Source organism: Providencia sp. wls1916 (genome assembly GCF_009706585.1).
Classification (GTDB): domain Bacteria; phylum Pseudomonadota; class Gammaproteobacteria; order Enterobacterales; family Enterobacteriaceae; genus Providencia; species Providencia lanzhouensis.
The window spans coordinates 1-57,671 of record NZ_WLUL01000013.1 but is presented as its reverse complement, the minus strand read 5'-3'; the positions used below and the strand labels follow the sequence as shown (position 1 = coordinate 57,671).

At 40.4% G+C, this 57,671-nt stretch carries 50 protein-coding genes and 1 pseudogene; 35 read left to right on the top strand and 16 right to left on the bottom strand.

The features are described 5' to 3' along the window. Positions 1 to 33: 33 nt before the first annotated feature. The 13 genes from GKR61_RS08375 (at position 34) to GKR61_RS08315 (ending at position 19,141) form a co-directional block, all read left to right on the top strand. Positions 34 to 1,227 (top strand): PrgH/EprH family type III secretion apparatus protein, encoded by a 1,194-nt coding sequence (locus GKR61_RS08375; protein ID WP_154639725.1) that lies wholly within the window; start codon positions 34 to 36, stop codon positions 1,225 to 1,227. Between the two features lie 13 nt (positions 1,228 to 1,240). After that, positions 1,241 to 1,552 carry an EscF/YscF/HrpA family type III secretion system needle major subunit gene (locus GKR61_RS08370; protein WP_036949926.1) on the top strand — a complete coding sequence of 104 codons (312 nt, stop codon included), beginning with the start codon at positions 1,241 to 1,243 and terminating at the stop codon, positions 1,550 to 1,552. A gap of 67 nt (positions 1,553 to 1,619) precedes the next feature. Then, the gene (sctI, locus tag GKR61_RS08365) at positions 1,620 to 1,916 is read left to right on the top strand and encodes a type III secretion system inner rod subunit SctI (RefSeq protein WP_154599845.1); all 297 of its coding nucleotides are present in this window, start codon (positions 1,620 to 1,622) and stop codon (positions 1,914 to 1,916) included. A 3-nt stretch (positions 1,917 to 1,919) separates the two neighbouring features. Beyond that, positions 1,920 to 2,675: a type III secretion system inner membrane ring lipoprotein SctJ gene (sctJ, locus tag GKR61_RS08360; RefSeq protein WP_108478662.1), complete on the top strand. Its 756-nt coding sequence runs from the start codon at positions 1,920 to 1,922 to the stop codon at positions 2,673 to 2,675. Continuing rightward, on the top strand, positions 2,659 to 3,210 hold the full coding sequence (locus tag GKR61_RS08355) for a hypothetical protein (RefSeq protein ID WP_036949918.1): 552 nt from the start codon (positions 2,659 to 2,661) through the stop codon (positions 3,208 to 3,210). Before sctJ ends, GKR61_RS08355 begins: the two co-directional genes overlap by 17 nt. Further along, the gene (locus GKR61_RS08350; RefSeq protein ID WP_154599843.1) at positions 3,188 to 3,868 is read left to right on the top strand and encodes a hypothetical protein; all 681 of its coding nucleotides are present in this window, start codon (positions 3,188 to 3,190) and stop codon (positions 3,866 to 3,868) included. The genes GKR61_RS08355 and GKR61_RS08350 overlap by 23 nt, the downstream gene beginning before the upstream one ends. Next, entirely contained in the window at positions 3,858 to 4,343 is a 486-nt protein-coding gene (locus GKR61_RS08345) for a hypothetical protein (protein ID WP_230082483.1), read from the top strand. Before GKR61_RS08350 ends, GKR61_RS08345 begins: the two co-directional genes overlap by 11 nt. A gap of 336 nt (positions 4,344 to 4,679) precedes the next feature. Beyond that, complete coding sequence (locus GKR61_RS08340; RefSeq protein ID WP_154639724.1) at positions 4,680 to 5,108, top strand: winged helix-turn-helix domain-containing protein; 429 nt, start codon at positions 4,680 to 4,682, stop codon at positions 5,106 to 5,108. Between the two features lie 26 nt (positions 5,109 to 5,134). Next, positions 5,135 to 5,560, top strand: coding sequence for a YbaY family lipoprotein (locus GKR61_RS08335; protein ID WP_154599841.1), 426 nt, complete (start codon positions 5,135 to 5,137; stop codon positions 5,558 to 5,560). A 328-nt stretch (positions 5,561 to 5,888) separates the two neighbouring features. After that, positions 5,889 to 14,255, top strand: coding sequence for an Ig-like domain-containing protein (locus GKR61_RS08330; RefSeq protein ID WP_154639723.1), 8,367 nt, complete (start codon positions 5,889 to 5,891; stop codon positions 14,253 to 14,255). A 912-nt stretch (positions 14,256 to 15,167) separates the two neighbouring features. After that, positions 15,168 to 15,452 (top strand): helix-turn-helix domain-containing protein, encoded by a 285-nt coding sequence (locus GKR61_RS08325; protein WP_154599839.1) that lies wholly within the window; start codon positions 15,168 to 15,170, stop codon positions 15,450 to 15,452. A gap of 222 nt (positions 15,453 to 15,674) precedes the next feature. Beyond that, positions 15,675 to 17,501, top strand: coding sequence for an FUSC family protein (locus tag GKR61_RS08320; RefSeq protein WP_154639722.1), 1,827 nt, complete (start codon positions 15,675 to 15,677; stop codon positions 17,499 to 17,501). A gap of 398 nt (positions 17,502 to 17,899) precedes the next feature. Then, the gene (locus GKR61_RS08315; RefSeq protein ID WP_108478659.1) at positions 17,900 to 19,141 is read left to right on the top strand and encodes a Zn-dependent hydrolase; all 1,242 of its coding nucleotides are present in this window, start codon (positions 17,900 to 17,902) and stop codon (positions 19,139 to 19,141) included. A gap of 68 nt (positions 19,142 to 19,209) precedes the next feature. Here GKR61_RS08315 and GKR61_RS08310 read toward each other — a convergent pair whose 3' ends face one another. Both GKR61_RS08310 and dcuC read right to left on the bottom strand, forming a co-directional pair. Beyond that, positions 19,210 to 20,475, bottom strand: a complete 1,266-nt coding sequence (locus tag GKR61_RS08310; protein WP_036949898.1) for an amidohydrolase — start codon at positions 20,473 to 20,475, stop codon at positions 19,210 to 19,212. Between the two features lie 15 nt (positions 20,476 to 20,490). Beyond that, complete coding sequence (dcuC, locus tag GKR61_RS08305) at positions 20,491 to 21,765, bottom strand: C4-dicarboxylate transporter DcuC (protein ID WP_036949897.1); 1,275 nt, start codon at positions 21,763 to 21,765, stop codon at positions 20,491 to 20,493. Between the two features lie 801 nt (positions 21,766 to 22,566). On the opposite strand from dcuC, the gene codB reads away from it, so the two are divergent. The 6 genes and pseudogenes from codB to GKR61_RS08275 all read left to right on the top strand — a co-directional run bounded on the left by codB (position 22,567) and on the right by GKR61_RS08275 (position 29,033). Continuing rightward, positions 22,567 to 23,814 (top strand): cytosine permease, encoded by a 1,248-nt coding sequence (gene codB, locus GKR61_RS08300; RefSeq protein ID WP_108478658.1) that lies wholly within the window; start codon positions 22,567 to 22,569, stop codon positions 23,812 to 23,814. Next, complete coding sequence (locus GKR61_RS08295) at positions 23,807 to 25,105, top strand: cytosine deaminase (RefSeq protein ID WP_211887047.1); 1,299 nt, start codon at positions 23,807 to 23,809, stop codon at positions 25,103 to 25,105. Before codB ends, GKR61_RS08295 begins: the two co-directional genes overlap by 8 nt. A gap of 172 nt (positions 25,106 to 25,277) precedes the next feature. Continuing rightward, on the top strand, positions 25,278 to 25,949 hold the full coding sequence (locus GKR61_RS08290; protein WP_036949891.1) for a heavy metal response regulator transcription factor: 672 nt from the start codon (positions 25,278 to 25,280) through the stop codon (positions 25,947 to 25,949). Beyond that, positions 25,946 to 27,307, top strand: coding sequence for a heavy metal sensor histidine kinase (locus GKR61_RS08285; RefSeq protein ID WP_154599836.1), 1,362 nt, complete (start codon positions 25,946 to 25,948; stop codon positions 27,305 to 27,307). The genes GKR61_RS08290 and GKR61_RS08285 overlap by 4 nt, the downstream gene beginning before the upstream one ends. Before the next feature lie 109 nt (positions 27,308 to 27,416). Further along, positions 27,417 to 28,425: pseudogene (gene msrP, locus GKR61_RS08280) on the top strand (protein-methionine-sulfoxide reductase catalytic subunit MsrP). Then, entirely contained in the window at positions 28,425 to 29,033 is a 609-nt protein-coding gene (locus tag GKR61_RS08275) for a sulfite oxidase heme-binding subunit YedZ (protein ID WP_154599835.1), read from the top strand. The pseudogene msrP and the gene GKR61_RS08275 overlap by 1 nt, the downstream one beginning before the upstream one ends. A 37-nt stretch (positions 29,034 to 29,070) precedes the next feature. Here the strand turns inward: GKR61_RS08275 and dmsD are convergent, their stop codons facing one another. From dmsD to dmsA, 4 genes are all read right to left on the bottom strand, one after another. After that, positions 29,071 to 29,685 (bottom strand): Tat proofreading chaperone DmsD, encoded by a 615-nt coding sequence (gene dmsD / locus GKR61_RS08270; RefSeq protein WP_036949883.1) that lies wholly within the window; start codon positions 29,683 to 29,685, stop codon positions 29,071 to 29,073. A 274-nt stretch (positions 29,686 to 29,959) separates the two neighbouring features. Then, positions 29,960 to 30,817: a DmsC/YnfH family molybdoenzyme membrane anchor subunit gene (locus tag GKR61_RS08265; protein ID WP_132496824.1), complete on the bottom strand. Its 858-nt coding sequence runs from the start codon at positions 30,815 to 30,817 to the stop codon at positions 29,960 to 29,962. Position 30,818: 1 nt separating this feature from the next. After that, a complete protein-coding gene (locus tag GKR61_RS08260) occupies positions 30,819 to 31,436 on the bottom strand; it encodes a DMSO/selenate family reductase complex B subunit (protein WP_036950397.1) in 618 nt (205 codons plus the stop codon). Positions 31,437 to 31,447: 11 nt separating this feature from the next. Continuing rightward, positions 31,448 to 33,892: a dimethylsulfoxide reductase subunit A gene (dmsA, locus tag GKR61_RS08255; protein ID WP_108478651.1), complete on the bottom strand. Its 2,445-nt coding sequence runs from the start codon at positions 33,890 to 33,892 to the stop codon at positions 31,448 to 31,450. A gap of 691 nt (positions 33,893 to 34,583) precedes the next feature. Here dmsA and GKR61_RS08250 point away from each other — a divergent pair. Then, complete coding sequence (locus tag GKR61_RS08250; RefSeq protein WP_051422597.1) at positions 34,584 to 34,916, top strand: helix-turn-helix domain-containing protein; 333 nt, start codon at positions 34,584 to 34,586, stop codon at positions 34,914 to 34,916. 58 nt (positions 34,917 to 34,974) lie between these two features. Here the strand turns inward: GKR61_RS08250 and GKR61_RS08245 are convergent, their stop codons facing one another. Together GKR61_RS08245 and GKR61_RS08240 are read right to left on the bottom strand one after the other, a co-directional pair. After that, complete coding sequence (locus GKR61_RS08245) at positions 34,975 to 35,436, bottom strand: hypothetical protein (protein WP_036950393.1); 462 nt, start codon at positions 35,434 to 35,436, stop codon at positions 34,975 to 34,977. 5 nt (positions 35,437 to 35,441) lie between these two features. Next, positions 35,442 to 36,347, bottom strand: coding sequence for a winged helix-turn-helix domain-containing protein (locus GKR61_RS08240; RefSeq protein WP_036950391.1), 906 nt, complete (start codon positions 36,345 to 36,347; stop codon positions 35,442 to 35,444). Positions 36,348 to 36,772: 425 nt separating this feature from the next. Here GKR61_RS08240 and GKR61_RS08235 point away from each other — a divergent pair, with 425 nt between their 5' ends. The 7 genes from GKR61_RS08235 (at position 36,773) to GKR61_RS08205 (ending at position 43,067) form a co-directional block, all read left to right on the top strand. Beyond that, positions 36,773 to 37,291 carry a fimbrial protein gene (locus GKR61_RS08235; protein ID WP_154599833.1) on the top strand — a complete coding sequence of 173 codons (519 nt, stop codon included), beginning with the start codon at positions 36,773 to 36,775 and terminating at the stop codon, positions 37,289 to 37,291. Positions 37,292 to 37,357: 66 nt separating this feature from the next. Then, positions 37,358 to 39,733, top strand: coding sequence for a PefC/AfrB family outer membrane usher protein (gene pefC / locus GKR61_RS08230; protein ID WP_154639721.1), 2,376 nt, complete (start codon positions 37,358 to 37,360; stop codon positions 39,731 to 39,733). Then, a complete protein-coding gene (locus GKR61_RS08225) occupies positions 39,726 to 40,394 on the top strand; it encodes a fimbrial chaperone (protein WP_154599831.1) in 669 nt (222 codons plus the stop codon). Before pefC ends, GKR61_RS08225 begins: the two co-directional genes overlap by 8 nt. A gap of 10 nt (positions 40,395 to 40,404) precedes the next feature. Further along, the gene (locus GKR61_RS08220) at positions 40,405 to 41,415 is read left to right on the top strand and encodes a fimbrial protein (RefSeq protein WP_154609626.1); all 1,011 of its coding nucleotides are present in this window, start codon (positions 40,405 to 40,407) and stop codon (positions 41,413 to 41,415) included. An 11-nt stretch (positions 41,416 to 41,426) separates the two neighbouring features. After that, a complete protein-coding gene (locus GKR61_RS08215; protein ID WP_154599829.1) occupies positions 41,427 to 41,957 on the top strand; it encodes a spore coat protein U domain-containing protein in 531 nt (176 codons plus the stop codon). 11 nt (positions 41,958 to 41,968) lie between these two features. Then, on the top strand, positions 41,969 to 42,517 hold the full coding sequence (locus GKR61_RS08210) for a hypothetical protein (protein WP_036950378.1): 549 nt from the start codon (positions 41,969 to 41,971) through the stop codon (positions 42,515 to 42,517). Positions 42,518 to 42,530: 13 nt separating this feature from the next. Next, the gene (locus tag GKR61_RS08205; RefSeq protein ID WP_108478647.1) at positions 42,531 to 43,067 is read left to right on the top strand and encodes a fimbrial protein; all 537 of its coding nucleotides are present in this window, start codon (positions 42,531 to 42,533) and stop codon (positions 43,065 to 43,067) included. Between the two features lie 6 nt (positions 43,068 to 43,073). Here the strand turns inward: GKR61_RS08205 and GKR61_RS08200 are convergent, their stop codons facing one another. The 7 genes from GKR61_RS08200 to GKR61_RS08170 form a co-directional block, all read right to left on the bottom strand. Beyond that, entirely contained in the window at positions 43,074 to 43,751 is a 678-nt protein-coding gene (locus GKR61_RS08200; protein ID WP_154599828.1) for a fimbrial protein, read from the bottom strand. 69 nt (positions 43,752 to 43,820) lie between these two features. Beyond that, a complete protein-coding gene (locus tag GKR61_RS08195; protein WP_108478645.1) occupies positions 43,821 to 45,437 on the bottom strand; it encodes a fimbrial protein in 1,617 nt (538 codons plus the stop codon). Positions 45,438 to 45,462: 25 nt separating this feature from the next. Next, positions 45,463 to 47,958: a TcfC E-set like domain-containing protein gene (locus GKR61_RS08190; protein WP_154599827.1), complete on the bottom strand. Its 2,496-nt coding sequence runs from the start codon at positions 47,956 to 47,958 to the stop codon at positions 45,463 to 45,465. 19 nt (positions 47,959 to 47,977) lie between these two features. Then, positions 47,978 to 48,661, bottom strand: coding sequence for a hypothetical protein (locus GKR61_RS08185; RefSeq protein WP_036950370.1), 684 nt, complete (start codon positions 48,659 to 48,661; stop codon positions 47,978 to 47,980). Positions 48,662 to 48,756: 95 nt separating this feature from the next. Beyond that, a complete protein-coding gene (ecpA, locus tag GKR61_RS08180; RefSeq protein WP_108478643.1) occupies positions 48,757 to 49,365 on the bottom strand; it encodes a common pilus major fimbrillin subunit EcpA in 609 nt (202 codons plus the stop codon). Positions 49,366 to 49,528: 163 nt separating this feature from the next. Then, entirely contained in the window at positions 49,529 to 49,849 is a 321-nt protein-coding gene (locus GKR61_RS08175) for a helix-turn-helix domain-containing protein (RefSeq protein WP_036950366.1), read from the bottom strand. A 732-nt stretch (positions 49,850 to 50,581) separates the two neighbouring features. Further along, positions 50,582 to 51,064 (bottom strand): cold-shock protein, encoded by a 483-nt coding sequence (locus tag GKR61_RS08170; RefSeq protein WP_181477794.1) that lies wholly within the window; start codon positions 51,062 to 51,064, stop codon positions 50,582 to 50,584. Positions 51,065 to 51,223: 159 nt separating this feature from the next. On the opposite strand from GKR61_RS08170, the gene GKR61_RS08165 reads away from it, so the two are divergent. Further along, a complete protein-coding gene (locus tag GKR61_RS08165) occupies positions 51,224 to 51,922 on the top strand; it encodes an RluA family pseudouridine synthase (protein WP_036950362.1) in 699 nt (232 codons plus the stop codon). A 4-nt stretch (positions 51,923 to 51,926) separates the two neighbouring features. Here GKR61_RS08165 and GKR61_RS08160 read toward each other — a convergent pair whose 3' ends face one another. Next, complete coding sequence (locus tag GKR61_RS08160; RefSeq protein ID WP_036950360.1) at positions 51,927 to 52,466, bottom strand: DUF2058 domain-containing protein; 540 nt, start codon at positions 52,464 to 52,466, stop codon at positions 51,927 to 51,929. A 618-nt stretch (positions 52,467 to 53,084) separates the two neighbouring features. On the opposite strand from GKR61_RS08160, the gene GKR61_RS08155 reads away from it, so the two are divergent. The 7 genes from GKR61_RS08155 to GKR61_RS08125 all read left to right on the top strand — a co-directional run. After that, on the top strand, positions 53,085 to 53,546 hold the full coding sequence (locus GKR61_RS08155) for a helix-turn-helix domain-containing protein (protein WP_230082482.1): 462 nt from the start codon (positions 53,085 to 53,087) through the stop codon (positions 53,544 to 53,546). Between the two features lie 382 nt (positions 53,547 to 53,928). Continuing rightward, the gene (locus tag GKR61_RS08150; RefSeq protein WP_036983819.1) at positions 53,929 to 54,468 is read left to right on the top strand and encodes a hypothetical protein; all 540 of its coding nucleotides are present in this window, start codon (positions 53,929 to 53,931) and stop codon (positions 54,466 to 54,468) included. A gap of 84 nt (positions 54,469 to 54,552) precedes the next feature. Then, the gene (locus tag GKR61_RS08145; protein WP_154639720.1) at positions 54,553 to 55,278 is read left to right on the top strand and encodes a fimbrial biogenesis chaperone; all 726 of its coding nucleotides are present in this window, start codon (positions 54,553 to 54,555) and stop codon (positions 55,276 to 55,278) included. 43 nt (positions 55,279 to 55,321) lie between these two features. Beyond that, positions 55,322 to 55,813, top strand: a complete 492-nt coding sequence (locus tag GKR61_RS08140) for a fimbrial protein (protein ID WP_230083141.1) — start codon at positions 55,322 to 55,324, stop codon at positions 55,811 to 55,813. Positions 55,814 to 55,835: 22 nt separating this feature from the next. Next, positions 55,836 to 56,414 (top strand): fimbrial protein, encoded by a 579-nt coding sequence (locus GKR61_RS17950; protein WP_154599752.1) that lies wholly within the window; start codon positions 55,836 to 55,838, stop codon positions 56,412 to 56,414. Positions 56,415 to 56,435: 21 nt separating this feature from the next. Then, positions 56,436 to 57,014: a fimbrial protein gene (locus GKR61_RS17945; RefSeq protein WP_108479723.1), complete on the top strand. Its 579-nt coding sequence runs from the start codon at positions 56,436 to 56,438 to the stop codon at positions 57,012 to 57,014. Between the two features lie 13 nt (positions 57,015 to 57,027). Next, positions 57,028 to 57,671 (top strand): fimbrial biogenesis chaperone (locus GKR61_RS08125; RefSeq protein WP_230083140.1); only part of this gene is annotated, 644 nt, incomplete at its 3' end.

Genomic DNA, 57,671 nt, shown 5'->3' with positions numbered 1-57,671 from the left:
GATTCGCTATTTTTTATTAATTGAGATTATCTTATGATAGAAACAAAATACCACACCTGCATAATGAAAATCATTAGTGGTTCGATGAATAGTCAAGAGCTAATGATTAACATCGATAAAAATCTTATTATCGTTGGGCAATATACTAAATACAAAACTGAAATAGATGAAAACGGTTTCACAACCTATTATATTCCTAGCGAACATACCCAGTGCGAGTTTTCTATTGTTTCTCATGACGAACATAGTAATAATTTTGCAATTAATCTTAAACAAGATGGAAAAAGTCGTCACCTCACTGTCACACTACAAGAAATCTTGCTCATTTACACCTTTCCAATCGTAATTAAGCTATTGAATACTGAATGGAATTACCCCGAAAAAGACCAAAAACCATTGTCATCTAAATCACTATCGCTTACAGAAAATAGATCCACTGCCATAAAACAGAAACCAAAGTTTAATAAGAAATGGCTTTTTGTTTTATTATTAACATTTGTCGTTATTTTTATATTATTCGTTGAATTCCAAATTAATCCAAAAAATAACGCTGCAAAACAGATTAAAAATATAGATAATATATTAAAAGGAAGCTATTACCCTATTATCTATACGCAGAATAAAAATGGCGAAATACTTATTCTCGTCAAATCGCAAAGAGATGAAGACTGGAGCCGTCAAGTTTTACTAAAATCAAATTATCAAGAAAAATATACCATCAAAAAAATAAACCTTCTTGAAAAAGAAATTGAAGATAAGTTAATAGATACTGTACCCAATTTATTAAAGGTTGACATTAGCAACCCTTGTCAACCCGTCATTCGAGTCGTGAAAAACCCACTACCGAATAATGATGATAAAAATATTAATCGCATTTTATCTAGTTACTTCAGTTGTTATAACCAAAGCCAACTTGTACAGATTCCTCTTGATGAACTCATCAAGAGAGCAGAGTTAGGATTGACTGAAAGTAATGTGAAATGGCAAAGAATAACCAAAGGTAACTACATTATCTTTGTTATAAGAGATAGTTTAAATGATAAACAGACTCTCTCTTTAATTAGCTTCACCAATTCATTTAGTCAAAAGTGGGGAACCAAGCAAATTCAATTTTCCGTCTCCCTTGCCAATAATGAACTGGCTGGAAAATCGTTTATCACCAATTCTAATGGTATTACGTTGTTAGGTAATAATCATTGGTTATTTAACTCAAATCAACCTAATTAATGAGGTAATAAATATGGCAACTCCAGGCATTAGTAATGCAAATGGTAATTGGGATGCATCTGCATTAGAACAAGCATCTACCATAGCAACAGATAATAAATGGGGCATGATGTATCGCAGCTCCGCAGGTATTAGCGAAAGAACAAAAACTATCGCTGATGAATTAAAGTCTATGATCGACAACCCAAATCTGGAAGTCGATAACCCGCTGACTCTGGGTAAAATCACAGCATTAAGCGGTAACTATAATATGGCACGTCAATTACAAAGCAACATAATGAAGTCCTTTAAAGATGCGGCGCAAGCCATTATTCGTAACGTGTAAGCCCGCAACGTTTAATTTACATCAGAGCATCACTGATCCTGATGCTCTATTTTTATAGGAGATACTTATGTTACCTATTAATCCTGTTTCAGTATTATCAAATATCGCTGAAATGGCACCTGTTACTCCAGCGGCTATCCCATTGGAAGATAAAGTGAAACAGTTATTTGCTGAGTACACGACCTCTGTGAGCCAAGAAAAAGCGGATCTTCTGGAGAAAATGAATACCGTTGACCCAAGCGACCCCGCTAAATTATTGGAATTACAAAACCAAGTCGGTAATTACAGCCTCGTCTTGAATATGGTCAGCACACTCACACATAAAAGTGTTTCTGCCATCGATACGGTATTAAAAGCACAATAGACCATGAATATATTAAAGAAATTCCTATTAATCGGGTTTATTAGCTTACTGCTCGGCTGTGATAACCAGCTATTACTGAGCAATTTAAGCCAGCGCCAAAGCAACGAAGTGCTTGCGATTTTGCAAGAGCACGGGGTTGATGCTAAGCGTAAACAGGATTCTAAAAATGGAGACTCGATTCGCGTAGCACCTGACGATTTTGTTATTGCGGTGGATCTTTTACGTCAATACAACCTGCCATCCAAAAATCCAGTGGAAATTATTGATGCCTTTCCTGGAGATTCGTTGGTTGCCTCACCGCAAGCTGAACGAACACGATTATTATCTTTGATTGAACAACGGCTTGAGCAATCTCTACTAACCATTCCTAATGTGGTCAATGCGAGAGTCCATGTGAGCTACCCTATCTCAGGTAATGGTCCCGTAAAACAGGCGCAAAAAGTTTCCAGTCTCGTGACTTACTCAGGTAATGAAGACCCAAAAGTGATGATGAATAAGATTAAGTTATTCCTCAATAATAGCTTTGCCGAAACCACCTATGACAATGTTTCTGTTGTGATAGTCAACCGCCCTCCGCTGCTGTATCAAACCCAAAATGGTCCAACCCCAGCATTTAATCCAGTGATTGCCTCTGCTTTAATCACTGCATTAATCGGTATGCTAATTGCATTTGGATTGTATCTATACCATCGCAACAATAAACAAAGCGATGAAAATGAAGAAGAGGTGGAGAAATCAAATCATGCCCCAATTGAGTAAGCTGCTGATTGACCAAAAAAATATTTTCTTAGCACCGGGGGATTATTTTCACTCGGAGTTCGTTGATGAGCATTATCATCAGCTACCCGTTCCGCTACAACAGCTGCAAAACTTGCAGCTTATTGAGCAATATCAATTAGATTTACCCGATGAAAAAACGTTGATATTACCCGAGATACTTGCCGAAAATTGGTCATTATTACCTTCTGTGGCGTGGGGTTTGGGGGTTATTCAGTACCCAGGCCCTCTGCCTTGGTGGGGAGAGCTATCTCAATATAGACAATTGCATCAGAAATTTAGCCACCCTTCATGGCAAGACATAACACAGACCATCGATACGCCTCAGCATTTACTTGCATTAGGCGCTGAGCAGCTTTTGATGTGTTTAAACACCTTTAGTCACGGCTATGCTACCCGCGCAAAATATATGTTTAGCCACCGCACACAGCAGATGATCCCTCACACGGCTTCCACTCTGCTACCTTGGAATATTATTGAAGAAACTTGCCGCTATGTCAGAGAACACACAACCTAATATCCAGCAGACTTTAATTGAAAATGTGCTGATTAAGTATCCGGTTTTAGACACCAATAGATATGCCCAGTCGGTTGTTAAACAGGCACATCAAAAAGCCAAAGCACATATTCAACAAGCTCAACAGTCTGAGAAAAATATTCATACTATTGCCTATCAACAAGGCTACCAAGATGGATTAACACAGCTTTTGAATGATTTTATTGGTGCCCTCAATGACAGTGAAGCCCAATACCAAAATCAGGTGAGCCAAACAGAAAGCCAATTAACTCAATTACTCATCGGTTTGTTTACTGACGCGCGTCTACAAGAAATTGTGGTAGAACACTTTGCTCAATTACAATCCGAAGCTCGCCAGGTTCAATTACACATACCGGCATCCTTGCAAACCAAGATAAGCACTAGAGCTAACGGCACCAAAATATGTACTAGCCCCGATAATTCAATCACGTTAGAAGTGAATAACGAAATTACACAATTCTCGCCGAAACTGGCGGCAGAAAAAATATTACCGCATATTTTTCCGATTTCGACCCGTTGTTTAATTTTGCAACAACACAAACAAGCTTATGCACTATTAATTCAACAAAAACGGCTAATCCAACAAGAACGTGCACTCCAACAAGAAGAAACAAGGAGGGGAAAATATGAAAATTGACTCTAATTTGCTGAATACTTTGTCAGCTTCGCGTACTCATGGCAATACGCCATCGAGTCTATCCGACCTACACACTAAAATGAGTACCCTTTGGAATTCCCATATCAACATGAAAGAGATACAGAACTATCAGGAAAAAAATATCCCCCACATTTCTGAGGATAAAAACACTAAAATACAAAGTTTTATTAGTGAATTTAAACACCAAGATAGTGATAAAACACGATTCGCATTGGTGTTTAAAACCATGGTGAATTTGAACCGTAATGATAAAGAATCATTCATTACTCAAATCGTTCAAACATTAAAGTCTTCATCTGAATCTGACCCTGCTTTATATAAATATTTCACTAAAGCTATTCAACGTTATATGTCGATAAGTTTAATGAATACTCCATTTACTGAACAATTGAATAAAAACATGACTAGCTTCAATCTTGATGGCGATGAAGATGAAGATTCATCAATCATATAACCATAATGATTAGATAACCTTGTACTATTAGATTAGTTCATTACTTAACGCCTCACCGACGAATATTTATAAGCTTAGAGTACATTTTTTATAACCTAAGCTTTTTAACTCCCTCCTTTTTAAAAAACATAAAAAAAATAAATTTGAAATTGATATATACACTCACAGATAGTAGTTTAAATTTACATCACCAAAACACATTGTTCGAATTTAAAAAAACGCCTTAATTTTTCATTAACTCATTACCCTACTGTTTTTTTATATTCAACATAATTTTACTGATGATTACGATGTCGATAATTAATTTTATATTGAACTATATCTGTGGGAAATATTATGAATAACATGGAATACAATAGAATAGAGCCAATGATGCTTTTATGTGGTCAAGTCGTTTATGACCCTCTGAAGAGAACGCTATCTCGCGGAAAAAGAACCGTGAATTTATCTGAAAATGAATCCTGCCTCTTAAAACTGTTGTTATTAAAAACGAATAGCAAGCGAGAGGTGATGCATGAAATTTGGGAAAAGCGCGGAACTATCGTGACTGAAAGCAGTTACTACAAGTTAGTCAGACAATTACGACAATCATTTAAGAAAGTTGAGTTAGATGAAAATCTTATCATGACACTGCCCAGAATTGGTATCTTGTATACTGGCGAAAAATCAGAAATGCCAATTTTATCAAGAGTTAATGAGCGAAAAAACATGTATGCGTATGTTCGCTGTTTTTTTCAGAAAGTATTTAATCGCTCATATCAATAAATTATTCATATAAAAGAAGAAAAATCATGCCAAGAATTTCTATATCAAAATTTATTTTACATTCAATTTTTATTTTAGCGTGTTGTTTATTTCTATTTGCTTGTAATAACCCAATAAATCAAAATCGAAATACATTTAATATTCAAGGTGATGTTTACAGCCAATCTATCGATATTCCTAGTGATGCGCTAATTACCGTTTCGGTCACCCCAATAAACGGAAACAGTTACTCTGAAAAAAGTCATTATGATTATACTATGACAACCAGAAAATCAGCGAGAACGGTTAATTTTTCCATTAATTTACCGGAACCGTTATTAACCCAAGGTCACTATTTTGGATTAAGCGTGAGAGTTGAAAAAAAGGGTGAATTACTGATGATGAGTAATCAAATTACTCCATTAAATCAATCTAAATCTGAAAGATTTTCTTTAAAAGTAAATTCTATTTGATTTATTAGGTTAGAGAATATCAGTAACCACAGCACTTAAATACTTTAATGCCTAATGAAAAATTGCTAAATGCATAAATCGACACAACAAAGAATTAGTCATCACTAGAATTCATTGGAATTACTTTTCTTTGAAGAAAAATTCCAAATTATTCAAAAAATAGATCTTAAAAAAGTAAATATACTTCATTCAAATATAAATCGAATGATGTTGAGTATTGGCAGCTTATTTTAATGACTGTGAAAATCTTAAGGACTGTTATAAATCAGGGATTTTTAAAATACTCATCAACGATATTTAATTAACCCTATATTCTCGGAGTTCCTTAATGAATCGCAAGTCTAAGGATTTTATTCCTTATCATGTTACATTTATTGCGTGGATAAATATTGCAACGCAGATTAGTTTTCCTTTAGTATCAGTTTTTGCACCTGTCGCAGCCAATGCATTTACAGAGCAAAACCATCAACAACGCACGTTTTTATTACCCAAAAAAAATACGCTTACTTTAAGAGAAACTCAGCCATATACACTACAAGTGGGAGAAACAACTCAGAGTATTGCCAAAAAATATAATATAAGTTTGGAGCAATTACGTAAGCTTAATCAATTTAGAACATTTTCTCAAAGTTTCGAGACCCTAAAAGCCGGCGATGAGCTAGATATTCCTATGTCGCCGTTACCAACTTTAGAATGGGAAAACGAAAAACCTGTTTATATTCCACCAGAAGCATCGAGTGAAGAAGAAATTAAACTGCCGCAGTTTGTTTCCAAAGCGGGCCAATTTTTTACAAAGCAGCCTAATCATCACAAAACCAAAGCATTTACCCAAGAGATAATCACAACCACAGCAAGCAGCTATCTACAAGATTGGTTTAATCATTTTGGTAGCTCACAAATAAAGCTGGTTGCGGATAAGAAATTTTCATTAAAAAATTCGCAAATTGATTTGCTGCTGCCAATTTATGAAAACGAAGAAAGTTTATTCTTTACTCAAGGTAGTTTTCATCGTCAAGAACAGCGCATTGAAACCAACCTCGGCTTTGGGGCACGTTGGTATGGTGAAAATCAAATGGTTGGCGGAAATACCTTCTTTGACTACGATATTTCACGTGGTCATTCTCGTTTAGGATTAGGTGTTGAATATCGTCGTGACTTCTTAAAATTGTCAGGTAACAGCTACCATCGTCTTAGCAGCTGGCGCAATGCCCGAGAATTAACCGATCATTCAGCTAGACCATCTAATGGATGGGATCTCCGCGCAGAGGGTTGGTTACCTACCTATCCACATATTGGTGGAAAGCTCACTTACGAACAATATTATGGTGATGATGTTGCGCTATTCGGCACCAAAAATTTACAACGTGATCCGTATTCCATCAATATCGGTCTTAACTATACTCCGGTTCCATTAATCACATTCAATGCGGAACATCGCCAAGGAAAAGCCAGCAAGAAAGATTCGCGAATTGGTTTACAACTCAACTACCAATTTGGCAAAAGCTTGAAGCAACATTTGGATCCGGAATCCGTCAATGCATTTCGTTCATTGATGGGCAATCGCTATGATTTCGTCAGTCGTAACAACCATATCGTTCTGGATTATAAAAAAAATGACGTCATCCACCTAAACATAACGGACTCTATCACGGGCTACGCAGGGGAAAAGATCCCTTTACATTTCACAGTGACCAGCAAATATGGGTTAAGTCACATAAAATGGGATGCTCAAGCACTGGTTGCCGCAGGCGGACACATACTCAATGAAAATGGTCAATACAGCCTTGTGTTGCCTTCTTATAAAAATATCAAAAATGCGAACAATTACGCCATTACTGCCATTGCCATCGACAAGAAAGGAAATACCTCTTCCAAAGCTATTGTCCGAGTTTCTGTTACTCAACCAGCTATTCACACCCTAAAAAGTGTCGTTTCATCCAGCAGAATTGATTTAATCGCTAACGGTAAAAGCAGCCAAAAATTGTCGTTATCCATTAAAGATAAAGCTGGAAATGTCATTGATCTCGCAGCTAAAGAAATTACGCTTGAGCGAGCAACAACTCGAAAAGTGAAGAGAGCGATGCCAGCTAAAGGGCTAAAAGCAGCTCCACCAGCCAAGTACACCGCCATAAGCCCATTTACCCGCTTAGCAGCTGGACAATATGAAGCGACGTTAACCGCAGGCACTAAGCCTGAAAGCTTTATACTGGTTCCCAAAGCCCGTAATGCTGTCTTCCCTGAAATTAAAGTGACCGTTGTTGCAGATACGGCAACAATTCAAGCTACAAAGCCCACGCCCAATACGCAAACGCCCCAGTTAGCTAACGGAAATTCACCTATTGAAGTTAAAACACAGCTTAAAGATGCGAATGGTAACCCTATCATTAATAGTGTGGTGACTTGGAGCTCCAACAAAGATCCGCAAAAAGTGATATTCACCCCTGTGAGCAGCACAACGGATAACAACGGCTATGCCACCACTCTAATCGCCAGCACACTAGCTGGTGAAGTCACGATCACGGCAACACCAACAAATGGCTCTCCACAAGACGTCACGCTAACATTTATACCGGATGCCACCACTTCAGTGCTGAAACCGCAAAATATTAACATTACTCAAAATGGTTCGATTGCTGACGGGAAAAAACCCAATCTGGTATCTATCACCATTACCGACCAATTTGGCAACCCATTACCAAATGTCGATGTACAATTCGCAACGGATAAAGGAACTCTCGCCAATACTCTCGTAAAAATGGATGCTAATGGAGTTGCACAAACCGCAATAACCAGTACGCAAGCGGGTGAAGCGAATGTGACGATTACTGTGGATGGCAAAGACATCCAACATAAAGTTCAATTTGTGGGAGATAAATCAACACCACAAATCGCAAAGCCAACCGTCAGCCAGATAACGCAAATCGCCGATGGTAAAAAACCGATTGAAATCACCACGAAATTAGTCGATGCCCATAATAACCCGCTGCCAAATACGGTCGTGACCTGGAGTTCAAATAAAAACGCCAATGATGTTCAGTTTACGCAACAAACCACCACAACCGATGCTAATGGTCTAGCAACCACCACGATTACCAGTACCGTGACCGGGGACATCATCATTACCGCCACAGCACCGAATGCTACACCACAAGAAGTAAAAGTGGATTTCTTACCTGATACCACAACAGCTGCGGTGCAATCGAATGATATTCATGTATCCCAGACAAGCACTGTCGCGAACAGCAACTCGGCAAATACCATTTCTATTACTGTGACGGATGCAAAAGGCAACCCAGTTCCAAATGTTGAGGTCGCATTCGCTACAGATAAAGGAACATTAGCTGATAGCAAAGTGACCACTAACAGCCAAGGAGTCGCACAAACCGCTATTTCCAGCGATAAAGCTGGAGATGCTACCGTGACGATTACCGTAGATGGCAAAGATGTTAAACAGACTATCTCATTTGTTGGAGATAAAAACACTCCACAGGTTGTGAAACCGACAACCAATACCGTTCCTCAAATTGCCAATGGTAATAAGCCATTTGAAGTCAAAACACAGATTGTAGATGCCAATAATAACCCGCTGCCAAATACCGTGGTTAATTGGACATCAAATAAGAACGGCAATGAGGTTAGCTTCTCTGAAATCAGCAGTATCACTGATGCCAATGGTTTTGCTACGACTCAAGTCACCAGTACCGTTTCAGGTGATGTCCTGATCACGGCGGCAACACCTAACGCAACATCACAAGACATTAGCCTTACGTTTTTACCGGATTCAACCACTGCAACAATTAAACCTACAGATATCATTGTTGGCTCAATGACATCCGTTGCGAATGGTGTAACAGGCAATCCAATTGCGATCACCGTGACGGATGCTAATGGCAACGTCGTTCCAAATGTTGAAGTTCAATTTGCAACCAATAACGGTTCTCTGGCTGACCAAAAGGTGATGACAGATAACCAAGGTGTGGCAAAAACCACCATCACCAGCAAGCAAGCAGGAGATGCAAAAATTACGGTGACTGTCGGTGGAAAATCGTTTGATAAAACCGTTGTATTTACGGCAAATATACAGACGGCGAAAGTCAGTTCAGTCATACCAGAAGTTAAAAATCAGTATCTCGCTGATGGCAAAATGACCGTCACTTATACAGCAAAAATTGTGGATGCGAATAACAACCCTATTTCTAATGTTGATACCGACTGGCTATCTAACTTAAGTGCATCAGAAGTGAAATTTAGCCAAGCAAAAACCAAAACCAATGCCCAAGGGGAAACGACCACTACCATTACCAGCACAAAAGCTGAAATGGTGATCGTGACAGCATCAACAAATGGCGATGGGAAAATGGCCAAAGAAATTCATTTTGTTGCCGATAAAGCCCAAGCTCAAATCACATCGTTAAACGTCAAGAAATCAACTATTGTGGCTAATGGCGTGGATAAAACCGATGTTTATGTCTTCGTGGAAGATAACTACGGCAACCCTGTTGAAGGTGTAGATGTTCAATTACAGACGAACAATGGTGCCCAACTCACCGTAATCACACCGTTCTCTAAAACAGATAGCCATGGATTGGTTCTCGCCACGCTGTCTACCTCCCAAGCTGCCAACAATATTATGGTTGCAGCAGTATTAGCGAACGGTAACCAACAACCGATTTCGAGCACCGTAAAAGCGGTCGCTGATAATACGACCGCGACAGTGACGATTGCATCATCAGCTAACCAAGTGCAAATTCGACCACAAGCCCAAAAAGTATTACTGACAGCAACCGTCGTCGATAACCTGAACAACCCATTAGTTGAAACACCAGTAACTTGGCTCAGTGATAACAACACGCTAAGTGTAAATACAACCCGTACTGATAATCGAGGGCAAGTGACCGTTGAACTATCGGGCTATATCGCAGGAGAAACGACGGTCACTGCACAACTGCTTAACCGCCGTGAAGCACAGGAAAAAATTCAATTTATTGCAGGCGATGCAAACTCACTAAATAGTTTCTTTGAAATTAAACCACAAACTATTGTGGCGAATAACCGTGAACAAGCAACAGCAACGTTGACCTTACGTGACCAATGGAATAACCCAGTTACAGGGCAAAGAATTGATTGGGATAGTAACAACAATGCCATTACATTCACGGACTCAAAAGAGCTTGCTAACACAGGTGAATACCAAGTTAAAGTAAGTGGTAATCTTGCAGATACCATTGATATTACTGCTAAAAATGGTGCTGTTTCTAAACAAAAAAGCCTCGGTTTAATCGCGGACAGCGCCACTGCGCTCATCAAGGATATGAACATCACCAGTCAGGCTACGGTTCCTGCTGATGGCATCAGCCGCATTACCGTACAAGCAACCATTACAGATGCCACCAATAATCTGGCACCTGCGGGTATTGCGATTGGTTGGCGTAGTGATGTTGGTGAGCTATCACAACCCGTTAGCCATACAGATAATAACGGTATTGCCCAAATTACTTTAACTAGCACACAAGCTGGAAAAGGCAGCGTAACCGCCATTTTAGGTCAAAATACTAAGCAAACCGTTCAAAATATCGAGTTCTTAGCGGGGAACGTTTCTAGCAGCGCCTCCACTGTTGCTCTGAGCACGCCATCATTAACAGCAGCAACAGGTGAAACTGAAATTACCGTTACGCTGAAAGATGATATTGATAACCGACTGGGTAACTTGGCGAATAAAATCACGCTAGATTACTCAACTGATTTGGGCTTAGCAAACTCACCGACTTTCACAGAGGTAACACCTGTAGGAACCTATCGTGCGAAGTTACACAGTACCAAAGCAGGTAATACAGACATTACCGTCCTGGTTGATGGTGTGACTCTGAACCAGAAAGCCCCTCTGACTGTGATTGCTGACGCACAAAGCGCACAGGTACGTGGTGATATCAAGGTTTCAAAAACAACTGAAACCGTCGGTAATCAAGTCACTATCAGCGCCCAGTTTGAAGATGCTAACGGCAATCAGCTCGGCGCAGGTATTCCCGTATTCTGGACGGCTAACGATGGCAGCCAGCTTTCGGATAACCAGACAACCACCGATGCTAATGGACGCAGCGAAGTTACCGTTCAACGTAGTGATGTGGGTTATGCAAATATTACCGTTAACTTAACATCGCAAAATACTAAAACCGCCCCAACTATCTCCTTTACACAAGGTACGATTGATACCAGTAAAACAGTATTCAATATAACCCCTACCACAATTGTGGCGGGTCAACCTGCGACGGTTGAACTGATATTAAAGGATCAGTTTGGTAATTTATTAACCAATCAAATATCTGCTATTCAAATCAGTAGTAATAACAATGAGGTAAGAATTGCTCCAGTAACGATGCCATCGGCAGGGGTGTATCACGCCGTTGTGAGCAGTGATAAAACAGGCGCTGCCATATTATCAGCCAATCTCAACGGCAGTGCATTATCGCAAACCTTAACGTTGAATGTGACTAGTGACAAAGCCACCAGCGTAATCACTAGCTTAGATACCAGCACCAATAACATTCAGGCGGGTAATGCCCAAGGCGTAGTTTATACCGCCAAAATTGTGGATAAGTTCAATAACCCAGTGCCGCAGGTGAATGTTTCATGGCACTTACAGGGTAAAGCAGAACCTTTCCCACACTCATCAATAACGGATATTAACGGTAACACTAAAATTTCGGTCACCAGCCATACCGTAGGTGCATTAGTGATGACAGCAGCACTTTCCGCAAGCGAAGATAAAAAAGCCAGTGTGGTTAACGTCCTTGCCGGTACTGTAAACATCACTAACTCTACCTTTACGACCACTAAAACTGATATTGGTCCAGATGGGCTTGAAAGCACCTTGTTCACGGTTAAATTGCAAGATGATTTTGGCAACGCCTTACTGAATGAAACGGTTGATATTACAAGTAATGTCCCTGCTCAGGATTTTACTATCAGTCCAGTCACCAATCACCAAGATGGCAGCTACAGTGCAACAGCCACTGCGACGAAGCAAGGCACCGCTAAAGTCACGGCAAAAGTGGGCAATCAAACCATTGCTAACCCGATTGAAATCAAAGTCGATGCCATTAACCCAACACTACGTTTTGACAACATGCAACAGCGTCTGACTTACTCTTCCGCCGTAAATAATGGTCAGGTTGTTAAAGGGTTGCCAAACGGTGCTCAACCTGTTTGGTCCAGTGATAACACCAGTATTGCTACCGTTGACCAGCAAGGGAAAGTTAAACTGAAAAAAGCGGGACGCACCAAAATTTGGGCGCGTATCGATGGAAATGGTATATATAAATCCGCAGCGGCTAGCTATGAGGTGGATGTTGAAAAAGCCAAACCAAACTTGACATTAACCAGTGCAGACACTATTTCCACAATTTGGTCAGATAACCAAGCTCACAATATTCAAACCTCATTCGGTAATACGGATGTCACTACCATTCCTCTCGAATATGTCAGCCAAAATACCAATATCGCTCAAATAGATTCTGTTTCTGGTGCAATTACTCAGGTCAAGCCTGGAGTAGCAAAACTGACCGTGCGTTCCAAAGAGACAGATCAGTTTGTTTCTGAAAGCCAAGATATTACCTATAACCTCGCAAAAGCACGTTTTAATGTGAATTTTAACCAGAAAGAACAAGAAATCACGGATCAGCGTAATCTTTTTAACCTACAACAAACCAGTGTAGCTATCCCACCTAAAGCAGATATTGAATGGAATTCAGGAGCCAATAATGTCGTTAATATTGCCAAAAATGGCTCGATTCAAAGCCTAGGCAAAGGCGAAGCCAATTTAACCATGACAGTAAAAGCCAATGATTACTTTGAGCAAAGTAGCGGTGATTATAAGGTCAAGGTGTACACGAAGCCTGCAATTACTATAAATTCAATCTCTTATGGCAATAATGGCAATCAAGAAACTAATTCGGCTTATTGGTCCCCTGTTTATACCGACGATAACCTAACAGTTAACTGGTCTGTCGCAGGAACAAGTGATTTTGATATGCCTTCCGATGTCAAAATCGTTATAACAAAACCAGATGGTGGGACAGATAGCGCCACATCATCAGTGACTAGCGGTCCGCGTTCAAATACCTATGAGCCAAAGCAAAGCTACTTGAAAACGAACCAAAAAGTTAAAGTTGAAATTATTGCAATAGGTAAGTCCCAACATAAAATTGAAAACCGAATCCAAGCTGTTGATGTTCCTATTGTTATAACTGAACCCAAAGATATCGGAAACTTATCTATTAGCTATAGGACTTTCGCTTACATTGTTGGAGACGACGTAGTCGATAACGCTAATCGTTGTAACCCAATTACTAGCATTTCTTGGTTCAACAACCATCGTAAAGCGATTATATTTCCTAAAGTACAGATTGGGTTATCAGGAAAACAGCTATTAGAGAATATTCAGGTGAGCCATCAGATATTGAAGTCTGAATATAGCGGGAACGAATCATTTGGCTCAAATAGAATAACGTATCCAACGCTGACAAAACCCACTAATGGTCTAGATACATACGAGTACAGTTACTCACAGATTAGCAATCAGCCAATAAAAGATGAATGTTATATGAATCATAATGGTAGCGGAAAGCTCACCACAATATTAGAATTTGCAGGTCTACAGTCTGAACTCAAAACCCCATTCTATTGGAGTGGTTATTAACTTATTCCACAGGGTGCTTTGCACCCTGTTTTTTTATTACCCTCCCGCTTTACCTCGTTCAACAAATTACAATCACTAAGTAAATACACGTAAGATCTTGGAGGTTTTTAAAATATGCGAAAATCATAATCTGAAATTTATTACTTTATTGATAGCCGTATAACGAATATTTATACTGCAAAGATTAAAATCGGAAATCCTTTACTACTAAAGTGGCAGACAATTTAGTACTATTTGACTTAAAATGATTAATGCAAAGTTTTAATTTTAATCATCATACAAACCTCCGACTTGCTCACCAAATCTTTGATACTAAAATAACTATCACGTTAGAAACAAAAAAAAGAAAATAGAAATCAAAATATTTTGATCTTTATTAAGATGCCATGAATATACATATTTCATAAAATCATAAAAAAATTGATCAAATAACGATCTTCCTAGATTGATGTCTTTATAAAATAAATCAAAAACCAAAAACAATTAAGCTAAATCACAGAGATTAAATATAGAAATCCTGTATTGTTAATGTTTTATTTTCTATTTTTTTGGGTTTATATATTGAATTAATCAAAATTAACAATAAATTACATTGATCAAAAACAATACACTAAAATTTACATTTGTTATAACATTGCAGGAATTTAAATTTAAGCCATTGAAAATGAAAAAATAATTCTTTAGTTAAATATTTAAAATTAATAATCGTAAACATGTAGATATTTTAGACGTCATTTTGGGACTAATTGAAAACAATTATAAGGATAGTATATCATTCAGTGAGTGGCACTTGAGGGTCACTATATATTTAGCCCAAAATTAAAATGCGCAGATTATATTAAATCACTTTTATAAAATCTGAAAATTCACATTGATTGTTATCTCAACAATATAATTTAATAGAGAATATTTATGAATAGAAAATTTCCTGTCGCTTATGCTGTCGGACAAAAAATCAAGTCATTAAGAAAGTCTCAAGGTTATACTGTGTTTCAATTAGCACGAGAATGCAATATCAGTGAACAACAACTATTCCGTTATGAACGAGGTGTTAATCGTATTGATATTGATTGCTTAGCTAGAGTAAAAAAAATATTAGATGTTAATATCAGTGATATATTTTGTGATGTATTTCAAGACAATCAAGATACTAAATACGAAAATAAAATCCAAGAATCAGTTGAATCTTACGCATAATATGCGTAATCGGTATTCCGTATTAACTTCAACTATTTTTTGATTTAAAAAAGTCCATATATGATGCTCTTGCATAAAAAGTAAAAGCCTATTTTAAGGCTTTTACTTTTTATTTTACCTCGAGCTCTGTTTTCCAATATTGGCGCTTTCCACCTCTGTTTGCGATTTATCACCACAAGCACTACCCTATACGCAGTTTTATTCACCCATCTGCGAAAAACCATGTCACAGCCAACTACATTAATACAGCGATTCGGATTTGATTCTGACCGTTTACGCTTTGCAATAATCACCGCCTGCGCATCCATTCTTGCACTATTTATTGCTGAATATGCAGGACTTACTCACCCCCAATGGGCAGCAATGACTGTATGGGCTTCCGCGCAACCTTGGCGTGAAAACTTATTAGAAAAAAGTTGGTGGCGTTTTGCAGGTACTGTTATTGGTGTCGTTGCTGGCATTGCTCTCATTCAAATTCACCTAATCAGCCCATTATTATTTGTGATCAGTTTAGCGGGGTGGTTAGGTGCATGTAGCGGTATCGGACAGCTACAAAAAGGCTTTGTAGCCTACGGTACTTTTTTGGCAGGTTACTCAGCGGTGATGGTGAGCATGCTTAGCGTTCATGCCACCGATAATATTTTTGCCGTTGCATGGGATCGATTTTGGACTATTTTAGTTGGCGTATTATGCGCAGTTTTGTTTAACTTTTTATTTACCCCTAAACGAGAACAAGCCTCTATCATCGCGCTCAAACAACAAATTGATCAGCAGTTTTACCAGATTTTTCACCGTTCTTTATATAGAAAAGAGTCTATTGAACAACAGGACATTGACATCTTATGGCAGCAAATGGCCGCCTATGATGAGCAGTTAGAAGCCAACCGTATTGGATGGCGTTATCACCGTAAACAAGTCGTAAAAGCCCGCCAACAACTACTCGCGCAAAGCCAGATTTTGCTACAACTTGATACGTTTAAAGGGATAGCTGCATTTCCATTCCCAGCAACACAACCGACTGAATTACAATGGAAACATATCCTATCCCTATGCCCGAATGGCGTATTGAAAAATCTTCTTATCCCACTGTTTTACGTGTCAAAAGGGTTAGCTATCAAGGCAAAATACCGGGTAGATAAGCTAAAGCTCCACCATGATCGCATTGCTGCTTGGCAAGCTTTTGCGCGCTCGTTCGTTGCCATTGCCACCGTAGGCTTACTCTGGCTAGTGACCCAGTGGCAAGCACTGGCATATTTAACTCTCGGGTTATCGGTGATGATCGCTCTGTTCGCATCCCTCGATTACCCCGCTAGGTTTATGAAAAACATCTTCACAGGACAATCTTTCGGAGCACTTGCCGCGTTGATTTGTACTTGGTGTCTATGGCCATTTGCATCATCATCATGGCAAATGACCTTATTCATTGTGCCCGTCATCATCAGTGGAATTTTGGTTTTTGCCCACAAAAAACTGATTTTAATTGCCTTTGATTACATCATGGTCTCTTTGATCTTACTGCAACCAAGCTACCCTTTTACCTTAAGTTTTCCAGAAAGCCTCGGTAATGCCATCGCCATTATTTGTGGACCGTTAGTCGCGATGGGGGCTTTTTATTGGATTTACCCAACAAATCCGAAGAAACGTTACCAAAACCTTATTTTACTCAGTGAACAACAATTTAAATTAGGTCTTAATAAGATTATTACCGGACAAAAACCATCAACATCACAGATGAGCCATCGCCTATTTAGCGGGTTAATATTGGCGCGTAAAAGTGATTATCCATTTGATAGAACAATACAATTTTTTGCCGTTCGCCACGCTATTTGGCTCAATCTGATGCAAGTTTATAAACAGTTTTCTACCTCTGAATCACACAATCGAGCCCTAAAAGGACTCGTTTTACGTTTGCAGCACCCACAGCCTAATGTTGAAAAAATTCACCGCCTGTTGAAAACACTATTACGTAGACAACAAAACAGTGCTGAATTACGTCAATTGTATAATGATGTTCATCTCTACTTGCATTATTTAGAAACTAACAATTGAATATAAAAAATAACAATCAGCGAGAGATTGAAAACAATAAAATAAATTACCGTTCTAAATTGATTAAAAAAAATAAATCTCTTACTTAAATTATAGAACCCCAAAATATCATCAATAAATAATGAAAAAATCGAGGGTTAATTTAAAAAATATTTAAATTAACCCTTAATAACTTCAATCTGTTACAAACGTAAAATTTGTTATATTTTCGTTTAATATCAGTAATTTGATAAATATCATGCAACCTTCTTTTTTTCATACTTCTGTTTGACTTACTCCATTTCTATTTGCATAGTAGTACTCATAATAATTTTTATACTTTTCTGCTTTTTATTTTCAATCCTATTTATTCCAACACATTTAAATATATCTGATTACAATTTATGAAAGAGGTTTTCATGACTAGGGAATTATTTTCTACTAATGAAATGAAATTATTATTTGAAAAATTAGCATCCTTTACTGTTTATCCTGAAAATAAAGGTGTGACACGTTTGGCTTATACACCCACAGACCAATTGGCACACCAATACATGATAGAAACCATGCAAAAAGCTGGGTTTACTGTTCGCCAAGATGCGATAGGGAATATTTTTTGCCGATTACCGGGAAAAAATCCCGATTTGCCTGCTGTTGGCACTGGCTCTCACTTGGACACGGTTCCTAATGGTGGTGCTTATGATGGTACACTTGGTGTCGTGGCAGGATTTTATGCGCTGATGCAGTTTAAGCCACAGCAATTATCCCGCTCCCTTGAACTCGTCATTTTCAGGGCGGAAGAATCCAGCCGATTTGGTTTTTCCTGTATTGGTAGCAAAGTGTTACTTGGGAAAGTTGATCGTGAAAAATGGGCTCTCAACCGAGATGATGATGGACGCAGCTTTTTCGATGTCCTCGATAGCCTTGGTTATCCAAGCCACGAAATTGAACAGTGCGAATTGGCTGATAACCATTATTCAGCTTTTATCGAAATGCATATCGAACAAGGTCGGCGCCTTGAACTTGAAGGAAAATCAGTGGGAATTGTGAACGGAATTGCCGCTCCAACCCGCTTCCAAGTTCAGGTTACAGGGCATGCAGATCACTCCGGCGCCACCCCAATGTACCAACGCCACGATGCATTAGTGGCCAGCGCCGCCATAATCAGCGATGTGAACCGAGCGGCTTGCCGTGAATCTGTATGGGGAACCGTCGGTACCATTGGGAAACTCAATGTATATCCAAATTCCATGAACGTTATTCCCGGTGAAGTGAACTTCTTGGTTGATATTCGCGGCATTGAACCAGAAAGTATTGCCCGCGTTGCCACTCACTTGAAAAATTCCATTAGAAAATCTGAACAAGACAACGATGTTTCGATTCAAATTCGTGAAATTTCAGCAGAAGCACCAGTGAAATTAGATAACGAGATTTGTCAGTGTATTGAACAGCATTGCCTTGAACAAAACATCGGTTATATGACCATGTTGAGCGGTGCGGGTCATGATTCTATGAATCTCGCCCAAAAATTCCCAACCGCAATGATTTTCACACCATCAAAAAATGGAATTAGCCATCACCCTGATGAATTCACTGATTTCGACGACATCATTATTGCCGCTAATCTATTGAAAGATACCCTGTATTCATTAGCAAAATAAAGCCTTAGCGAAATAGAAAAGCCGCTGGGAGATTGCTCTCTCAGCGGCTTTTTCCTATCACCAAAAAATTACATTAATGACACCAAACATCCGGTATACAGCTGATAGGCTGTTAACATCTGTTTTTCATCAAAATCAAAATTAGCTTGGTGATGCCCTGCGGTTCTGTCAGCACCGACAACAAAATACAGAGATTTACCCCCGTGACGCTGGACGCGTTTTGCCAAAATAGTGGCATCTTCGCTACCACCAAACGGTCGAGTCGCTACTGCAGTTAATTCCCCATGTTGCCCTACCACACTAGCCAAGGTGTCAATCAACTCTTGGTCATTGGTTAAATCAACCGCTTCTCCCATCACTTCACTTTCCATTTCTAGCTGGAAGCTGTGTGCGGAGCCTTCTGCCATGCGAATCGCATTTTCGCTCATAAAGCGGTTAATCTCTTCATTTTCGCCGCGGACTTCTATCTGCATTTGAGCATAAGATGGCGTCACGTTTCGCCCTTCACCGGCATTCAGTACCCCAACGTTAATGCGCGACATTCCTTTACCGTGTCTTGAAATTCCCAACATTTGCGTTGTAGCATGACAAGCGCCGGCTAGCGCATTACGTCCCAATTCAGGCTCTGCTCCTGCGTGGGATGGTGCACCTTTGAAGCGAAAATCCAGTTTTGTTGTGCAGAGGAAATGGGTTGGGTTAATCACAATTTCACCGCTATTGGCAATGAACCCTAAGTGCGCCCCTAAGAAATAATCCACATCATCCACAATGCCACTTTCAGCCATCGCTCTCGCACCACGAACGCCTTCTTCCGCAGGTTGGAATAACAATTTTACTTTGCCAGATAAGCTCTCTTTATTTGCTACTAGCCAATGCGCGACCGCTAAACCAATCGCGATATGCCCATCATGACCACATGCATGCATTTCACCAGGATGACAAGAGCTAAAATTATCATTTTTTGGGCGATGGGTTTCATCAGTACTTTCTGTCACACCGACACAGTCAATGTCAAAACGCAGTGCGATTGTCGGTCCTGCTTTGCCACTATCGAAAATGGCAACACACCCTGTCAGCTCCTGCATTTCAGCCAGCAGATTTTCATCAACTTGGTGCTTTCTCGCCACCGCTAAACCTTTATCAACCACTTTCTGTTGACGTCCAAAGGCATATTCAGGATTGATCACCTGCGGACCCACTTTGACGTCCAAGTTTAAACGACGCAGTTCTTCAACGATTTTTGCTGTGGTTAAAAACTCAGACCAACCAATTTCAGGGTATTGATGGAATTCACGACGCCATTGAGTCAGTTGTTCTAATGTAATATTTGACATGTTATCTCCTTAAAATTAAAGCATGATGAGCGCAATGAAGATCACCCCAACAATCATGCCAGGCGCAGTACGCTTCACAATTTCCATCGGGTTCACATTGGCTAAACCTGCACAGACGATAGCCGCACCTGCTAACGGTGACATGGTTCTACCCAATGCGCCTGAAATTGCAGAAGCCATCCCCAAATCAGGAATTTCATAACCAAATTGCTGGGCAAATGGTGTTACCGTTTCGTTGAAAGCAAACGCGGCCGCATCACCTGAACCCGTGATAATTCCCATTAAGAATGGGCCCAATGTCCCTCCCCAACGTGCAAATTCAGGAGAGTGGATCAGAAAACCAATAAAGGAATCAATTAAGCCAGATGCTTTGAGACCCGCAGAGAAAACTGCAGCAGCGATGATGATCCCAAGAACATCCCCATAGGCATTCCCCATCCCTTTAAAGAACTCTTTAGTAATGGTTGAAGGGTTAGTTCGCGTGATAACTAACGCATAAATTGCCCCAATGACCATCGCTGCTGGCACACTAATTTGATACGCTTTCAGCGCATCCATAAATGGCAGAATTAATAGGATTAATGGAATAAACGGCGCTGTCGCGTAAAGATAATTTGGCTGTTCTGCCGCTGCATTTTGTTCTGTGCCCGCGGTGCCATTCACTTCGACAACCGCTTTCATGTTGTACTCTTTTTTCACTAAAGCAACGATAGCTAAGGAAACGGCAGCGATGCCTCCAACTGCTAAGCTGTATGGTCCGTGGCGAGCAATTAAGTCAACAATACTCATGTTCGACATCTGCGCCACAAATGGGTTATGTGACAACCCAGGGCTTAGCATAGAACCTATCGTACCGCACAGCACAGCACCACCAGCAATAGCTGGGTGAATACGTGCAGCAATCAGTAACGGAATCAATGTCGCACCAACCGCGGCGGCACATCCAGCCGCAGAAGGGATCGCAATATTAATAAAGAAAGTCAGTACGACTGCTGCGGGGATCAGGAAAAAACCCAGTCGAGTCAGAACACGAGATAGCACCAGTACTAAATGTTTATCGCACTTGGTGTATTTCATAACATAGGCAAAACCCATACTGGAACAAATGGCTTGGATCAGCGGAGCCGAAACCATGCGCTCGCTAAATGCATTTAAGGCATCCATTGGCACGAGGCTAATAATACAGAGTACTAGCCCAGCAGCAATTAATACCATCCGAGTTTCATATTTTTTAATTAAAAGATAAATTGTAGCAACGATAACTAATGCCGCGATAATTTGTATTATCATGACTGACCTCTTTTATTCCCTGGAGAAATAGATAGAACAAATAAAGAAAAGAATGAATTTTTAATTGGTAATTCATTGTGAACTTTAATTGTTTTATTTAATTGAGGGATATCAATTTTAATTCCCTATCTGGAAATTAACCCTCATTTTGTGATCAGCGCGATGTTTACTATAAAAAAATCATTCAAAATTAAAAAATATCCTTTAAAAACATAATCATGATCAACCAGCAAGAAACATTAAATTCCGTCAAAATGACGATAAAATTAACGTTGTTATCATTTTGGTAATATTGAAACTCTTTTTTTACTCTTTACTCATTAAATAATTAAATATTAAATTACGTAAATAATTAGATTTATAAATATCGATTCTCATTTAGATTAAAATCATATTTTACTCAAAAAAAGGAGTAATAAATTCCAATCAACAATTTAAATGCGTAATAATAAATAAAATATTAAAATTTGTTTGAACATTATATTTTATTGAATAAATATAAATAAAAAAAACGAATCATTGATACCCACACATTCGGAAGTCTTTTATCTTAATTTTACGTTTTTTGTTTGTATCATTGGCTATTCTAACCGCTGGTTTTTATCGTGACTTTATCTCACCCCATCAAGCTGTTTACCGCCTCACGCCCTTTCCAGTTACGCTACAGACTAGAATAAAAAATGAGCAAAAACACAATTCATTAATTCTTTTTAAGCATGTGCGAAACCGTTTGCTTTTTATTTTTACGGCTATAGAATTCGTCAGATTTTTTTGGCCAGAGGAAAGCTACAGGAGGCAATTGTGTCCGGTGATAAAAATTATAGTCATGAGCCAGTACCCATATCCGCAAGAAAAGGCGGGCTCGCATTAACCTTTGTAATGCTGGGTTTAACGTTCTTTTCCGCCAGCATGTGGACCGGAGGCGCTCTCGGTACCGGTCTTAGTTTCAACGATTTCTTCCTCGCAGTTCTCATTGGTAATCTTATTCTTGGTGTCTACACCGCCTTCCTTGGTTTTATCGGTTCTAAAACAGGCTTAACAACCCACCTTCTTGCACGTTATTCTTTCGGTATTCGCGGCTCTTGGCTCCCTTCTTTCTTACTTGGCGGTACACAGGTCGGCTGGTTCGGTGTCGGCGTTGCCATGTTCGCCATTCCCGTTGGTAAAGCAACAGGCTGGGATATCAACTTACTGATTGGTATTTCCGGTATTTTGATGACCGTCACAGTGTTCTTCGGTATCTCCGCGTTAACCGTGCTGTCCATTGTCGCCGTTCCTGCCATTGCTATCTTAGGAAGCTACTCCGTATATCTTGCTGTCACTGATGCCGGTGGTTTAAGCGCTCTGCAAATGGTAAAACCGGAACAACCAATCGATTTCAACCTTGCACTGGCGATGGTCGTCGGCTCGTTTGTCAGCGCAGGAACCTTAACCGCTGACTTCGTACGCTTCGGGCGTAAGCCGAAAATCGCGGTACTGGTGGCCATTGTGGCGTTCTTCTTGGGCAACTCACTGATGTTTATCTTCGGTGCGGCGGGCGCAGCTTCCTTAGGTATGGCGGATATCTCCGACGTAATGATCGCGCAAGGATTACTCTTACCAGCAATTATCGTTCTTGGTTTGAACATTTGGACAACCAACGACAACGCGCTGTACGCTTCCGGCTTAGGGTTCGCCAACATTACAGGCTTATCCAGCAAGACGTTATCCATTATCAACGGTTTAGTGGGCACACTCTGCGCACTGTGGCTGTACAACAACTTTGTTAGCTGGCTAACCTTCTTATCCGCAGCCATTCCGCCGATTGGTGGCATTATCATTGCGGATTACTTAATGTATCGTCATCGCTATGCCACTTTTGACATGAGCAAAATGCGCGATGTGAATATCAGTGCGTTAATCGCCGTGGCTGCGGGTGTTGCCGCAGGACATTGGCTACCGGGAATTGTCCCTGTTAACGCAGTGCTTGGCGGCGCTATCTGCTACGCCATCCTGAATCCATTATTGAATCGCGTACGCGCCACTAATTCGGAGATGACCCGTGCTTAATCAACATATTCAACATATCCACAATGTCCGTTTACCTGAGCGTGAAGGTCTGTGGCGAATCGATATTGAAAATCAACAAATTAAAGCTATCGTTCCGCAGCCCGCAGGTGAAGTACTCGCTAATAGCCTTGATGGTGAAGGCGGCTTAGCCATTCCACCATTTGTTGAGCCACATATTCATTTGGATACAACACAAACCGCTGGGCAGCCAAATTGGAACCAGTCTGGCACCCTGTTTGAAGGGATTGAACGCTGGGCCGAACGCAAAGCGATGCTAACCCATGACGATGTTAAACAGCGCGCTTGGCAAACTCTAAAATGGCAGATTGCTAACGGTATCCAACATGTTCGTACCCACGTTGACGTTTCCGATGCCACTTTAACAGCACTGAAAGCCATGCTGGAAGTGAAAAAAGAAGTGGCACCTTGGGTGGATATGCAAATCGTTGCTTTCCCACAAGAGGGGATCATGTCCTATCCAAACGGCGAAGAGCTATTAGAAGAAGCGCTACGTTTAGGGGCGGATGTGGTCGGGGCTATCCCGCATTTTGAATTCACCCGTGAATATGGTGTGGAATCCCTGCATAAAACCTTTGCACTGGCACAAAAATATGACCGTTTAATCGATGTTCACTGTGATGAAATTGATGATGAACAATCACGTTTTGTCGAAACCGTTGCCGCCCTTGCTCACCGTGAAAATATGGGCGCACGCGTTACCGCCAGCCATACAACGGCGATGCACTCTTACAACGGGGCATATGCTTCACGTTTATTCCGTCTGCTGAAAATGTCAGGGATTAACTTTGTCGCCAACCCGTTAGTGAACATTCACTTACAAGGTCGTTTCGATACCTATCCAAAGCGTCGAGGGATCACCCGCGTGAAGGAAATGCTCGCCGCCAATATTAATGTCTGCTTCGGTCACGACGATGTGTTCGATCCATGGTATCCACTGGGTACCGCAAATATGCTGCAAGTGCTGCATATGGGTCTGCATGTTTGCCAATTGATGGGCTATGGTCAGATTAATGATGGTCTGAAGCTTATCACTGAGCACAGTGCAAAAACGTTGAATTTGCAAAATTACGGTATTGATGAAGGGAAACGTGCAAGCTTACTGATCCTGCCTGCTGAAAACGGTTTTGATGCTGTACGCCGCCAAGTGCCAGTACGCTATTCCATCCGCGATGGTCGCGTCATTGCCACTACGCAGCCAACCGTGACCCAAATTCAACTCGACGATGTCGAGACAATTCGTTACGGTTATCAGCCACATAGCGAAAACTAAGTATTACCCCAACACGGGGCTTGTTGAGCCTGCAATCAATGAGTTCCCCGTGTTTTTTTCCCCTGAAATATCTTCATATACCTCATTTTTATTGCTAAACCCCAGACTGTTTCTTTACAGTAAAAGTTTCTTTAAGATGAATTAAGTCAAATAAAACGATTGCTGGGTTTCCATGAGAATACTATTAATTGAAGATCACCTTAAAACCCAAGGTTGGGTTAAAAATGGCTTAGAAGAAGCGGGTTTTCTGGTGGATGTCGCTAATGATGGCCGTGATGGACTCTACTTTGCTTTAGAAAACAATTATCAATTGGTTATTCTCGATATCATGCTGCCGGGTATGAGTGGCTGGGATATTTTAAAAATCTTACGCACTGCGAAAAGTATTCCCGTTATTTGCCTCACGGCGCGGGATGCCGTAGATGATCGCATTAAAGGCTTAGAGCTCGGTGCCAATGACTACCTTGTGAAACCATTTTCGTTTTCTGAATTATTAGCGCGCGTTAAAAACCAACTCAAAGTGAATCAGCCAACCTCGACAACCATGACAATTGCGGATTTAAAGATAGATCTGACCCGCCATGATGTTGAACGCGGAGGAAAGAAAATCATCTTAACCCGCCAAGAATTTTCTTTGTTGCTATTTTTCGTGCTGCATAGCGATGAAATTTTACCTAGAACCTTAATTGCCAGTGAAGTTTGGGGCATCGATTTTGACAGTGATACCAATATCATCGATGTCGCCATTCGTCGATTGAGAAAGAAAATTGATGATGAGTTTGAAGTTAAGCTTATCGAAACCATTCGAGGGATGGGATACCGCTTAAATAGGCCAATAGAATGAAAAAAAAGTCGCTACGCTTTAAACTTATTTCCCTGTTTATCATTCTAATGGTCGCTAATGCTGGCGTCGTGACATGGGTTTTATATCACTCGCTGAAGAATGAGCTGTCTGAACAAGATAATAATTTGCTCGTGAACCGTGCGGAGCAGCTCGCTAAATTAATTTCGGGTGGCATCGATATCAAAACGCTGCCGATGTATTTCCAAAGCATGATGGACATGCGCCAAGATTTGATCCAGATTTCTGATGCGAGTGGGCATATACTCGTCGCGACTAACAGCGAACTTCTGGATACCCAACCACTGCGGCTAGTAAACCTTGAGCAGCTCAATATCCATGCCATCACCCATTGGCAAACCGCACAAAACATTCCCATCTCCGCGGTCTATTTCGCCATGAACTCACCATTAGGGCAGCTCCATGTGGTACTCGGTAAAGTCTCCGTCGACCGCAGCGGAGTATTAACCCAATATTTAACCCAAAGCGTGCTGGTGTCTGCCCTCTCAATATTGTTGATGGGATTACTGAGTTTATGGTTACTGAAAAAAGGGCTCTCCGATATTCAATCACTGAGCCAGATCACGATCAAAACGGACGTACATGCGCTGAATGATCCGATCGATATTGATCAGCTTCCACAAGAGTTAAAAGAGCTGGGCGAATCAATGAATACCATGCGCCAACGGCTAAAACATGACTTTGTTAAACTAACCCAGTTCGCCGATGACTTAGCCCATGAGCTAAGAACGCCCATTAATGCCATTCGAGTGCAAAATGAAATTACGCTCCAGCGTTCCCGCAATGTGAGCGAATATGAAGAGGTCATCATTAGCAATATTGAAGAGCTTGATAAGCTGGCACAGATGATCCAAAGCACGTTATTTATTGCTCGTGCTGAAAATAAAAACATTACGTTAAATCGAGAAAATCTCTCAATCTCAGGGTTAGTGAATGATGTTTATGAACTATTTTCGGCTTATGCAGAAGAGAAGCAGATTACGCTTTATTGTGAGCCTTCAACTCTCAGGATTGATGCTGATCCGGTATTACTGAGCCGTGTATTCATGAATGTTATCGCTAATGCGATTAAATACTCTCACCCAAATACTCGCGTGGTCACCCAGATCATTGAGCTTCCCCAGCAGAGAGAAATCCGCATCACTAACCAAGGGAACTCCCTACAAAATAGCGAGGAAATTTTCACCCGTTTTTGGCGCGGAGATAATGCCAGAACCACGGAGGGAACTGGATTGGGGCTGGCGATTGTCAAAGCGATTGTTGAACTGCATGGCGGTTCGGTTAGTTTTAAACACGAAGCAGGTACCAGCACCATTACGCTAACGTTTCCTACAATCTAAAATCTCCTACAATTAAGTAAGATGACAAATTTGTCATCTTACTGTCAGCCACTTTTATCACGCATTCGGTATAACTGATTTCATTCTTCTTTTTGCTATGGAGCGCACAATGAAAAAGTTACCTAAAATCCCCGGCTCTCAAATCACGGATGAATCCATTTTTTTTATGAAGCGCCGGCAGCTACTCAAAGCCTTAGGTCTGGGGGCAGCAGGTTTAACCGTTGCAGCGACAGCAAATGCGGGCTTATTTTCTTGGCTAAGTGACGATGCGCCAGCAACGCCCTCAGCGCCAAGAAAAGCACTGACATTTATTCAACCTGAAGAGTTTCAGTCATCGTTAACCCTGACACCTGAAGATAAAGTGACTGGCTATAATAACTTTTATGAGTTTGGGCTAGGAAAATCTGATCCAGCTGAAAACGCGCATACCCTCATTACCGACGAATGGACAGTAACCATTGATGGGGAAGTGAATCGTCCTTTGACCCTTAATTTAGATGATATCAACGCCAAGTTTCCCCTAGAGGAGCGTATTTATCGCATGCGCTGCGTCGAAGCTTGGTCGATGGTTATTCCTTGGGTGGGCTTTCCGTTAGCCAAACTATTGGCATTGGTGGAGCCCACCAGCAAAGCCAAATATGTCGCCTTTGAAACTCGTTATGCTCCCGAACAAATGCCAGGACAAAAAAAGCCGTTATATCGGCGGTGGCTTACCTTATCCCTATGTTGAAGGGCTACGTTTAGATGAAGCCATGAATCCGCTAACCTTACTTGCCACTGGCGTATATGGAAAAACATTACCCAATCAAAATGGCGCACCGATCCGCTTGGTTGTTCCTTGGAAATATGGTTTTAAAGGAATTAAGTCTATCGTCAAAATTCGCCTAACCGAACAGATGCCAGATACCACATGGAACCTATCCGCGCCCAGTGAATATGGTTTTTTTGCCAATGTGAACCCGCAAGTTGATCATCCTCGTTGGTCGCAAGCGACCGAGCGTTTTATTGGTGCGGGGGGTTTAGGTCAAGTAACCCGACAGCCTACGTTACTTTTTAATGGATACGCAGACCAAGTCGCGAGCTTGTATCAGGGAATGGACTTGCGGAGATACTTCTAATGCCCCAAGAAAACAGGCTATTAGTGAGATTAACCAAAGGAGGCTTTCATCTTATTGCTCTGCTTCCTTTGGCATGGCTGATTTTTTTAATTGATACTCAGCGACTTGGCGCTGATCCCGCTAAAGACATCCAACATTTTACGGGAATAGCCGCTTTGCGTTTGCTCATCGTTATCGCACTGATCCCCGTTATCGCTAAATTATTGCGATTTACCACGCTGTTTCAGACACGAAAATTACTGGGATTATGGTGCTTTTTCTGGGCTCTACTGCATTTGAGTAGCTATTTATTATTGGAGATTGGCGTCAATAATTTATCACTCTTTTTTGAGGAGGTTTTTTCGCGGGTCTACTTAGTGATTGGCGCCATGGCTTGGCTATGCTTATTTTTGATGGCGGTGAGTTCGTTCAACCGCATACGAATGAGCCTAGGTGTATGGTGGAAAAGAATTCACATGCTGCTTTACCCAACACTATTACTCGCACTTTGCCACTATGCTTTGTCATTAAAAACCCTAACGCCTGAGCCAGTGATTTACTTAGTATTAGTGGGTGCTGCTTTTGCTTATCGTGTTTGGAGCCAACAAAAACAGCCGATCATACCTTAGGATAAATTGGCGATCCCCAAGATCGCCAACCGACTCATCAGCGATAAAAAATCAGTTTTTTATCCACTTCAATATTCATCGAATCCTGCCAAGCCACCAACGTTAAATGCGCTAACTTACTCAGCCCCACATAAAAGGGAGAATCGCCTTTTTCCTGCATTTTATCTAAATACAGCAGGCCCCACGGCAAAATATGTTTCCCTAATAATTCAGAAAGATTTTCAGGTTGATGTTCCGCCACCCAAGCCACCATCATCATCAATAAACCAAAATGGTCCTCGGGTTCATTTTGGGTTAAATGAATATCAATTTGGTTGGCTTGCATCCACTCACGAAGTTGCAAGGTAGACTCACCAAACAGCACATTTTCTTTATCAAGCCAGACCGATCCCCATGGTGGAGAAGGGAGTGCGTAAGGACCAATAAAGAGGCGTTGATAAGCTTCATCAAGGGTTTCATCATCACGTTGCATTGTCGCCATCTCTGCGGCAATCCCTTGTTTTTGCTCTTCAGAGCCGTAGTGCCAATCTGCAACCCATTCACCGGATACCAATAATTCGATAATCTCAGGCACTTGGTCAGGGGAATAATAGAATGCCGCACCAAGGATCCGAGCTGTCACAGAAACGTCATTTAAAGCGAATTCGTTCATGGTGTGTAATCCACTGTTCATGTGTTATTTGTTGTTTTGCTTATTATTGATAAAAATTCTTGGGAACGAAAGGCTTAGCAATCATCTGCTAAGCCTCAGACCATTTCCAAACCCATCAGGTTTGGAAATGGCTCGTTTGGGTTGTAACATTAACGAGGAAAATCAATTTATTGATTTTCGCCTGATAACACAAAGAGGGAAAAACCACGCTTTTATCCCTCTTTGTCATCAACCTTAGGCTTAGCAACCATCTGCTAAGCCTTTGAGGTGATGATTAGTTAACTGCCATGCCCACGGTCATGTGCAGACCATAGAACACACCGCGTCCAACAATCTCACCCGCCAACACTAACAAAGTACCGATACCCAAGTTGATGACGGATGGATTACGTTTTGCGATTAACGGCATGATCCAGCAGCCCAGCCCCATCGCTACGGCAACAATCTTAATATCCATTAAGAAACCGTAATCAGGCACTAAATCCGTTGCTTTTTGTACTGCGGTTTCAATGCTCGCCAAGTCAAATCCTTGAGAGATTGCGGCGGCTGCACTCACTAATAATGCTATCGCACTCAATGCAGGGAGACGACGAATGCATTGCAGGTCAAACCCAGCAACACGCAATAGCAATGCGGCTAAGATAGGTCCGCCCAAGAATGCCGTTAGCACAAAGTTGATCATGGTGTAGCTGTTATTCCATGTTGGTACCGTTGGGATTTGGTACACACGGGAAGTCGCCACCACAAAGATAGCCGCAAGAACAGCTACCACCACTAACCACAGTTTGCCTAGCGCAGCAGGCATTTTATTTAACACTGCCAACAACCAATACAAGCCACCAAAGGCAAAGAAGATTGCACCACTGGCAATTTCATTACTCAGTGAAGAAGCCCCTAAGCGATTGAAGGCATTAAATGCACGCAGTGGTGTGCCCATGTGCATCGTGGATAATAAGAAACCAATCCCCATTAACACCCACAAGCCAAACATGCTGTAATGCACTTTACGGTTAAGTTCAGGGGATAGTTTTCCACTTAACAAAACCGCTGCCATCACAATAAATGCACCCGCAACACTTTGACCAATAACGGTGAAAAACATCAATGGCCATTCATGAATTCCCGCGCCCATATTAAACTTCCTCCGGGTTAGCCAGATGACCCGTGGTATCACCGACAGGTTTGCTATTGGCATTCAATTTTAAAACGATATTTGGATGAGTATACTCAGCCGATGGTAACGGTGCGATTTCCGCTAAATCGCCATATTTAGCGCGTAGCTCTTCAATCGGCGCCATATCCAATGCGCGTAATGGGCAAGATTCCACACATATTGGTTTTTTGCCTTCTGCAACACGCTCATAGCAACCATCACACTTGGTCATATGACCTTTGACTTGGTCAAACTGAGGCGCACCGTAAGGGCATGCCATACTGCAATAGCGGCAACCAATACAGACTTCTTCATCCACCACCACAAACCCGTCTTCGCGTTTGTGCATCGCACCACTTGGACATACTTTAGCGCACGCTGGATCATCGCAGTGGTTACACGAAATAGACAGGTAATAGGCGAAAACATTCTGCCCATAAACGCCATCTTGCTCAGTCCAATCACCGCCCGCGTATTCATAAATACGGCGGAAATTCACTTCTGGAGATAAATTTTTAAAGTCTTTGCAGGCTAACTCACAGGTTTTGCAGCCAGTGCAACGACTTGAATCGATATAAAAACCATATTGCGTTGACATATCTGGCATCCTTAAGCTTTCACAACTTCAACAAGATTAGAGTGTGATGGGTTTCCTTTCGCCAGTGGCGATGGACGCTGCGTGGTCAGCACGTTAATGCTGCCCGCATGGTCAATACGGTTACCATCTGGGTCATACCATGCACCCTCTCCTAAACCAACCACACCCGGTAAAATACGCGGGGTAACTTTGACTTTGACACGCACTTCGCCTCGGTCATTGTATACGCGGACTAAATCCCCATGTTTCAGGGAGCGTTTCGCCGCATCTTGTGGGTTGATCCATAACTCTTGAGGACAAGCCGCTTTCAATACATCCACGTTGCCATAGGTTGAGTGGGTACGTGATTTATAGTGGAAGCCCGTCAACTGTAATGGGAATTTCTCCATTAATGGGTCGCCATACTGCTCAAACCCAACGGAATAGACTGGCAATGGATGGATAACATCTCCCTCTTCCAGCTCCCATGAGTTTTGCAGCTCCGCTAATTGTGCGGAATAGATTTCGATCTTGCCTGATGGCGTGGTTAATGGATTCGCAATCGGATCTTCACGGAAACTTTGATAAGCCACATGGTGACCTTTAGGATCACGTTTTTTGAAGATACCTTGCTCACGGAACTCTTCGAACGTTGGCAGCTCAGGTAATGCTGCGCGAGATTGTTCGTATAAATGACGTAACCACTCTTCTTGGGTACGATTTTCAGTAAACTGCTCACCGACACCCATGCGTTTGGCAATTTCGCTGGTCATTTCATAGATATTTCGGCTTTCAAAACGGGGTTTGATAGCTTGGTCAGCAAAAATAACGTAGGACATATTCCCCGCGGAAGCATCCATACAGAAATCCATTTGCTCAGAGGCAGTACAGTCTGGCAGTAAGATATCGGCATATTTTGCAGAGGCGGTCATGTGGTTATCAATCACCACAATCATTTCGCACTTCGATTCGTCTTGCAGGATATCGTGGGTACGGTTGATTTCTGAATGTTGGTTAACTAAGCAGTTACCTGCGTAGTTCCATACCATTTTAATTGGCACATCCAATTTATCTTTACCACGGACACCATCACGGGTAGCCGTCATTTCAGGACCACGCAGGATAGCGTCTGTCCACATAAACATGGAAATGCTGGTTTGCACTGGGTTAGTTAAGGTCGGCATACGCACGAATGGAATACTGTAAGAGCCTTCACGAGCCCCCGTGTTACCACCATGAATACCGATGTTACCGGTTAAAATCGCCAGCATTGAGATAGCACGAGACGTCAGCTCACCATTCGAACGACGCTGAGGACCCCAACCTTGCACAATATACGCAGGTTTTGCGGTACCAATTTCACGGGCTAATTTTACAATGCGATCTGCCGGAATACCGGTGATGGATGACGCCCATTCAGGGGTTTTCGCTTGACCGTCAGGACCATCACCCAGGATATAAGCTTTGTAATGCGCATTTTTTGGTGCGCCAGCTGGCATGGTGGTTTCATCGTAGCCTACGCAATATTTATCTAAGAATGGCTTATCCACTAAGTCTTCTTTGATCATCACATACGCAATGGCGTTAACGAGCGCCGCATCAGTACCCGGACGAATTGGGATCCATTCATCTTCACGCCCTGCACCCGTATCGGTGTAGCGAGGATCGATGATGATCATTTTCGCGTTAGATTTTTCGCGTGCTTGTTCAACATAGTAAGTCACCCCGCCGCCGCTCATACGCGTTTCGCCAGGGTTGTTACCAAACATCACCACTAATTTAGAGTTTTCGATGTCTGAAGGGCTATTACCATCTGCCCAGCCACCAAAGGTATAATTCAGACCTGCCGCAATTTGTGCGGTACTGTAGTCGCCATAATGATTTAAATAACCACCACAGCAGTTCATGAGGCGAGCAATCAAAGTTGCGCCCGGTGGCCATGATTTTGTCATGGTACCGCCAAGAGTACCTGTACCGTAGTTCAGGTAAATGGACTCATTGCCATAATCTTTAATTAAACGCTTCATGTTATCGGCAATAGCGTCGAAAGCTTCTTCCCAACTGATTCGCTTAAATTTACCTTCACCGCGTTTGCCTACACGCATCATTGGGTAGCGCAGACGGTCAGGGTTATAGACGCGGCGGCGCATAGAGCGGCCACGTAAACATGCACGGACTTGATGCAGCTCTTCATACACGTCATTACCCGTATTATCGGTTTCGACGTATTTGATCTCGCCATCTACGACATGCATGCGCAATGGGCAACGGCTTCCGCAGTTAACTGTACATGCACTCCAAACAACTTTTTCATTCCCTGATGGTGTCGATGTTTTTTGCTCTGTTTCCGCTGAAGCGCTAAACGGAAGAGAAAATCCTCCCGCTGCGGCGGCTAAACCTGTCACGGCGCCCGCTTTCACAAAGCCGCGACGGCTAAGAGGAGCAAAAATAGCAGCTTTCTCTTTTATATTGGCCATATATAACTCGCTCACTTAAATTGCAATTGCTTAAAATAATAAGAAGTTTTTTCGCTAAATTTTTTTCGTTAAAACAATGGAATTAAAAAATGCAGTTTGTGTGCCATTAGCGATAAAACCGCCAGCCACATAATTAGAGGTAATTAGAGTTTTTGATTGAGTTAATAATATCAATCGGGGAACTCGAGAGATTGTCTTACATCAATAAACACATTGATAATCAACATCATCAATGTGTTTATGCCGCTTCATTCGCGGTTTATTTCACCTATTCGTTATATAATTAAATATATAAAAAAGAGATTTATAATATATAACTGTCTATATTCAAATGATTATTCAAAAATAACACGCTTAAAGCTTTATTATTTTCTGATTATTTTTATCGATATTCCTGCGAAAAGAACCCTTGATTAAAAAACATCATATTGCGCAAATTATTGTGATACCACTAATAATAAATAATAATCTTAATAAGATTGGTTTCTATTATCATTTCAAACGATTTCTCTTTCAAAATACTCATTTTGCTTTTAATTAAGAAAATATGAAAACTTAATTTTTTAATAAAGAAATTCCCTAACTACATAAAAAACCTAGATTAAAAGACTAAAAACTATTTGATTTTTAATTTGGTTTACACCCCTCGGTGGAAATACAACAATTATGATTCCATCACGCAAGAGGACATATGATGAGTGAACACCTTTCCTTTGAAAGCACGCAAGCCTATAAATTACCCATTCAAGATATTAGCTTTTACTTTGCCGGAGAGAATGAAGCTCAAATAAACAATTTAATCGGGCACTATATAAGAAAAAAAAGAAAAGAACTGGGTTTGACTGGAAGCCAAATCGCTAGCCGTGTCGGTGTCAGTCAGCAACAGTTTTCACGGTATGAGGTAGGGATCAGCAATATCACATTACCGAGATTATTTTTAATTATTAGCAAACTTGACATGGATATTGAGACTTTCCTCAACGACCTTGTCATGATCGTTAAACGACTACATACACAGGATTAAAGAGGTAGTGATAGATAATCTTTTTATTGGGTAGATTATCTATCACGCTCATATTTAATCATTTGCAATAAAAAGCATACATATCATTGGTGAAAAAGACATACCCACCACTTTTCTGAGGATAGAGAAAGATATCCATATCTAGGTTGGGGTCCAAATAAGACTGAGACAAATATTTTTCTAACTCCGAAGAGTCCGTATTATCCGAATTCAATAAAATATTTTTCTTAGATTTAATTTTAAGACTATCGCCAATCTTTATAATATCGATATAAACCTTTCTTGCTACCTCACTCTCAATACCATTTTGGCTAAACTTGCCCTTTAAATTCACCCACCCTTCATGATCGCCTAAGGTGTAAGAAATACTCAAAGAGAGTTTTACATTGTTTTCAATAGAAATAGTCCTAAATGAGGATCGACAAATAATGTCATCTGACTCATTAACCTGGTATACAGCAATAGAAGAAAGAATAATTGCTGATGTATAAACAACAGCTTTCAAGATGCTTTTTTTCATTTTTATTATCCAGCCCAATCCATGATGTAATACGAAACACATTCATTATCTTTTAACGAAAATGAATCTAACTCTCTGATGCAATAAATGATTGATAATTTATTAGTGAAATTCCGTCTTATCACATACATATATTGATAATCATCAAATGACTTTGAAATAATTTCATCTGAGAGAAATTTAGATAATTTCGCATTTAAATCCATCTGCTTATTACAGAGTATTATTTTACTATTAATTTCTCCACAATGGGTGTAGTTCGATAAGCTACTACTTTTTTTTTGAAAATCGATATAGCTAAAAAAAATTGTTGTCATCAACACAATTAGAACTAGCATAATGATTGTTCTTTTCACTTCACGATTTGAGAAACTGAGCCACACATTCTTTTTTTTAATATACCCAGAGGGATATTTAGGAGGAGTATTTATGCTGATATTTTTATGGTTTTCTACTTTTTCCACTTTAGGGATATGGATTTTTTCTATTTTCCCATCATATTTCCTATCAATTTTGTGTTTATTTCTAAACCTACTACTATTTACATTATTTATCGATGAGTTAAGAATATGTATATCATCAACAAGCCTATAGCCTCTTTTAGGAATATTCTTTATTATCTCAAAATTGTGTTCGAGCTCGCTAAATGCCTTTCGTAACAATAAAATGTTTTGATAAAACGTATTGATTGTCACAAACTTCTTTTTTTCACCCCAACCTGCACTAAATAGCTCATCTTGTGAAATAACTTCATTATCTCCATCTACCTTGTTTTTTATTAAAAATAAAAGAATATTCGCAGCTGGCGTTAAGACTTTACGTTTATCTCCATTAAGTATGTATGTGATTTTCTTATTGGTGTAGTCAAACTCAAACTTGTCATTAATTATATATTTTATACTCGATTTCATAATTTCATTCTTTATTAATATAGTAAAACATCGCCACACTATACTACCCATGCGAGTGAACCGAAAATTGAAATAAATCATAAAAAACTAAAATAAATTTGAAGGTTTTATTGAGTTTTTTAGTACTATGAATCCACAACTTATTGTTAATAATGAATATTTTTAGAATTCCATATAAATAAAAATACTTAAGTAGTTTATTTAGTTTATCCAGCTGAGGAGTGAGAGTATTCTGCATCACAGAACGAGCAGGCTCCAAAACATTCATCTCCTAATGATGTAAATGATTTTTATTATCTATCATTTCGCCTGCACAGTTCCTGACATTAAAAATGGTGAAATTTAAATTTGAATCTTTGGATATGCATATCCAGAGATTCTTAATACACATTATTAAATATAAATACTCTTATGAGGATGATTAAATGAAAAATATGTTATTACCTTTAATTTGTAGCAGCGTATTACTTAGTGGCGCTGCATTTGCAAATACAGGGGAAGTACAATTTATTGGAGCGGTAACTTCTGCAACTTGTGATATTGATACCGAAGTCGGTGGGTTAGTTAAATCTACAATTGATTTAGGCAAAATGACAACAGCAGATACCAATGGTGACTACGTTGAATTTAGTTTAGTTCCACGTACTGACGAATGTTTGAAAAAAACTAATGGTCAAGTAGGTTGGCAAAGCGCTGGATTTACTAATTCTGGTCTTGCAAATATGAAAGGAACAGCAAATGGTGTTTCTATTCAATTAACCGCAATGAACTCAACCACTCCAAATCAAGATGTAACTTATAACAGCCAAACAGTTGATTTTGGTAATGGAACCGATGCTATTGGAAATATGAATTTCAAAGCAAGAATGCTGGCAACAACAGGTCAAACTGTTACCGAAGGTACCATCATTTCTACTGCAACTTATGCAGTGGCATATAAATAATTAGTTTTATATTTTTAAATTAAGGGTCTTTGACCCTTATTACCGCTTACAAATAGTGATGGATATATGCGTTTAAAACCAGTCAATGCTTTTATATTATCCCTGTTGGTAAGTCCATTTTGTGTATATGCAAACTTGAATATGGACTTCTTACATGGAGGAGTTCAATCTCAAGCAGCAAGTATTTTTGATGACAGTGTTAAATATCCTGAAGGTCACTATATTGTAGAGGTGATTTTTAATCGCCACCCAATGGGAAAAAAAGAATTAATTATATTAACCAAAGATAGAGAAAATTTTTGTTTAAATACAACATGGATAAATGAGCTTTCATTGCCTATTAATTTATCCTTATTTGAAAATGAATTCGATGCAGAAAGAAACTGCTACAACTTAGGTCATTATCCAGGTGTTAAAATTGACTTTGATAATGCAAAACAGGTTTTGACTTTTAATATTCCACAAGTCGCCTTAGATAACTCAAAAAATCAACAAGAATGGGATTATGGAATACCAGGGATCAAAGTTAACTATTCCGGGTATGTCTCTAAAACAACATCCGCTAATACCCAACTTTATGGGGATTTCGACTTATATTCTAATTTTGGTCGATGGGTAGGCTACGTCCGCAGTAGTTATCTTAAAGATTCAGGAACCGAGACTTCAGAAGCTACCATTTCAACTGCCATGAAGTCTATACAGGGAAGTTTTATTGCCGGTAAAACAATAACATCAATGACGATGTTACCTAACTTTGTGTTTTACGGAATGGCGTTACGTTCAGAAAAAAATATGCGCCCATGGGAAATGCGAGGTTACGCCCCTGTCATTTCAGGTGTGGTCAGTTCGAATGCAAAAATTACTATTTCACAAAATGGATACGTTCTTAGTTCTCAAGTCGTTCCTGCGGGAGCATATCAATTAAATGATATTTCACCCGTCAGTAATGGTGATTTGACCATTACTGTTGAAGAAGATAATGGAACCAAAACCGTGAGATATGTGCCAGTTGCCACACTCCCATCATTATTACGAGCCAATGAGATGGATTACAACCTCGTCATTGGTGAGCGAGAGCTAGCTGGAAAGCGTGAAAGCCACCCATTCCTTTTGGGCGCTCTTGATTATGGATTTACGTATTTTACGTTGCAAACGGCGGGAATTTTACACAGTGATTATCAAAGTGCTGGAATTGGTCTGAGTAAAGAGTTTGGTCAATTTGGTGCGGTCTCTTTTAACGTGAACGCGGCCAACAGTCACTTTCAAAAACAGACTCCCACATCACCTGATGCTAAGCAATCAGGGATAAGTTATATGCTGAAGTATGCCAATTCACTGTCGAATACGACTAACTTACAGCTTTTAACTTACCGTTATACAGGTAAAGAGTACGTTGATTTTAATGAGTTTAACCAAAATGCGCTGTACCAAAGAAGTAATCGTAAAGAGCGCTATGAAACCATTATTTCTCAAAATTTTGATAACAGCTTTATCAGCCTGTCGGGATGGGTACAAACCTACCGTAATCGTATCCGCAATGAAATCGGCGCTAACGTGACTTATAACACAGCCTTCAAAGGTATCGACTTTTCGGTATCCGCTGATTATCAAAAATTAAATGACCATGACCGTGATAATTATGCCATCTCCGTCGGTGTGAATATTCCGTTTAGTGTGTTTGATAAAAACCATTTTTGGACGAACTCTGTGAGCTATGACCGTGATAATAAAGCCAGTTTTAACTCTGGTATCGCAGGGAACATTAATGAAAAAGTGAACTATAGCGTGAATACCAGCAAAGATCGTGATAGCTGGTCAAACTCTGCTTACTTTGGATTTAACCAAGATTGGGTGAATACAGGTGTGGCTATTGCCCAAAACCAGCATCAAACCACAGGCTCTATCAATGCCTCCGGCAGCTTGCTTGCCACGCAACAAACCGGCTTATTTTTAACCAATGTGCGACAAGATACTGTCGCCATCGCCAACATTAAGAATATCGGAAATATTGTTTTTAATGACTCACCGCCTACAGATAGACATGGAAATACCGTAATTGGTGTCTCCCCTTATATTGAAAATAATTTAAAAATCAATACTGAGGAAGTTCCAAACAACGTTGAGTTACTCGATTCTGTACAACGCGTTGTTCCAACAGATAAAGCCATTGTTTATCGCGAGTTCAAATACTCAACCATACATCGATACATTTTGAGACTGAAAAAGAAAAACGGTGAGTTTGTGTCTGCCGGTAGCTCAGCACGAACAGAAAATAACGACTATGTGGGATTTGTCTCCAATGGCGGTGTTTTGCTGTTGAATTTATTAAGTCAGCCTAATGCCATTTTCATTACCTCCTCAAATGATGAGGTATGCACCTTAAATATGAATGGGGTAGAACCCAATGAAAACCAAATCATGGAGATCGAATGCAATGATTAAGCTCATATCCAAACTCGCTATCTTGCCATTTTTGTTAACCTGTTTTAATGCCTATTCCGCATTCACGCTGAATGGCACTCGATTTATCTATGATGAAGGTCGTAAAAATATTGCGGTTGAAGTTAAGAATAATAGCGAAAAAGCCTACGGTGGGCAGGTCTGGATCGATAACCTCAAAGGGGATGATGTTTTCTTTGTTCCTGCACCCAACTTATTTAAAGTCGCAGCCAATGAAAAACAGCTTGTTCGCTTAATTTATATTAATGACATACTGCCAAAAGACAGGGAATCACTGTTTTGGCTGAATGTTCAAGAAATCCCACCAGTTGCCTCTGCGGAAGAGGGCAATGTCCTTGCTGTGGCATTAAATACACAAGTTAAGCTCATTTATCGCCCTAAAATCCTTGCAGAAAGCCGAGAGGATGCAGAAAAAAATATCACATATAGCGGTTCAACACTGAAGAACCCAACACCTTACTACTTTGCACTCACACAAGTTTCCATCAACAACAAACCGCTGTCTTTATCCGCGGATGTTGAACGCTCAATTAGCTTATTCCCGCCTTTCAGCGAGATGGATTTACAGCGCCCGTTATCCGGTAAAGTCACTGTTGAAGCCATTGATGACTACGGCGCTCGACGTGTGATCGAACTGCAATAAGGACATCATCATGGCAAAAAAAGGGTTTTACCTTGGAATATTGATGCTTTTTTTCGCGTTAGATGCCTCTGCGGCAAGATGCCGAAATATATCCATCAAATATTCATTTCCAGCACAAATCGACGTGACGAACAAAAAAGTTGGCGATCAACTCTATACTTTTGGCGCCCCTGGTGTCCCATTAACTTTAGCAGGGCAATGCTTACGTGCTTCAAGTGGTGCGGGGAATACGACAGGTAACTTTATTTATATTGTTGATAAATATGGCGCATCACCAAATGATTGCCCAAATGGTGGAACCGTCGATAAAACCTCATCCGATGGCATTTTAAGATTTCGATCAACAGGAAGCTGTAGTAACAGTGCTTGGATACTGGTTTTAGACTACAAAACCAGTGGAACGGGCTATACCAATTTAGCCAATGCTGGCGGAGGAACAGACTCTGGTACCGTTTACTTACAGAAAAAACCCCCTGTTGGAAAAACGGTTGTAAACCCTACTTACATGTTAACCAGAAAATTCTATTCACGAATTGGTAATAACAGCCGTACGTTAATGACAGAGAGTGTCGCGTTCAGTGCCCCAACATCGATGACCCTCGTCAATAACGCATCATGTGCGGTCTCAGTCAACGATGTGGATTTTGGCAACCAAACTGCAAGTTCAGTTAACGCAAAATCTGTTGCCGGTAAAACCATCAACGTCGCGTTTACCTGTAATGCGGTACTACCCGCCTATACCTTAAGTTTTTCAGGAAAGGATGGTGTCAACAATGCTGCGAATGGAATTATCAATGTGAAAAGTAATCCATCCGTTGGTTATCAATTCACATGGGGCAATAGTGCATTTAAACCTGTAAATAGTGCCGTCGTTATCAATGGCGCCGCTATTGCACCAAACACTAAGCCAACAACAGCAAACTTCACGATCCCAATTACCGTCAAACCCGTTCCGTTAACAACTCAAACGGCAGTGGGGGCAGCTAATACCGCCTTGACCATTAATGTAAAACTAAACTAACAGGATTTTTTATGATCAAGAGATCTCTCTTCCTTTGTACTGCATCGTTATTTTCTATTTATGCTAATGCAACAAGCTTTGCGACCAACGTAACAGGCGGGACAGTCACCTCCAATATTAAGATGACGGTCAAGGCTTCTTGTGCCGCTTCAGTTGCAGATATCGACTTTGGCGAGCAATCTGTCAGTGACATTAAAAATGGCAAAGTGGTTGAAAAACCGATGACGATTGCAATCACTTGTGATGCGACTTTAGCATCTTATACGATGGCATTAACCTCGGCTGATGGCGTTGATTCCACAAAAAGTATTTTGAAGACCAAACAAAATGCCACTATAGGTTATCAGTTGACATGGAAGACCGCTGAAATGGCTGCCATCAATACTCCTGTTTTGGTTGATGGCGTTGCGAAAGCCCCTGTCACGAAACCCACAACACCTAACGTATCCATTCCTATTAACGTAAAACCCGTTTTACTTGGTACGACGGGTTCACCTGGAGCCGCCAGTACAGCATTAAATATTAAGTTAACATTCAACTAGTTGAGGTGACTATGCGCAAATCTATTTTGCTCATCAGCGTATTGATTTTTACGCATATCAATAGCTATGGAGCACTCACCAAACAATCATCCATGGTTGGTCAAGAGCTGGCATCGCAAATTAGGATGAGTGTGAAAATTGCCACTTGCCTGCCAGCAACGATCGATAATATTGCTTTTGGTGCATTAGATAGCGCAACTGTTTTATCTGGCGAAATAGAGGGACATACCACGCTATCATTAGATTGCTCAGGAACCATAGTTCCACAACGTGTTTCACTATTATTTGAACCCGCTACCCCTCATTTAACCATGGGGGCATCTGGCTATATTGGTTCTGTTAACAACACTCTTGGTTATTTAGTCGCATGGGAAGATAGCCAAGTTGGAGACCTTGGCACAGGTGTGCCGATGGGAAAAGAGCTTTTACTTAAAAAACCCACCGCTTCATTAATGAAAGTGAAACTGAAAGTAAAACCTATTGCACTACCCATTGGCAGCAATAGTGTGACTCTAGGCAGTGGGAGCACCCACATTACAATCAAAATAAAATATCTTTAATGTGAGCGAATTGATGAATAAAACACTTCCCTTCTGCTTTCTTTTCATGCTGATGAGTGGCTACCCTTTGCATACCGTTGCCGATGAAATTTTACCCGACACGGTTCTGAGCATCTCGCTAGATATCGTCAATATCACTTGCGATATTAATGATGGGAAAGGCTTCAATAAAATTGTCGATTTCGATGTGATCAATGAAACCGATTTACTTGCAGGAAAACAACCTGCTGTAAAAACGCAATTTATTGTGGATTGCAATAAAAGTGGCTTTAAGCCTAATAACATAGATATTAAAGTTTATCCTGGTGCTCAAGGGGCTCTGAATAATGGTGTTGGTGGTGAGTTGAAAACCAACTTATCTGGTGTTGGAATTTATTTATCTTGGATGGATAAGAGTCCTATTGATTTATCTGGAAAAAACCAACGATTCAGTGCTAATGGTAATAACCAATTTGATATTAGCTTTTTTGCCAAGCCATATGCTCAATCACCAAGTGTCGAAAAAGGTATCATGAAAAGCAGCGTTATTATTAGTGCGCTCTACAAATAATAACGATTACTCACAGTTACCTACGGCGTAATATTTATCAAAAATCACAATGTACTTGCGACTTTTCTTGGTTAAACGTGCATCTTGATACGTTTGATTAGGTAGCAAGTAAAGGACGTAAGGCTCAGTATCATCCTCTGCATCACAATTGTTATGCAAAAGCACTCTAAAGTAGGTATTCCCCGTGTTTTTCAAAATGCCTGCATTTTGGTCGAGCGTATATTTAAAATCAGGCTGTTTGGGTCTCACGACGAAGTACGTTTCTAAACTGACCGTTGGGTAAAACAGCGGCTGTTTACGTTCCTCATGATCATTTTGCATTTCAAGCGGCGTTTCACTAATGATGATTTTGTAATAGCGCTCTTGGTTATCCGCGGTTCCGCGATAAAAAATTTTAAAGAATTCCTGCTCTCCTGGTAATAAAATTTTCTTCAGTGGGGTAAAGATAATTTCCCCATTATGAATGGCTCGCCCTTGTTCATGGCTGCCCGGTTTATCAATTTGATACGCGCTAAAATTATATAAATTGGTCTTTTTCGTATCGTTAATATAGGGCTTAGAAAAAAATTCTTTATCGGACTCCATCGAAGAGATATCCGAATTAATGTAAAGCGCATGAACGCTAGCATTAAACGAAAACAGTGTGCATAGTAATAAGAATTTCAGCAAAGAATTGAGTTTCATAATTAACCTGTTAGCGCTGAAGAATAAGGCGACTGAATACTGAATGAGTCGCCTAAAAAATGGATTAATTTATTGAATATCGGGCCCTGTCCAGATGGCTTTTACTGTCACCGTTCCGCTTGCTGAGACTGTCCCTAGCCAATCAATGCCATCTAACGTGAAGAAAGAATTCGCCTCATTCATTGGGAATAGCAGGTCTAAATTGGTTCGATAAAAGGAACCTAAATCTTCATTTGGTCTTGCCCACGGCGTCTCTTCCCATAGCGCATTTTTGAGGGAAATTTCATTGCTATCGCAACTGGCTCGGTAAGACTCTAAGCTTCCCGTGTGATTTTTAAATGACAAATACGCTGAAAATGGCACTTTGAATTTGTCATCATTTGAGCTAAATAAGCAGTACGATTGCCCTTTTAGCGTGGTGCTTGGACCTTCCACTTTGGCGGTGATTGAATCTGCCTGCCTTGGTCCGCTGGTCGTCACAATATAATTAAATTCAATTGGCGGCTCTTCATTACCCACTTTCCCGGTTTTCGATTGATTCGGGTTAAAGTCGGCAGGGATAATACTGATCCCATAATCTCGAGGTTTAATAATCAGATAGTTCGATGGAGTAAACTCATAGAACCCTGATTGAGGCAGTGGAGATTGAAAAGCAAACGTATAAACACTATCCGCCAAGGTCACGCTCGAGTTAGGAGACGCATCAACAATGGATTTCAAATATGTATTCGATAGGAACACTTCAATAAAATTCGAGCCGTTATTAAATATTTCCGACATATTGGTGGTTGATGACCAGTTAGTCCAACGGGTACTGTTACTCCCTTTATATTGGATTAATGCAGCTCTAGGCGCCGCCGTCAGACCCAATTTTTGGTGATCGATATACATACGGACGGTAAATGACCCACTGATCGATGAACCTTTCGTTTCCAATTCAACGAGCTGACAAATAACGCCAGAAACGTTTCCAACAATTCCCGTAGTACAGAAGTTTGAGCCCAACCCAACCGTTGGGTTGCCGTTACTATCCACGAAGACTTCCTGCAAAGCCCCCGTTCCCTTCAGGATAATATTTCCCTTTTTATTCGTTGGAATATAATGCTGCTGAGTCGAGGTTCGCCCGCCGCTGGTCATACAGGTCGAATTACTCAGGTCATAATCATCTCGACTCGTACAAGTTCTTAAATCAAACGTGTATTCGGTTCCCGGCGGTAATTCTGCAATCCAACGGTAAAATGATTCAGAAAAAATGGGTCTAGAGTATCCGGACTCTCCTGGTGTTCCTGTTTGCTGAATTTTATATGCACCATTATCCCGAAGTTGTTGAGCTGACCAATAGGATGTCGCAGGACAATTTCGGTTGTTTGTCATACAACGGTTCCCCACAAATGGTTGGTTTACAGGGGAGTTTTCTAGCCAAATATCCCCTATATTATAGGTCGAGCTAAAAGGGGTACCGGTATACCCCATATAGCCTAAGCTTAATTGGCTATTTCGTTGATATTTAGTAAAAACGTTGGATCCAGAAAAGCGAGGGTCAACCCTGTTGGCAACGATAAAAAATTCGTTATCAATCTGGTTCTCAACAATGACGTATTCCTGCAATGGTGCTGTCGCTGCCAATGCATTTGACGTGAGTACCGCCAGTGAAAAACAGAGTGCTGATGTCGATAATACTCGCATGTTTTATTAACCTTAAAATTGAGAGTTAGCGTTTTGCTAATGCTTCTTGAGGCTCACAAGTCACCTCACCGACCCATAAAGCACCGCGTGCGCCTTGTAGGTTTAAATCGGCTTCGCAGATCGTTTTCTCATCTTCTTGCAATAACGAAATTACGGGATAGCGCACATCAACGTCCATGGAGAACTCCCCATTTTTATCGGTTTTTGTTCGCCCTATATGGTTACGAATCGAGGCATATTTTATGTATTCACCATCTGGTGATTTAAGCCGTCCAAACACCGTGACCAACTGACGAACCTCAGGTTGATAAAACGCGATATTGCCGGGATACAGCGTGACGGATTTATTGCGTCCAGAGACAATGTCAAAACTGTCTTTTGATTTCCCGTCATTCATTAACTGGATGTCGTAATCTGAATACGGTGACAATGGAATAAAGGTATTTTTTCCGCTGATTGGGTAGTTTTGCCCATTCACCTTCGCCACCATGCTACCGGCGCCTTGAATCTCAGAATTAATAATTACCCCTGATTTTCCTTGATTGCCGCTTGGTGTGATCATTCCATTGCTGTAAGCCACCGATCCGCGAGAGGTTAAGTTACCATTCAGTCGGTCGCTATCCGGTCGGTTAATCGTGACGGTACCCGAGTTATATTTCATGTCATAAGAGGCGTAAGCCAGCGTCGAAAAATCTGATTCGCCATTATCTTTGTCACGCACTAACTTAGAGACTGAAATTCCCGCATTGGTGATCGGCGAGTTTTCAAAACTCTTGTTGGCATAAATATTGGCTTTCATATTGCCGTTCGTGGAAGAAACGCCCGTGCTTAACCACGTAGACAGCGGTAATGAGAAATCCAGATTCACATATTTTTCGTTGGTACTGTTTTGATTGTCATAGTGATAACGCTGCACACCGGCTCTGAGTCCAACTGTTCCATAGCGTCCAGAAAACAGCGTATTTGCATATTCGTAGTTAATTGAATCACTGCCTACGCGACGGTCTTTGGTATTACTGATCGTGAATGAACCCGCCCTATCAATAATCTTGTCGAAGTTAACTGTTGCGCCATAGGAATAGTTATCCGCATCGTAAAGCGGTAAATCCCCTTCGACCACCGTTCGCTCTCGTGATGCCCAAAAGGAACCATAGCCTTCAGGAATACTGACAGAAATTGTCCCAATGTTGCGATGGCTGCCGTGGTTTTCCAGCATGCCCTGCCAAGAAACCGAAATGTAGTTATTAATCGACGCGTTGATGCTCGTTTCTTGAACTAGGAATTTATCAAAACCATAGTTTGACATCTGGAAGCGTATCCCCGACAGCACGGGGAAGTTATAGGCGAATGACGCGCCCGCTAAATAACTTTTCTCTGGAGCTTGGCTATGACGATCTTCACCACGGACATAATTCCTTTTATCGAAATCAACATAACCCCCGTACATTTCCCAATTCAGTTTGTCGAAGTTTCCTCCGATTGCCCCTAAGGATTTATTGATGGTTTGATTTTGAGTGGTGACCACTTTCCCATCAACAACCGTTTCGATAGTGACGTCATAAATACCAAAAGGCAGTGTACTGGTGTCTACCTCAAAGTTACCCATTGGGAAGTTTTGGATGTTAAGAAGCTTACCTTGACGATAAATACGAACTTCGCCAGGGCTATTTAAGAAGGCATAAATAGGGGTCAGTGACTGCTGTTTATTATTGACCACACTCGCGGAGTTATTCCCGATAGTGACCGCATAAATTTTGCTGCTACTCAACGCAGTTAAGCTCGCAATGGATTGTAAATTCCACGTACTCATTAAACCCAATGCGACACGCAGCCCATTAAAGTCACGCTCATACATCGCTCGGTATAATTCAACACTTGCATTGGATTTACCGATGCTATAAGCCGATGCATTAATATTAAAATGGTGCTCTGCTGCGGCAAATAACGCGTCTAAATTGAAATAGCTACTGGAGCTATTTTTTGCATTTTTTACCTGACTTTGGAATACACCTAAATCATAGTTTGCCACTGCTGAAAGTGAATTAACGGATGAATCACCTAATACAGAATGCCTTGCGTGAGTTTTCGGTGTAAATGCAGATTTATCAACATCTAATGATAAATTGAATGACGAAATATTTAATTTCAGCACTGCATTATTGTCGATAACAATACCATTGTTATCATCAAAAATGGCATCTTGTTTATTTTCAATTTTATCAACTAACAAACTATTCAGTTGTGGACCTTGCGTACTGTCAATGAGGTGAATACTCGATAACTTAATTTTACCTTGGTCAATGACAATAACTGCATCCGCGATTTTATCTTCGCTTTGGTTTTTTTTAGCATCATCACTTAATCGTAGAAAAACAGGCACAGACATTCCTTCTTCCAATGCACTCACAAATGCCGGAGGAATAATGTAACCACCAATTTTAATACTCTTCATCTCACTAGCATGAATGGTGTTTGAAAAAAAAATGCTTAATATTGATAAAGCAATAACACTCTTACGCATGATTAAAGTCCGTTATTAATTATTTGACGACAATGAAATCTCCTTTGTGCCAAATACCTACGCTAGATTTTTTATTATTAAGATCGACAAACTGTAGTTTCACAGCTAAATGTGGCATGAGGTAATAACGTTCACGACAAATACCATCCACGCTATATTTTTGTTTTTCAGGTAAACATGGCCCTGATGCCACCACACGAAATGAACTATTCCCTATATTGGAAACTTGAGAGTTTGCATATTGGTAATTAAATTTTTCAATCCTTGGTGCAACAACCAAGATGGTGCTAATGGTCGCTGACGTTGTCGCTGAGGCAGATTTTGCACTTTTTGTTACACCGCTTTCGCCAATAGGGTCATCTTTCCAATTTAATCGGTAATAACGTTCTTTATCGTCTTTGGGACCTTGATAAATAATTTTAAAAACATCTTTTGCTTGCCCCGGCAAAATCAGATTAGCGGGGGTTGATAATATTTCGTTCGGATCCGTAACGGGAATGACTTTTCCATTCTCAAGTGGCGAATCTATTTTCTCGATAGTTAAATTAACGAGCCTTGCCGTATTAACTGTATTTTCAATTTCTTTTGCTAATGAGTCTTCATCTGACGATATGATTTCAGTAATATTACCTACATTAACCGCCAAGCTCATTTTTAGTGGGAGAATAGATAATAAAGCTAATGCTAGTGTTATTTTTTTCATAATTATTAATTTTAAAAAAGATAACGATAAAGATAATATTTCCCTATAGTATCTTTATCGTGAAAATTAGTTATTCACTAAGCGTAAATAATCAATTAAGGAGCTGGTGTGAAAGTACCATCCCAAGTTGCAGTGAACTGAACTTTAACATCACCATCCCATGAACCGTCGGTCAGTGCTTTGAAGTCTGTCGCTGCACCAGCCGCTTCCGCGCTAGCGATAACGAAGGTGAACTCACCACGGTCAGTTGCACGCTCTGAACCATTGTAGATACCATCTGCAGCTAAGTTATCTAAACCTGATGTTAAGCCTTTTGAAGTATCGATTAACACAGTGTCAGTCGTTTTATTCAGATCTTCACCATTCCATTTAACGCCAACAGTTAATTTAGAATCATCTGTTGTTCTCGCTAAAGTGTTAGAAATGATTTTTGATGCTAATTTAAAATCTGTTGCACCTGATTGACCTTGAATAGCGATATCAAATGCGCCATTTTGTTGGTTAAAGCTTTTCTGACCTTCTGCATAGTTAAATGTTAAGCTTTTTAATGGCGTAACAACCAGCATACTTGTCGTATCTTTAATTGCGGTCGCTTGCCATGTTGCTGTCGCTTGAGCAGTACGAGTGTCAGCATTAGCAACTGTAGCAAAGGAAGCAGCAATAATTGTTGATAGCAAAACAGATGCCATTTTTTTATTTAACATGTTGTTCTCTCTATTTAATATCCATGAAGAAAAATTTAATTGCATAGCATAAAAAACACATTCATTGTGTGTTTTATAAAAAACAATCGAATTTCCCAGAGAATATGCTTAATAAAATAACCAGAATTAACTGATTATTTTATTTCTAATTTAAGAGGAAAAATTAGCAGTTATTTATGATGGTTTTTGTTGAGTAATTTCCCCAGGAAATATATTTACTCGCACTTCCTTTATTACCCATTCTTTTTTCAGAGTCAGTATCTTTTTCGACATATTTAATGACATCGACCCATCGTTTATCTAGAATATTTAAAAAAACATCTAGCTGATCTAAAGTAATCGCAGTGATTCCCATTTCATATCTTGATATCTGTTGCTGGCTGATTCCTATTAATTTCGCCAGTTGCTTTCCCGTCATGTTCTTTTCTTTACGTGATTTTCTTAAAAAAGCTCCCACCTGACCACTAATTATATTAGATTTCATTAACCACACTCCAATATAAAGAAACAATTTATTTAATTTCCATTAATAATAAATACATTAAAATAAGAGTAAAAACGTTTATACCGATCGAACAAGATTATTTTGATAGGTATCACCTATCAAATAGTAATTTATTGATCGTCGGGCTTTATTAAAATACAACGAGTGCGAGTACACCTAATATGATAAGCAGAATTAACTAACTGATATATATTAAATAAAGCGTTGTTCAATTTATTTAATATATTTTTTATTTTTTTAAAATAAAATTTACGTGGGAGGAGTAAAACCCTATAAAAACGAGATAAAATACATCATTTATTACAACAAATTACAATTTGAAACAGCTAAATTGTTTTTTGCAAAATAAAAAACTCATGAGATGAGTAATATACCAATATAAAAATATATTTCTACAGCTTAATTCGTTATTCCGCAATAATTTTCATTTAGATTACCAACTTAACAACAACCAACTCGCATCATAATATTTACAATCCAGATTGTATGCCATAAAGGCGCTATAAATTGGACGTATCAGAATGCAGTTCGCGCATATATTAATACATCTTGCTTAATATGTAGCGTTTGCTTATTAAAAATATTCTCTTTTTAGATCATTTGTTGATTTTTTATTCAAATTTAGGAAAGGGTATCGCAAATAGTGCTGGAAAAGCATTGCCTCTAAATGAGAGGCAATGGAGTTGGAGGATTTTTTAGTTCAGTCGAAAGCTATTTAACACCTTTAAGCTGTTTCATGGTTTCATCCACGTCAATCTCATCTTCAGAGAACGTTAATGTTGTTCCATGCTGGGTTTCAATAATTAGCTTTTTCAGTGCTCGAGTTGCCCCCGGCTTAATATTCGTTTTAGGTTTAATGCTGTTCATTAATGCACCAATCGATAACACGGTATTTTCTTTATCAATACGTGTATCTGCCGGAACATCTTCATAATAGATACGGAATGATTTGATAGCCGTCAGCTTAATGCGCTCACCAGCAATATAGATATATTTGCTTTCAGGGATCACTTTAACCGCAAAGGCGGATAAACCTTTATTATTTGTGGTTGGCTCAAACGTAACCGCCGCCCCTTTTTTAATCAGTTCTGGGTTGGCAACTTTAATCACATGAAAATAACGGTTATCCCCGTTTTCATCTTTGAGAAACCCAAAACCTTTATCTTCAAACCACGTTGTGATTGTTCCGTTCATTGCCATACCACCTTCTATATTGACTCAATTTCACAGCGCGCAGTATAAAACACAATGCCTGCCCAGACTACGCCTTTAGTTTTACACACCCAATAACATTATCGTCAGATAGCGCAAAATTGGGTATTATCCATAGCCACTTTTTATCTGGATAACCTGATGTCGACGATTATTGATACCTTTATTGCGCCCCCTTGCCATGATGACATTGAAATCATTGAGCAGGATGAGCACCTTATTATTATCAATAAACCTTCAGGGCTACTGAGCCTCTCTGGAAAGAATCCACAAAATCTCGATTCAGTACATTACCGGCTCGTTCAATTGTTCCCTGAATGCACCCTAGTGCACCGCCTTGATTTTGGTACTTCTGGTGTCATGGTCGTGGCTCGCAATAAAGCCATAAATGCAGAGTTATGCCGACAGTTTAGCCAGCGAACCGTGACGAAAGCCTACAGTGCGTTACTGTGTGGGCATGTGGAAAATGATCATGGTGTGATAGATGCGCCGATAGCCAAAGATCCGGCTTTATTTCCCCGAATGTCGATTTGCGTGACTCACGGTAAACCGGCACGTTCCAATTATCAGGTAATTGAGCGGTTTTATCGTGAGCTAGACGATGGACGTAAGTTGCCACTGACGAGGGTGAAATTTATCCCAGAAACAGGACGAACCCATCAGCTGCGCATTCACAGCCAACTTTTCGGTCATCCTATTTTGGGATGCGATCTGTATGGAGGCTTACTGCTTGCAGATATTGAACCTGCGCCGAGACTGATGCTGCATGCCAGTGAATTGAATTTTATTCATCCGATAACTGGAAAATCCATTCACGCACGCAGCAAAAGCCCGTTCTAAACAACTACCACATTAAATCGTCAGGAATTTTAAAATCTGCGTACGGATCGTCTTCATCCTGCTCTTCCTGACTCAAGGCGTTATTTAATACGATGCTGCTTTCATCACGTTGAGCGATTTTATCCGCCACACTCGCAGGAATAATTGCGTAAGTGCTCATTTCTGGATTGTCAGTCGCTAAACGCGCAATAGCGAGACGGCCGCTAATAAGTTGGTTTTGTGTTGTTTTGTCGACGGTCACTTGCTTGATGAGGTTATTATCTGTGAAGTTAAAGCTGATATCGCCTTTCGCCACGTCAATTTTGTTCATCTCAATCAGCTGCTTCACCTGAGCTTTATACTCTTTCGTCAGTGCCGCTTGTTTTTGTTGATCGCTCAGTTGCTTATCGCGCTCAAGCTGCGCTTTTTTATTCTCTTCTACCGCTTCTCTGGCTTCTCTAGCCTGCACGCGTGATTTCTTCGCTGTGCGCTGTACTTTCGCCATTTTTTTACTGGTGACGAGTCCCGCTTGGAGCATTTGCTCTTGTAAGGTAAGTTTTGCCATGTGGGTATCTAAGCCTGTTGAATGAAATTGGAGAGATTATACCTGCAAATTCGATTTCTTTTCGGTTACTTTTGCGATTCTTGCTTGATGAGTGATGGAAACATCATGTCATCAATTCCCATCAAAAAATGTCGGTATGACCAACAATAATCTGAATTTGTTTCAACCCCATAAATAAAACCCGCGTCTTAAATGAATGTGTCATTTTCAATACATCTTAAAGTGATCTGAATCACAAACATCAACAACTTAAGTCAAATTCAATGTCATTAAATGTAATCGAAATAACATTTCGACATATTTTGTATATTTCATTTTTTGAATTCATAATTGTTACTAAGCATGTCTTGAATAATGCATAGCCTATACATCTGAATTTTATTGTTATTTTTATATTCCTCATTGTTATGCATTCATATTCTTTGATTTTTTAAAATGTAACTATGAAAATATATTTTTAACGACATATAAATCTAAAATTACCTACAAAAAAAGAATTATAATAGAATTTATCGCTACCATATTAAGCCGCATTAAGCCATATTACGAGTAAGGATATCGTAACCTTTTGTAATTTATTTATTTTAACAAACTCACATTGAGGATAATGTGTAAATCATGCTTTGGTTGGAAATATTGTCAAATTTCACCCTATTGTTTTTTACTCTTAATTTGTTTAAAAATAAAAACAGATATGTGCTTACGCATTTGTTTTATTTAATATGTTTTGAAATTGATTCTTATTTAAGGTTTATGATGAGTTTGAAAAAAATAGAGAGAATTACAGAATCATTTTCTCAAGCTATCGCAGATGAAATTGCAAGCTTAAGAAGGAAAAAATTATTATCAGGTAGACAATTAGGCTCACTCATTGGAGTTTCCCAACAACAAATTTCACGCTATGAAAATGGTATCTGTGAAATAACTTTATCTACCTTATGTCTTTTACTTCATTATTTGGGTGTATCTTTAGAATCGTTCTTCTTCTTTGTTTCTGAACGCATAGAAGCCAAGGAACCAGAGCTTTACGATGAGTTTAATTTATTATTTGAGCAACATGGCGCTCTAATTTCAAAATAAATAACAGTGAATTAATAACACTAAATTTAGCGTTTAATTTAAAATCACTTAAATTAAAACTTATTATCATTCATTCTCAATTAAAAAAATAATTAATTGAAATTAATGTTTTTTAATCTATAAAAAAACAATTTTAAAAACCCACTCCATATGGGTATTTTCCATTTGTTTTAATCAATACTTCTAGAATAGCTTTATTTAAAGCTATTTATTGTTTTTTTATTAAAGAAATTAAATCAGTGAAAAATCATTGTAGATGCGCTTGCTGTTAGTTTAATGAGCGCATCTGTTTTTACTGTGAATGTGGGTAAAGATATCACCACTTTCACAGATTTCTTGAAGTATGTTTTATTTCGTTTTTTATATATAAAGGAATTTCAATATGGCTTTTAAAAAATTAGCGTTAACAACATTATTTGCTGGCGCTTCCTGTGTAAGTTTAAATGCAATGGCAGCACCTTCTGCAGAAGTGACTCTGCAAGGGATCCTAACCAACACCACCTGTGATGTCACCATCAATGGCGGTAAATCAGTCTTAAACGTGGGTGTCTTAAAAACCTCTGTGGGTGCAGGTTCAGACTTTACCGCAGTCAATGCAATGTCCTCTACAACCGTTGATATGCCAGTGACTTTAGTCGGTTGCACCAAGGGTGAAAAGGGCAACTTGATCATTCAAGGGATTACTTCCGTAGGTAACAACGAACGTAACCTCTTTGTTTCTGACGATTCGAAAACCGTTGGTTTTATGATTGAAAACGAAGCGAATAAAACTGTCACTAATGGCGAAAAAATCGCATTTGGTATTGGTGCAGAAAATACTGACGCGCAATACACCTTCAAAGTTGGTATGGCAACAACAACAGATGCACCTGAAGCAGGTTCCTACAGCGCACCCATCTTAGTGGCTTATATCGTTGACTAATTCGATTTAATTAACTCAGTCGATTGAGGTAAGGCGGGCTCCGTCTTACCTATATTCTGCCACGAAAACTATGAGGATAGACAAATGCGAAATAACCGACTAATGCAAGGGATCTGCGGTGGCTTGCTATTGCTATCAGGTTCATCGATAGCCGGGATCGCTATCGATACCACTCGAATTATCTTTTCAGAAAGTGATAACACCACCGGAAAAAGCGTAGGGATTACCAGTTCAAGCCAGTCACTCACGCCTTATCTGGTCAAAACACAAATGTTGCGTGACCCCTATGGCGATCAAGGAGAAACCCCTTTTGTGGTGACGCCCTCCTTATTCCGCTTAGAAAAAGGGTCGACCAATCAAGTCCGTATAATGAAAAACAGTGTGGCGCTCCCGCAAGATAAAGAATCTGTTTTTTATTTTCGTACCATCGCCATGCCGACCAGCGAAAAAGGATTGAATGCCCCACAAAATCATATTGATGGTGCCGTACAAGTGTCGACGGGAAACATCATTAAGCTGTTTTATCGCCCGAATCAGTTAGGCATGACCCAGCCACAAGCCATGAAATCGCTGAAATTTTCGAGTGTAAATAATGGGGTTCAAGTGTCCAATCCGTCCCCGTACTACATCACCTTAGACAGCGTAAAAATTGCCAATAAGCCCGTTTCTCTGAGTACCAAAAAGGGAAATAACATGATTGCGCCGTTTAGCAGCATCACCTATTCCCATGTTCAACGACAAGGCTCGGTTGAATGGAAAGCCATTAATGACTATGGCGGAAAGGACGAGTTTCATGCGCAAATTCAATAAATTACTTATTGCTTCTTTTGTCATATTGCTTAACGGATGGCACATGGCACAGGCGGAGAATACCGAGATTAGAGCGCTCATTACCGATGATGTTGGGTGCGAAATTCGCATTCCCAACTCATTGCAATTTACCCCGATGCGCACATCCGATTTTCAAGGCGCGATAACCACACATCAAATTAAGCCCTTGAAAGCGCAATTTATCTGTGTGGATAAAACGGGAAATCTCACCCCCAAGATTACGTTACAGGGAAATACCCCCTATAACGAAAGCACCATTTTCTTGGATGGAACCCCAAATAGCACAGGGTTTATGTTACGCCTCAGTGATGGCACGCCGCTCTCCCTGAGTGATTTTTATGACACAAGCAAAGCCTTTAAACGCGGTGAACAGATTGCCTTAACGCCACTGACCAAAGAGAACCATCACCAAACTGAAGAGACTTTTCTCGTGGGTTTAGTGGGGCCCGTGGATGGGGAAGCCATTCCTGGTGAATTCTCAGCCTCATTGACGTTTAACCTTATTTTTCAGTAAGACCTAAAAATAGGAAATCATCATGACACTGACTCAAAAGTCACTCTATTCCCTGCTCATCCCCACTGCATTGTATGCGGCAAGTCTGGGGCAATCCGCGATAGCGGCAACCTCGGCCACCACTAAAATCAGTGCCAGCATTGTCGGTGGTGGCTGCCAAATTACCGCGCCCTCAACTGTTTCGATTCGTAACGGGGATCTTATTCCTGCTGAAGAGATCACCACCAGTGATATCAGCGAAACCTTTGACCTCACCATTCTTGGCTGTAAAGGTTACGGGTTAACCCCCTCGATAACCCTCGAAGGGGACACCGATAGTGCCTCCGGTGAAGCGCTGTTTGTGAGTCCCGGCAGCACCAGTACAGGCTATGGCATTTTATTGTCGACGGCTGGCAATACTAACTTCGAAGGTAGTGACAACCTGGCAACGGATAAAAAAATCACGGCTCTCACCACCAAAGAATGGAATAAAACCTTTGCCAGCACATTGAATGGAACCATCCCACTGAAGGCAACCGTCAGTTGTGGAACCTGTACTGCCAATAACTTACAAGGCGGCGAGTTAACCGCCTCATTAACATTTAATTTTTTCTATCACTGATTTTGAAGGCCGTTAATAACAATGATACGAAAACTGTCTTTCTTTAGCGTGATTGTAGGGTTGCTATTACCAGCCAGTGAATTACAGGCAGGCAGTGCCTCAACCACCCTCTCCTTTTCCGCCTTTTTTTATGGTGGTAGCTGCGATGTGACGGTGCCAAATACCGTCACGTATAACAATGGCGCACCACTGCCCTACGATGAAATTCTGAAAAATCCGCAACGTAGCGGATTCACGTTAACCCTCTCAGGGTGCCAGGGCTATTTTTTAACACCCAGAATTGCGGTCAAAGGGAACACGTTCACCGCAGATAACAATGAATCGCTGTATGCCGATGCATCCAGCACCGCAAAAGGCTATGGCGTCAGGCTATCCACCCCCGGAAATACGCTTTTTAATGCCAATGACAATACTGCGAAACCCGGCAATGAGGTGATCACCATCAAGACATGGCCATCGGATGGAACCAGCGATGTCGCAAGATTAAACAGCTCGCTTGATTTTACTGCTGTGCTTGCCTGCGGCACCTGCACGGCCAGTGACAATTTGCAAAACGGTGAACTTATCGCAACCGTCACGTTTAGCTTCGTATATGACTAATTGGGTAATCAGTATGTTTTCGAATCGTTTTTCTTACTCTCACACGCTTATTATTGTATTGATATGGGGTGTTTTTTCAGCCTTGGCTTCCGCTACTGAAGGCGGTTTACGCTTGGCTCAAACGCGTGTCGTGTTCGATGCGGCAAACCCAAATGCCAGAATTGCTATTAAAAACAGCAGCCCGCAGGTCTACTTAATCAAAGCTGACGTCCTCAATACGCCAGAGGGGAATGCCCACAAACCCGCGCCCCCGTTTATTGTGACACCACCCATGTCTCGCTTAGAAAAAGAGAGCCAAAATACGCTGCTCATTGTGCGTAATGGTACCGCAGAGCTGCCGACAGACCGAGAATCCGTGTTTTATTTAAGCTTATTAGCGATCCCTTCCACCACAAAAGCGAATGCCCCCGAAGGTGAGATGACCAGTGCGCAAGTTTCGGTGGGGATCCGCAACGTTATCAAACTGTTTTATCGCCCGAAAGGGTTACCCATGAGCGTCGAAACCGCCTCAAGCCAACTGGTTTTTCGCCAGCAAGGTCAACAGCTCGAAGTCAGTAACCCAACGCCGTATTACATAACCTTGGCACAATTGAGTGTGGATCAGCACCCCATTGATGTACGAGAACTGGACCCTATGATTGCCCCCTTCTCCACCCA

Bases quoted from the DNA above. Each gene is read 5' to 3' on its own strand.
- dmsA (WP_108478651.1), bottom strand. From the start codon at position 33,892: ATGGCCAATATAAAAGAGAAAGCTGCTATTTTTGCTCCTCTTAGCCGT.
- GKR61_RS08345 (WP_230082483.1), top strand. From the start codon at position 3,858: ATGAAAATTGACTCTAATTTGCTGAATACTTTGTCAGCTTCGCGTACT.
- GKR61_RS08175 (WP_036950366.1), bottom strand. From the start codon at position 49,849: ATGAAATCTAATATAATTAGTGGTCAGGTGGGAGCTTTTTTAAGAAAA.
- GKR61_RS08205 (WP_108478647.1), top strand. From the start codon at position 42,531: ATGAATAAAACACTTCCCTTCTGCTTTCTTTTCATGCTGATGAGTGGC.
- GKR61_RS08210 (WP_036950378.1), top strand. From the start codon at position 41,969: ATGCGCAAATCTATTTTGCTCATCAGCGTATTGATTTTTACGCATATC.
- GKR61_RS08355 (WP_036949918.1), top strand. From the start codon at position 2,659: ATGCCCCAATTGAGTAAGCTGCTGATTGACCAAAAAAATATTTTCTTA.
- GKR61_RS08195 (WP_108478645.1), bottom strand. From the start codon at position 45,437: ATGCGAGTATTATCGACATCAGCACTCTGTTTTTCACTGGCGGTACTC.
- GKR61_RS08310 (WP_036949898.1), bottom strand. From the start codon at position 20,475: ATGTCAAATATTACATTAGAACAACTGACTCAATGGCGTCGTGAATTC.
- GKR61_RS08185 (WP_036950370.1), bottom strand. From the start codon at position 48,661: ATGAAAAAAATAACACTAGCATTAGCTTTATTATCTATTCTCCCACTA.
- GKR61_RS08215 (WP_154599829.1), top strand. From the start codon at position 41,427: ATGATCAAGAGATCTCTCTTCCTTTGTACTGCATCGTTATTTTCTATT.
- GKR61_RS17950 (WP_154599752.1), top strand. From the start codon at position 55,836: ATGACACTGACTCAAAAGTCACTCTATTCCCTGCTCATCCCCACTGCA.
- GKR61_RS08250 (WP_051422597.1), top strand. From the start codon at position 34,584: ATGATGAGTGAACACCTTTCCTTTGAAAGCACGCAAGCCTATAAATTA.
- GKR61_RS08330 (WP_154639723.1), top strand. From the start codon at position 5,889: ATGAATCGCAAGTCTAAGGATTTTATTCCTTATCATGTTACATTTATT.
- GKR61_RS08285 (WP_154599836.1), top strand. From the start codon at position 25,946: ATGAAAAAAAAGTCGCTACGCTTTAAACTTATTTCCCTGTTTATCATT.
- GKR61_RS08275 (WP_154599835.1), top strand. From the start codon at position 28,425: ATGCCCCAAGAAAACAGGCTATTAGTGAGATTAACCAAAGGAGGCTTT.
- GKR61_RS08320 (WP_154639722.1), top strand. From the start codon at position 15,675: ATGTCACAGCCAACTACATTAATACAGCGATTCGGATTTGATTCTGAC.
- GKR61_RS08240 (WP_036950391.1), bottom strand. From the start codon at position 36,347: ATGAAATCGAGTATAAAATATATAATTAATGACAAGTTTGAGTTTGAC.
- GKR61_RS08150 (WP_036983819.1), top strand. From the start codon at position 53,929: ATGGCTTTTAAAAAATTAGCGTTAACAACATTATTTGCTGGCGCTTCC.
- GKR61_RS08335 (WP_154599841.1), top strand. From the start codon at position 5,135: ATGCCAAGAATTTCTATATCAAAATTTATTTTACATTCAATTTTTATT.
- GKR61_RS08140 (WP_230083141.1), top strand. From the start codon at position 55,322: ATGGCACAGGCGGAGAATACCGAGATTAGAGCGCTCATTACCGATGAT.
- ecpA (WP_108478643.1), bottom strand. From the start codon at position 49,365: ATGTTAAATAAAAAAATGGCATCTGTTTTGCTATCAACAATTATTGCT.
- GKR61_RS08375 (WP_154639725.1), top strand. From the start codon at position 34: ATGATAGAAACAAAATACCACACCTGCATAATGAAAATCATTAGTGGT.
- GKR61_RS08265 (WP_132496824.1), bottom strand. From the start codon at position 30,817: ATGGGCGCGGGAATTCATGAATGGCCATTGATGTTTTTCACCGTTATT.
- GKR61_RS08165 (WP_036950362.1), top strand. From the start codon at position 51,224: ATGTCGACGATTATTGATACCTTTATTGCGCCCCCTTGCCATGATGAC.
- dcuC (WP_036949897.1), bottom strand. From the start codon at position 21,765: ATGATAATACAAATTATCGCGGCATTAGTTATCGTTGCTACAATTTAT.
- GKR61_RS08235 (WP_154599833.1), top strand. From the start codon at position 36,773: ATGAAAAATATGTTATTACCTTTAATTTGTAGCAGCGTATTACTTAGT.
- GKR61_RS08325 (WP_154599839.1), top strand. From the start codon at position 15,168: ATGAATAGAAAATTTCCTGTCGCTTATGCTGTCGGACAAAAAATCAAG.
- GKR61_RS08350 (WP_154599843.1), top strand. From the start codon at position 3,188: ATGTCAGAGAACACACAACCTAATATCCAGCAGACTTTAATTGAAAAT.
- GKR61_RS08170 (WP_181477794.1), bottom strand. From the start codon at position 51,064: ATGAACGGAACAATCACAACGTGGTTTGAAGATAAAGGTTTTGGGTTT.
- GKR61_RS08155 (WP_230082482.1), top strand. From the start codon at position 53,085: ATGCTTTGGTTGGAAATATTGTCAAATTTCACCCTATTGTTTTTTACT.
- GKR61_RS08260 (WP_036950397.1), bottom strand. From the start codon at position 31,436: ATGTCAACGCAATATGGTTTTTATATCGATTCAAGTCGTTGCACTGGC.
- GKR61_RS08370 (WP_036949926.1), top strand. From the start codon at position 1,241: ATGGCAACTCCAGGCATTAGTAATGCAAATGGTAATTGGGATGCATCT.
- GKR61_RS08290 (WP_036949891.1), top strand. From the start codon at position 25,278: ATGAGAATACTATTAATTGAAGATCACCTTAAAACCCAAGGTTGGGTT.
- sctJ (WP_108478662.1), top strand. From the start codon at position 1,920: ATGAATATATTAAAGAAATTCCTATTAATCGGGTTTATTAGCTTACTG.
- GKR61_RS08190 (WP_154599827.1), bottom strand. From the start codon at position 47,958: ATGCGTAAGAGTGTTATTGCTTTATCAATATTAAGCATTTTTTTTTCA.
- sctI (WP_154599845.1), top strand. From the start codon at position 1,620: ATGTTACCTATTAATCCTGTTTCAGTATTATCAAATATCGCTGAAATG.
- GKR61_RS08145 (WP_154639720.1), top strand. From the start codon at position 54,553: ATGCGAAATAACCGACTAATGCAAGGGATCTGCGGTGGCTTGCTATTG.
- GKR61_RS08340 (WP_154639724.1), top strand. From the start codon at position 4,680: ATGAATAACATGGAATACAATAGAATAGAGCCAATGATGCTTTTATGT.
- dmsD (WP_036949883.1), bottom strand. From the start codon at position 29,685: ATGAACGAATTCGCTTTAAATGACGTTTCTGTGACAGCTCGGATCCTT.
- GKR61_RS08245 (WP_036950393.1), bottom strand. From the start codon at position 35,436: ATGAAAAAAAGCATCTTGAAAGCTGTTGTTTATACATCAGCAATTATT.
- GKR61_RS08160 (WP_036950360.1), bottom strand. From the start codon at position 52,466: ATGGCAAAACTTACCTTACAAGAGCAAATGCTCCAAGCGGGACTCGTC.
- GKR61_RS08225 (WP_154599831.1), top strand. From the start codon at position 39,726: ATGATTAAGCTCATATCCAAACTCGCTATCTTGCCATTTTTGTTAACC.
- GKR61_RS17945 (WP_108479723.1), top strand. From the start codon at position 56,436: ATGATACGAAAACTGTCTTTCTTTAGCGTGATTGTAGGGTTGCTATTA.
- GKR61_RS08315 (WP_108478659.1), top strand. From the start codon at position 17,900: ATGACTAGGGAATTATTTTCTACTAATGAAATGAAATTATTATTTGAA.
- GKR61_RS08220 (WP_154609626.1), top strand. From the start codon at position 40,405: ATGGCAAAAAAAGGGTTTTACCTTGGAATATTGATGCTTTTTTTCGCG.
- pefC (WP_154639721.1), top strand. From the start codon at position 37,358: ATGCGTTTAAAACCAGTCAATGCTTTTATATTATCCCTGTTGGTAAGT.
- GKR61_RS08200 (WP_154599828.1), bottom strand. From the start codon at position 43,751: ATGAAACTCAATTCTTTGCTGAAATTCTTATTACTATGCACACTGTTT.